Source organism: Roseibium sp. QJM3NY_11, assembly GCF_056173175.1.
The window spans coordinates 3,341,117-3,396,596 of the sequence record NZ_CM149660.1 but is presented as its reverse complement, the minus strand read 5'-3'; the positions used below and the strand labels follow the sequence as shown (position 1 = coordinate 3,396,596).

Annotated in this window: 54 protein-coding genes and 1 pseudogene (2 of these 55 cut by a window edge); 36 read left to right on the top strand and 19 right to left on the bottom strand. The window is 61.6% G+C overall.

The window, feature by feature from the left end; genetic code table 11:
• From nagZ to AC0VX3_RS15655, 11 genes are all read left to right on the top strand, one after another.
• Window positions 1-233, top strand: partial view of a beta-N-acetylhexosaminidase gene (gene nagZ, locus AC0VX3_RS15705; RefSeq protein ID WP_475521295.1) — the final stretch only. Its footprint begins 787 nt before the window's first position; the window shows 233 of its 1,020 coding nt (coding positions 788-1,020); its start codon lies off the left edge, out of view; the stop codon is at window positions 231-233.
• Between the two features lie 11 nt (window positions 234-244).
• Window positions 245-1,084, top strand: a complete 840-nt coding sequence (locus tag AC0VX3_RS15700; RefSeq protein ID WP_475521294.1) for a segregation and condensation protein A — start codon at window positions 245-247, stop codon at window positions 1,082-1,084.
• Window positions 1,077-1,787, top strand: coding sequence for an SMC-Scp complex subunit ScpB (scpB, locus tag AC0VX3_RS15695; protein WP_475521293.1), 711 nt, complete (start codon window positions 1,077-1,079; stop codon window positions 1,785-1,787). The genes AC0VX3_RS15700 and scpB overlap by 8 nt, the downstream gene beginning before the upstream one ends.
• Window positions 1,787-2,926, top strand: a complete 1,140-nt coding sequence (locus AC0VX3_RS15690; RefSeq protein ID WP_475521292.1) for an ABC transporter ATP-binding protein — start codon at window positions 1,787-1,789, stop codon at window positions 2,924-2,926. Before scpB ends, AC0VX3_RS15690 begins: the two co-directional genes overlap by 1 nt.
• Window positions 2,927-3,053: 127 nt before the next feature.
• Window positions 3,054-3,278: a twin-arginine translocase TatA/TatE family subunit gene (locus AC0VX3_RS15685; protein WP_475521291.1), complete on the top strand. Its 225-nt coding sequence runs from the start codon at window positions 3,054-3,056 to the stop codon at window positions 3,276-3,278.
• A 41-nt stretch (window positions 3,279-3,319) separates the two neighbouring features.
• Window positions 3,320-3,799 (top strand): Sec-independent protein translocase protein TatB, encoded by a 480-nt coding sequence (gene tatB / locus AC0VX3_RS15680; RefSeq protein WP_475521290.1) that lies wholly within the window; start codon window positions 3,320-3,322, stop codon window positions 3,797-3,799.
• Entirely contained in the window at window positions 3,796-4,608 is an 813-nt protein-coding gene (tatC, locus tag AC0VX3_RS15675; protein WP_342894831.1) for a twin-arginine translocase subunit TatC, read from the top strand. Before tatB ends, tatC begins: the two co-directional genes overlap by 4 nt.
• Window positions 4,609-4,678: 70 nt before the next feature.
• Window positions 4,679-5,959, top strand: coding sequence for a serine--tRNA ligase (serS, locus tag AC0VX3_RS15670; protein WP_475521289.1), 1,281 nt, complete (start codon window positions 4,679-4,681; stop codon window positions 5,957-5,959).
• A 144-nt stretch (window positions 5,960-6,103) separates the two neighbouring features.
• The gene (gene surE, locus AC0VX3_RS15665; protein ID WP_475521288.1) at window positions 6,104-6,862 is read left to right on the top strand and encodes a 5'/3'-nucleotidase SurE; all 759 of its coding nucleotides are present in this window, start codon (window positions 6,104-6,106) and stop codon (window positions 6,860-6,862) included.
• A 28-nt stretch (window positions 6,863-6,890) separates the two neighbouring features.
• Window positions 6,891-7,583 (top strand): protein-L-isoaspartate(D-aspartate) O-methyltransferase, encoded by a 693-nt coding sequence (locus AC0VX3_RS15660; protein ID WP_475521287.1) that lies wholly within the window; start codon window positions 6,891-6,893, stop codon window positions 7,581-7,583.
• Between the two features lie 239 nt (window positions 7,584-7,822).
• Window positions 7,823-9,295, top strand: coding sequence for a peptidoglycan DD-metalloendopeptidase family protein (locus tag AC0VX3_RS15655; RefSeq protein ID WP_475521286.1), 1,473 nt, complete (start codon window positions 7,823-7,825; stop codon window positions 9,293-9,295).
• An 82-nt stretch (window positions 9,296-9,377) separates the two neighbouring features.
• On the opposite strand, the pseudogene AC0VX3_RS15650 reads toward AC0VX3_RS15655, so the two are convergent.
• A pseudogene (locus tag AC0VX3_RS15650) lies at window positions 9,378-10,263 on the bottom strand (ATP-binding protein).
• Between the two features lie 242 nt (window positions 10,264-10,505).
• Here AC0VX3_RS15650 and yajC point away from each other — a divergent pair.
• The 5 genes from yajC (at window position 10,506) to AC0VX3_RS15625 (ending at window position 14,893) form a co-directional block, all read left to right on the top strand.
• Window positions 10,506-10,841 carry a preprotein translocase subunit YajC gene (gene yajC, locus AC0VX3_RS15645; RefSeq protein ID WP_348147766.1) on the top strand — a complete coding sequence of 112 codons (336 nt, stop codon included), beginning with the start codon at window positions 10,506-10,508 and terminating at the stop codon, window positions 10,839-10,841.
• A gap of 71 nt (window positions 10,842-10,912) precedes the next feature.
• The gene (gene secD, locus AC0VX3_RS15640) at window positions 10,913-12,526 is read left to right on the top strand and encodes a protein translocase subunit SecD (protein ID WP_475521285.1); all 1,614 of its coding nucleotides are present in this window, start codon (window positions 10,913-10,915) and stop codon (window positions 12,524-12,526) included.
• A gap of 15 nt (window positions 12,527-12,541) precedes the next feature.
• Window positions 12,542-13,492 (top strand): protein translocase subunit SecF, encoded by a 951-nt coding sequence (secF, locus tag AC0VX3_RS15635; RefSeq protein WP_342894823.1) that lies wholly within the window; start codon window positions 12,542-12,544, stop codon window positions 13,490-13,492.
• 114 nt (window positions 13,493-13,606) lie between these two features.
• Complete coding sequence (locus tag AC0VX3_RS15630; RefSeq protein ID WP_475525189.1) at window positions 13,607-13,984, top strand: Mth938-like domain-containing protein; 378 nt, start codon at window positions 13,607-13,609, stop codon at window positions 13,982-13,984.
• Between the two features lie 57 nt (window positions 13,985-14,041).
• The gene (locus AC0VX3_RS15625) at window positions 14,042-14,893 is read left to right on the top strand and encodes a phytoene/squalene synthase family protein (protein ID WP_475521284.1); all 852 of its coding nucleotides are present in this window, start codon (window positions 14,042-14,044) and stop codon (window positions 14,891-14,893) included.
• Window positions 14,894-14,919: 26 nt separating this feature from the next.
• On the opposite strand, the gene trmFO is transcribed toward AC0VX3_RS15625, so the two are convergent.
• From trmFO to uvrA, 4 genes are all read right to left on the bottom strand, one after another.
• Window positions 14,920-16,338, bottom strand: coding sequence for a methylenetetrahydrofolate--tRNA-(uracil(54)-C(5))-methyltransferase (FADH(2)-oxidizing) TrmFO (trmFO, locus tag AC0VX3_RS15620; protein ID WP_475521283.1), 1,419 nt, complete (start codon window positions 16,336-16,338; stop codon window positions 14,920-14,922).
• Window positions 16,339-16,649: 311 nt separating this feature from the next.
• Window positions 16,650-16,799, bottom strand: a complete 150-nt coding sequence (locus AC0VX3_RS15615; RefSeq protein ID WP_342894820.1) for a DUF1127 domain-containing protein — start codon at window positions 16,797-16,799, stop codon at window positions 16,650-16,652.
• Between the two features lie 432 nt (window positions 16,800-17,231).
• Window positions 17,232-17,381 carry a DUF1127 domain-containing protein gene (locus AC0VX3_RS15610; RefSeq protein ID WP_342894819.1) on the bottom strand — a complete coding sequence of 50 codons (150 nt, stop codon included), beginning with the start codon at window positions 17,379-17,381 and terminating at the stop codon, window positions 17,232-17,234.
• A gap of 244 nt (window positions 17,382-17,625) precedes the next feature.
• Window positions 17,626-20,499: an excinuclease ABC subunit UvrA gene (gene uvrA, locus AC0VX3_RS15605; RefSeq protein WP_475525188.1), complete on the bottom strand. Its 2,874-nt coding sequence runs from the start codon at window positions 20,497-20,499 to the stop codon at window positions 17,626-17,628.
• 627 nt (window positions 20,500-21,126) lie between these two features.
• On the opposite strand from uvrA, the gene AC0VX3_RS15600 reads away from it, so the two are divergent.
• Together AC0VX3_RS15600 and AC0VX3_RS15595 are read left to right on the top strand one after the other, a co-directional pair.
• Complete coding sequence (locus AC0VX3_RS15600) at window positions 21,127-21,693, top strand: single-stranded DNA-binding protein (RefSeq protein WP_475521282.1); 567 nt, start codon at window positions 21,127-21,129, stop codon at window positions 21,691-21,693.
• Between the two features lie 696 nt (window positions 21,694-22,389).
• Window positions 22,390-24,387, top strand: a complete 1,998-nt coding sequence (locus AC0VX3_RS15595) for a L,D-transpeptidase family protein (RefSeq protein ID WP_475521281.1) — start codon at window positions 22,390-22,392, stop codon at window positions 24,385-24,387.
• Between the two features lie 70 nt (window positions 24,388-24,457).
• Here AC0VX3_RS15595 and AC0VX3_RS15590 read toward each other — a convergent pair whose 3' ends face one another.
• On the bottom strand, window positions 24,458-25,750 hold the full coding sequence (locus AC0VX3_RS15590) for a zinc ABC transporter substrate-binding protein (protein ID WP_475521280.1): 1,293 nt from the start codon (window positions 25,748-25,750) through the stop codon (window positions 24,458-24,460).
• A 236-nt stretch (window positions 25,751-25,986) separates the two neighbouring features.
• Between AC0VX3_RS15590 and AC0VX3_RS15585 the strand changes: the two genes are divergently transcribed.
• The 8 genes from AC0VX3_RS15585 to paaZ all read left to right on the top strand — a co-directional run bounded on the left by AC0VX3_RS15585 (window position 25,987) and on the right by paaZ (window position 33,193).
• Window positions 25,987-26,781: a PaaX family transcriptional regulator C-terminal domain-containing protein gene (locus tag AC0VX3_RS15585; protein ID WP_475521279.1), complete on the top strand. Its 795-nt coding sequence runs from the start codon at window positions 25,987-25,989 to the stop codon at window positions 26,779-26,781.
• A gap of 129 nt (window positions 26,782-26,910) precedes the next feature.
• Window positions 26,911-27,915 (top strand): 1,2-phenylacetyl-CoA epoxidase subunit PaaA, encoded by a 1,005-nt coding sequence (gene paaA / locus AC0VX3_RS15580; protein WP_475521278.1) that lies wholly within the window; start codon window positions 26,911-26,913, stop codon window positions 27,913-27,915.
• A gap of 7 nt (window positions 27,916-27,922) precedes the next feature.
• Window positions 27,923-28,402, top strand: a complete 480-nt coding sequence (locus tag AC0VX3_RS15575; protein ID WP_475521277.1) for a DUF3291 domain-containing protein — start codon at window positions 27,923-27,925, stop codon at window positions 28,400-28,402.
• Between the two features lie 23 nt (window positions 28,403-28,425).
• Window positions 28,426-28,710: a 1,2-phenylacetyl-CoA epoxidase subunit PaaB gene (gene paaB / locus AC0VX3_RS15570; protein WP_342894811.1), complete on the top strand. Its 285-nt coding sequence runs from the start codon at window positions 28,426-28,428 to the stop codon at window positions 28,708-28,710.
• On the top strand, window positions 28,710-29,486 hold the full coding sequence (gene paaC / locus AC0VX3_RS15565; protein WP_475521276.1) for a 1,2-phenylacetyl-CoA epoxidase subunit PaaC: 777 nt from the start codon (window positions 28,710-28,712) through the stop codon (window positions 29,484-29,486). The genes paaB and paaC overlap by 1 nt, the downstream gene beginning before the upstream one ends.
• A 4-nt stretch (window positions 29,487-29,490) precedes the next feature.
• Window positions 29,491-30,000 carry a 1,2-phenylacetyl-CoA epoxidase subunit PaaD gene (paaD, locus tag AC0VX3_RS15560; RefSeq protein WP_475521275.1) on the top strand — a complete coding sequence of 170 codons (510 nt, stop codon included), beginning with the start codon at window positions 29,491-29,493 and terminating at the stop codon, window positions 29,998-30,000.
• 34 nt (window positions 30,001-30,034) lie between these two features.
• Window positions 30,035-31,108, top strand: coding sequence for a 2Fe-2S iron-sulfur cluster-binding protein (locus tag AC0VX3_RS15555; protein ID WP_475521274.1), 1,074 nt, complete (start codon window positions 30,035-30,037; stop codon window positions 31,106-31,108).
• 36 nt (window positions 31,109-31,144) lie between these two features.
• On the top strand, window positions 31,145-33,193 hold the full coding sequence (gene paaZ / locus AC0VX3_RS15550) for a phenylacetic acid degradation bifunctional protein PaaZ (protein ID WP_475521273.1): 2,049 nt from the start codon (window positions 31,145-31,147) through the stop codon (window positions 33,191-33,193).
• 110 nt (window positions 33,194-33,303) lie between these two features.
• On the opposite strand, the gene paaK is transcribed toward paaZ, so the two are convergent.
• The 6 genes from paaK to eutB all read right to left on the bottom strand — a co-directional run bounded on the left by paaK (window position 33,304) and on the right by eutB (window position 39,814).
• Window positions 33,304-34,614, bottom strand: a complete 1,311-nt coding sequence (gene paaK, locus AC0VX3_RS15545) for a phenylacetate--CoA ligase PaaK (RefSeq protein WP_475521272.1) — start codon at window positions 34,612-34,614, stop codon at window positions 33,304-33,306.
• A gap of 24 nt (window positions 34,615-34,638) precedes the next feature.
• Window positions 34,639-35,064: a hydroxyphenylacetyl-CoA thioesterase PaaI gene (paaI, locus tag AC0VX3_RS15540; RefSeq protein ID WP_475521271.1), complete on the bottom strand. Its 426-nt coding sequence runs from the start codon at window positions 35,062-35,064 to the stop codon at window positions 34,639-34,641.
• A gap of 13 nt (window positions 35,065-35,077) precedes the next feature.
• Window positions 35,078-35,872 carry a 2-(1,2-epoxy-1,2-dihydrophenyl)acetyl-CoA isomerase PaaG gene (paaG, locus tag AC0VX3_RS15535; protein WP_475521270.1) on the bottom strand — a complete coding sequence of 265 codons (795 nt, stop codon included), beginning with the start codon at window positions 35,870-35,872 and terminating at the stop codon, window positions 35,078-35,080.
• A gap of 427 nt (window positions 35,873-36,299) precedes the next feature.
• A complete protein-coding gene (locus AC0VX3_RS15530) occupies window positions 36,300-37,667 on the bottom strand; it encodes an aminotransferase (protein ID WP_475521269.1) in 1,368 nt (455 codons plus the stop codon).
• 154 nt (window positions 37,668-37,821) lie between these two features.
• Window positions 37,822-38,817: a cyclodeaminase gene (locus AC0VX3_RS15525; RefSeq protein WP_475521268.1), complete on the bottom strand. Its 996-nt coding sequence runs from the start codon at window positions 38,815-38,817 to the stop codon at window positions 37,822-37,824.
• The gene (gene eutB / locus AC0VX3_RS15520; protein WP_475521267.1) at window positions 38,807-39,814 is read right to left on the bottom strand and encodes a hydroxyectoine utilization dehydratase EutB; all 1,008 of its coding nucleotides are present in this window, start codon (window positions 39,812-39,814) and stop codon (window positions 38,807-38,809) included. The genes AC0VX3_RS15525 and eutB overlap by 11 nt, the downstream gene beginning before the upstream one ends.
• 208 nt (window positions 39,815-40,022) lie before the next feature.
• Here eutB and AC0VX3_RS15515 point away from each other — a divergent pair, with 208 nt between their 5' ends.
• The 8 genes from AC0VX3_RS15515 to AC0VX3_RS15480 all read left to right on the top strand — a co-directional run bounded on the left by AC0VX3_RS15515 (window position 40,023) and on the right by AC0VX3_RS15480 (window position 47,949).
• The gene (locus tag AC0VX3_RS15515) at window positions 40,023-41,207 is read left to right on the top strand and encodes a M24 family metallopeptidase (protein WP_475521266.1); all 1,185 of its coding nucleotides are present in this window, start codon (window positions 40,023-40,025) and stop codon (window positions 41,205-41,207) included.
• 7 nt (window positions 41,208-41,214) lie between these two features.
• The gene (argE, locus tag AC0VX3_RS15510; protein ID WP_475521265.1) at window positions 41,215-42,393 is read left to right on the top strand and encodes an acetylornithine deacetylase; all 1,179 of its coding nucleotides are present in this window, start codon (window positions 41,215-41,217) and stop codon (window positions 42,391-42,393) included.
• Window positions 42,390-43,109, top strand: coding sequence for a GntR family transcriptional regulator (locus AC0VX3_RS15505; protein ID WP_475521264.1), 720 nt, complete (start codon window positions 42,390-42,392; stop codon window positions 43,107-43,109). Before argE ends, AC0VX3_RS15505 begins: the two co-directional genes overlap by 4 nt.
• Window positions 43,110-43,379: 270 nt before the next feature.
• A complete protein-coding gene (locus AC0VX3_RS15500; protein ID WP_475521263.1) occupies window positions 43,380-45,365 on the top strand; it encodes a KedN5 family methylcobalamin-dependent radical SAM C-methyltransferase in 1,986 nt (661 codons plus the stop codon).
• Window positions 45,358-46,143 carry a phytanoyl-CoA dioxygenase family protein gene (locus AC0VX3_RS15495; RefSeq protein ID WP_475521262.1) on the top strand — a complete coding sequence of 262 codons (786 nt, stop codon included), beginning with the start codon at window positions 45,358-45,360 and terminating at the stop codon, window positions 46,141-46,143. The genes AC0VX3_RS15500 and AC0VX3_RS15495 overlap by 8 nt, the downstream gene beginning before the upstream one ends.
• 28 nt (window positions 46,144-46,171) lie before the next feature.
• A complete protein-coding gene (locus AC0VX3_RS15490) occupies window positions 46,172-47,203 on the top strand; it encodes a hypothetical protein (RefSeq protein WP_475521261.1) in 1,032 nt (343 codons plus the stop codon).
• Window positions 47,204-47,487: 284 nt separating this feature from the next.
• Entirely contained in the window at window positions 47,488-47,697 is a 210-nt protein-coding gene (locus tag AC0VX3_RS15485; protein ID WP_342894793.1) for a dodecin domain-containing protein, read from the top strand.
• A 42-nt stretch (window positions 47,698-47,739) separates the two neighbouring features.
• Complete coding sequence (locus tag AC0VX3_RS15480; protein ID WP_342894792.1) at window positions 47,740-47,949, top strand: hypothetical protein; 210 nt, start codon at window positions 47,740-47,742, stop codon at window positions 47,947-47,949.
• 60 nt (window positions 47,950-48,009) lie between these two features.
• On the opposite strand, the gene AC0VX3_RS15475 is transcribed toward AC0VX3_RS15480, so the two are convergent.
• From AC0VX3_RS15475 to AC0VX3_RS15465, 3 genes are all read right to left on the bottom strand, one after another.
• Complete coding sequence (locus AC0VX3_RS15475; RefSeq protein WP_475521260.1) at window positions 48,010-48,468, bottom strand: SRPBCC family protein; 459 nt, start codon at window positions 48,466-48,468, stop codon at window positions 48,010-48,012.
• A gap of 154 nt (window positions 48,469-48,622) precedes the next feature.
• A complete protein-coding gene (locus tag AC0VX3_RS15470; protein WP_475521259.1) occupies window positions 48,623-49,453 on the bottom strand; it encodes a class I SAM-dependent methyltransferase in 831 nt (276 codons plus the stop codon).
• A 142-nt stretch (window positions 49,454-49,595) separates the two neighbouring features.
• Window positions 49,596-50,483 carry a HalD/BesD family halogenase gene (locus AC0VX3_RS15465; protein WP_475521258.1) on the bottom strand — a complete coding sequence of 296 codons (888 nt, stop codon included), beginning with the start codon at window positions 50,481-50,483 and terminating at the stop codon, window positions 49,596-49,598.
• A gap of 247 nt (window positions 50,484-50,730) precedes the next feature.
• Here AC0VX3_RS15465 and AC0VX3_RS15460 point away from each other — a divergent pair, with 247 nt between their 5' ends.
• On the top strand, window positions 50,731-52,290 hold the full coding sequence (locus AC0VX3_RS15460; RefSeq protein WP_475521257.1) for a S8 family serine peptidase: 1,560 nt from the start codon (window positions 50,731-50,733) through the stop codon (window positions 52,288-52,290).
• Between the two features lie 201 nt (window positions 52,291-52,491).
• Entirely contained in the window at window positions 52,492-52,827 is a 336-nt protein-coding gene (locus tag AC0VX3_RS15455; protein WP_348147674.1) for a S8 family serine peptidase, read from the top strand.
• A gap of 74 nt (window positions 52,828-52,901) precedes the next feature.
• On the opposite strand, the gene AC0VX3_RS15450 is transcribed toward AC0VX3_RS15455, so the two are convergent.
• The 4 genes in view from AC0VX3_RS15450 to AC0VX3_RS15435 are tightly spaced (at most 2 nt apart) and all read right to left on the bottom strand, a layout consistent with a single transcriptional unit that may run on beyond the window.
• On the bottom strand, window positions 52,902-53,633 hold the full coding sequence (locus tag AC0VX3_RS15450; protein WP_475521256.1) for a class I SAM-dependent methyltransferase: 732 nt from the start codon (window positions 53,631-53,633) through the stop codon (window positions 52,902-52,904).
• 2 nt (window positions 53,634-53,635) lie between these two features.
• Complete coding sequence (locus AC0VX3_RS15445) at window positions 53,636-54,421, bottom strand: sulfotransferase-like domain-containing protein (RefSeq protein ID WP_475521255.1); 786 nt, start codon at window positions 54,419-54,421, stop codon at window positions 53,636-53,638.
• Window positions 54,418-55,185 carry an SDR family NAD(P)-dependent oxidoreductase gene (locus tag AC0VX3_RS15440; RefSeq protein WP_475521254.1) on the bottom strand — a complete coding sequence of 256 codons (768 nt, stop codon included), beginning with the start codon at window positions 55,183-55,185 and terminating at the stop codon, window positions 54,418-54,420. Before AC0VX3_RS15440 ends, AC0VX3_RS15445 begins: the two co-directional genes overlap by 4 nt.
• Window positions 55,182-55,480: the end of a class I SAM-dependent DNA methyltransferase gene (locus tag AC0VX3_RS15435; protein WP_475521253.1), read on the bottom strand. It continues 382 nt past the right edge of the window; only the last 299 of its 681 coding nucleotides appear in the window; its start codon lies off the right edge, out of view; its stop codon occupies window positions 55,182-55,184. The genes AC0VX3_RS15440 and AC0VX3_RS15435 overlap by 4 nt, the downstream gene beginning before the upstream one ends.

The following is a 55,480-nucleotide window of genomic DNA, read 5'->3' as shown; positions in this document are numbered from 1 at the left end:
CCTTCGACGAGCGCTCGCGCGCGATTATTGAAGCCGGCTGCGACATCGTCCTGCATTGCAACGGCGATCTGGAAGAAATGCGCGCAGTCGCCGCCGCGGTGCCTGAACTCTCCGGAAAAGCCGGAGAGCGGTGCGAGGCGGCGCTGAGCGGGCTGAGGGTACCGGATCCGGAATTCGACGGCCGGGAGGCCTGGAACGAGTTTCAGTCCCTGACGGGCTGGCAAGGGGTTTGACCGGAGCAGGAATGGCGGAGCTGGAAAGCAACAAGCAGATTGCGGAAGACGGCTCCTTCGATCTTCTGACAAGCGTCGCTGCAAGCGAGGACCACGCGAGTTCGGATCCGCAGCTGGTCGTGGATGTGGAGGGATTCGAGGGCCCGCTGGACCTGTTGCTCGGACTAGCGCGCACCCAGAAGGTCGATTTGGCCCGGATTTCAATCCTGGAACTGGTCGAGCAATATCTGGAATTTGTCACCGAGGCGCGCCGCATGCGGCTGGAACTGGCAGCCGACTATCTGGTCATGGCAGCCTGGCTCGCCTATCTGAAATCCAGGCTTCTGCTGCCCGAACAGAAGAACGAGGACGAGCCGACGGGCGAGGAACTGGCTGCCGCACTCGCCTTTCGCCTTCGGCGCCTGGAGGCCATGCGGGAGGTCTCCGAAAAACTCATGGCCAGAAACCGTCAGGGCAGGGAGGTGTTCCATCGCGGCGCGCCTGAAACCATGTCCGTCGAGCATAAAAGCATCTGGGACGCGTCGATCTACGATCTTCTGACCGCCTATGCGACCCAGAGGCAGCGTCAGTCGGTCACCTCGGTGCGGGTGCTCAGGCGCACGGTGTGGTCCCTGCAGGAGGCGCGGGAGCTGCTGGTCACTCTGGTGGGGCGGGTCAGCGAATGGGCGCCGCTCAATTCCTATTTGCAGGAATATCTTTACGACGACAAGGACCGGGCGACGATTGTTGCCAGCACCTTCTCGGCCAGCCTTGAAATGGTTCGGGAGGGGCAGGTGGAAATCCGGCAGGGCGAACCCTTCTCACCGGTCTACATCCGCTCGAAAGTCAGGGAACGCGATACTGATGGCTGATCCGGATCTTTATGACTTCGAACGCGAGGATCGCGCCGCCGCCGCCGCCGAGACCGGATCTGTGGATCTGGCGGGTCTGCGCATGGTCGAGGCATTGCTGTTTGCCGCCTCCGAGCCCCTGTCGCTCGAGGAGCTGACCCTGCGCCTTCCAGAGGGCACGGATGTGCTCGCCTTGCTGGAGACGCTTCAGGCCCAATATGCCACCCGTGGCGTCAACCTCGTCCGGCTTGCCGAAAAGTGGTGCTTTCGCACGGCGGAAGACCTGGCCTTCCTGATGCACCGGAATGTGGAGGAACAACGCAAACTGTCCCGCGCCGCGCTGGAGACACTGGCGATCATTGCCTATCACCAGCCTGTGACGCGCGCGGAAATCGAGGAAATCAGGGGCGTCTCGACTTCCAAGGGCACTCTCGATGTTCTGCTCGAAACCACCTGGATCCGCATGCGCGGGCGAAGGCGGACGCCCGGCAGGCCGGTCACCTATGGCACAACCGACCAGTTTCTGGTGCATTTCGGCCTGGAAAACGTGAAGGATCTGCCGGGTCTAGAGGAACTGAAGGGGGCGGGACTGCTGGACAGTGCCATCCCGGCATCCTTCCTGGTCCCGACACCAAACGACGCGCCGGCATTGACGGAAGAGGAGGATCCTCTAGAAGACGGGTGCTTGTTTGACGAAGATGCGGAAACGGTCGCCGAGGACTGATGCCAGATCATGACAAATTGAGTCCGTCCAAAGGGACCGGGCAGTCCCCGGGATGGGGCGCACCCGGCACCGCCGGCGCCACCATCGCTGCCGGGCTCGTGTTCGAGGACATCTGGCACGATTATGACGGTGTCGAATCCGTTCGGGACATGAGCCTGTCCATCGCACCGGGGGAAATCCTGTGTCTTCTGGGCCACTCGGGATGCGGCAAGACCACCTTGATGCGGATTGCCGCCGGTGTCGAACGCCAGAGCCGCGGCAGGGTGCTGATCAACGGCCGCGAAATATCGGGCGACACATATTTTCAGCCGCCGGAAAAACGCGGCGTCGGCCTGATGTTTCAGGACTACGCCCTGTTTCCCCACATGAGTATTTTGTCAAATGTCATGTTCGGCCTGACCAACATGCCCAGGACCGAGGCGCAGGCTGCGGCGCTCAGCGCGCTTGGCCGGGTCGGTTTGTCCAACTATGCGGCCGATTATCCCCATGCGCTGTCCGGCGGCGAGCAGCAGCGCGTCGCGCTCGCGCGCGCCCTGGTGCCGCGACCGGGCATTCTTTTGATGGACGAGCCGTTTTCGGGCCTGGACAAGCGCCTGCGCGACAATGTGCGCGACGAGACGCTGGCCGTGATCCGGGAGACCCGGGCGACGTGCATCATCGTCACGCACGATCCTGAAGAAGCGATGCGCATGGGCGATCGCATTGCCCTGATGCGGCGCGGACGACTGGTCCAGCATGGCACGGCGGCCGATCTTTACAAGACTCCGGTGGATCTGTTCGCCGCCCGGTTCTTCTCGGAACTGAACCAGCTGGAAGGTCTGGTCACATCCGCGGGCGTGGAGACGCCCGTCGGAGTTCTGGCCGCGAACGGGCTCGCCACCGGGCAGAAGGTCGACGTATGCGTCCGCCCGCAAGGCATCGTCCTGAACAACGCCGGCCTGTGCGGCGTGTCCGGTCGCATTCGTTCCAAACGATTTGTCGGTGAGGTGGATTTGCTGTCCATCGCCGTGGAGGGACTTGACCATCCCTTGCAGGCAAGAGTGCGCGCGGGCAGCTCCTGGGACGTGGGCGCGGACGTTGCAATAACGACTGATCCGAAAGACGTGCTTGTTTTTCCAAGGCATGAGACCCAGCTTTAGGATGAGTGCCCGGCTAATCATTCAGTCTAAGTGCGTGAAATGAACGGACGATGCCTGTTGCAGGGAGAGGGTCCTTTTTGTAAGAAGGGCGACAGGGCTTTAAAGCCAATTATCAGGAGTTCGGCGTATGGGCATTAGTATCTGGCAGATCTTGATCATCGCGGTGGTGGTGGTTCTGCTGTTCGGGCGTGGCAAAATCTCAGATCTTATGGGTGATGTTGCCAAGGGAATCAAAAGCTTCAAGAAAGGCATGTCCGAAGACGACACGGCCGACGCCCCCAAGACCATCGATCATCAGGCCGGCGAATCGGTTCCGTCCGAAAAAGCTGAAGATCAGACCAAAGCGAGCTGATCTCAATCCGCATCGCGTCTCCCTAAGGGACGGAACATCTCATGTTCGATATCGGCTGGACCGAACTCTTGGTGATTGCCTGCGTGGCGATCATCGTTGTGGGGCCAAAAGACCTGCCGCGCATGCTGCGCTCGCTCGGGCAGACGATGGGACAACTGCGGCGCATGTCGCGGGAGTTCCAGTCGACGTTCAATGACGCGCTGCGCGAGGCCGAAAAGCAGGCCGACATCTCCGACATGAAGAAGCAGGTGGAAGAGGCGGCGAACTTCAATCCGCTGGGCGACATCAAGAAATCCATCGAGGAGACGGCGGCCAAGACGGGCGCGGGTGCCGGGGATGCAGCTGAAAAGGCGGCATCGGCCGAGCCGGTCGTGACCGGGTCTGCGCCCGGAGCCAATCCCGAACCCGAACCTGAAGCGGCTGACAGCGCCTCCGGCAAGACGGTGGCTGCCGAAACAGCGCCGCCCGATCCCGAAACCAAACCGGACGTTCAGCCGGTGACGGAAGATGTGAAGGCATGAGCCAGGAAGATATAGAAGCCTCGAAGGCGCCCCTGATCGAACATCTCATCGAATTGCGCCAGCGGCTGATGTGGTCGATCGGCGCCATACTGGTGATGTTCATCTTCTGCTTCTATTTCGCGACCGACATCTACAACATCCTGACAGTTCCCTATATCCGGGCGGCGGGCGAGGGGCACCCGGTGGAGATGATCTTCACCGCGCCGCAGGAGTGGTTTTTCACCCAGTTGAAGCTTGCCCTGTTCGGGGCGCTGTTCCTGGCATTTCCTGTTGTCGCCAGCCAGATCTACATGTTCGTTGCGCCCGGATTGTACAAGAACGAACGCGGCGCCTTCCTGCCGTTCCTGTTCGCGACCCCGATCCTGTTCCTGATCGGGGCCTGCCTGGTCTATTTTCTCGTGATGCCGATGGCGATGGGCTTCTTCCTGTCCCAGGAGCAGCTGGCGACCGAGGGCAAGGTCGCCATCCAGCACCTGGCCAAGGTCAGCGAATATCTCGGCCTGATCATGGTCCTCATCTTTGCGTTCGGGCTGGTGTTTCAGCTTCCGGTCGTTCTGACCCTTCTGGGCCGGGCAGGGATGGTTTCGGCGGAAACACTCAGGCACAAGCGCAAATACGCGGTTGTCGGTGCTTTCGCGGCTGCTGCAATATTGACACCACCGGACCCGATCTCGCAGATCGGTCTTGCGCTGCCTACGCTGCTTCTCTACGAAGTCTCCATTCTGTCTGTCAGACTGGTGGAGCGCCAGCGCGCCGAACGAGAGGCCCAACGCGAGGCCGAGCGTGAAGCGGAAGACGCGGCTGCCTGATCCGGCACGGCCGGCTCCCCGGACTGCCTGACGGATTTCACTGGAAACGACCGTCGTTCGGGAAGCGAAGATGTTTGATATTAGATGGATACGGGACAACGCAGAGGCATTTGACCAGGCTTTGGCAAAGCGGGGCCATGAAGCCTCCTCCGCCAGACTGATCGCGCTCGACGATGCCCGCCGCTCTCACATCACCAGGCTTCAGGACGCCCAGGAACGGCGTAATGCCGCGTCCAGGGAAATCGGCAAGGCCAAGGGTTCCGGCGACGAGGCCCGCGCGCAGGAACTCATCGACGAGGTCGCGCAGATCAAGTCCTTCATCCAGTCGGGTGAAGAGGAAGAGCGAAAGCTCGTCGCCGACCTGGAAGCGGCCATGGCCGTCATTCCCAATCTGCCTCATGACGATGTGCCTGCCGGCGCGGACGAGGCCGACAATGTTCTCCTGAGAACCCATGGCGAAAGACCGGTCTTTTCCTTCAATACGGCACCGAAGGAACATTTTGAACTGGGCGAAGAGCTGGACGGCATGGACTTTTCCACCGCCTCGAAGCTGTCCGGGTCGCGCTTTGTTGTCCTGAAGGGGCAGATTGCGCGGCTGGAACGGGCGCTCGGCCAGTTCATGATCGACCTGCACACGACTGAAAACGGCTATACGGAAGTGTCGCCGCCGCTTCTGGTGCATGACGCACCGTTGTACGGCACCGGTCAATTGCCGAAATTCGAAGAAGATCTCTTCAGGACCAGTTCGGACCACTACCTGATTCCGACGGCCGAAGTACCGCTGACCAACCTGGTCGCAGGCGAAATTCTGGCCGAAGAGCAGTTGCCGCTGCGCGTGGCGGCGCTGACCTATTGTTTCCGCTCCGAGGCCGGCTCGGCCGGGCGCGACACGCGTGGCATGCTGCGTCAGCACCAGTTTCTGAAATGCGAGCTTGTCTCCGTGACGAAGCCAGAAGACTCGCTCGACGAGCTGGAACGCCTGCTGGGCTGCGCGGAACTGGTGCTCCAGAAACTCGGGCTGCACTACCGCGTGATGACGCTGTGCACCGGCGACATGGGCTTTGGTGCCCGCAAGACCTACGACATCGAGGTCTGGCTGCCAGGCCAGGACACCTATCGCGAAATTTCGTCCTGTTCCGTCTGCGGCGATTTCCAGGCGCGGCGCATGCATGCCCGCTACCGGCCCGCGGATGCCAAACAGACCGTCCACGTCCACACGCTCAATGGTTCGGGCATCGCGGTCGGCCGGGCCCTGATCGCCGTCCTGGAGAACTACCAGAACGGCGACGGCACGATCACGGTTCCTGAAGTCCTCAGGCCCTATATGGCTGGTCTGGACAAGATCGGTTAGTCACGTGGCCCCCGTGGGGTCACCGGATGCTCGAGTTGACGGACGGCAGGCAACCGGCTTTGCCGTCCTCGCCTCGTCCATTTGGACCTCCGTCCTGCCGCTGCCTCGGCACGGCATCTCAACAAGCTCAGGAGCAGATCACGCATGCGCATTCTGATCACCAATGACGACGGCATTGAATCGCCCGGTCTTGCGGTCCTTGAGACCATTGCCCGGACCCTGTCGGACGATGTCTGGGTCGTCGCGCCGGAGACGGATCAGAGCGGCGTGGCCCATTCCCTGACCTTGAGCGATCCATTGCGCCTCAGACGCATCGATGACCGTCACTTTGCTCTCAAGGGCACGCCGACGGACTGCGTGATCATGGGAGTGCGCAAGGTTCTGCCCGAATTGCCGGATCTCGTGCTGTCCGGCATCAACAGAGGACAGAACCTGGCCGAGGACGTCACATATTCAGGGACTGTCGCCGGGGCGATCGAAGGGGCCATTCTCGGGATCCGGTCCATCGCCGTTTCCCAGGCCTACAACTGGGATGTGCGTTCCGAGCCGGACTATTCCAACGCCGAAGCCCACGCTCCGGATCTGTTCAGGAAACTGATCGACTTCACCCTGCCGCCCTTTACCCTGCTCAATGTCAATTTCCCCGCGTGTCCGGTACAGGACGTCAAGGGGGTCAAGGTGACCGTGCAGGGGCATCATGAGCAGAGCGGGCTCTCCATCGATGAACGCGAGGACGGACGGGGCTACCCTTACTACTGGCTGCGTTTCCGGGACCGGGGCAAATCCGTTCTTGATAATTCGGACCTGCAGGCAATTGCCGATGGATATGTCTCCGTTTCGCCGCTACGCATAGATCTGACGGCCCACGATCTGGTAACACACCTGGCGGGGGCGCTTCAGTAGTCCCGGGCGGGGAGCAGGAGAGTAACGCATGGCCGGCCAGTCTCCGGACGGAGAGCATAGGGCAGGGGCCACCGGATTGCCGGACGAGGCAGAGGCGCGCGCAGCGCTGGTTCTTGCCCTGAGACGGCGCGGCGTCGGCGCGCGCGACGTGCTGGCTGCGATCGAGCGCGTTCCAAGACGCCTGTTTCTCCCGGCCAGGTACCACGGCCTTGCCTACGAGGACACGGCCCTGCCGATCGAGTGCGGCCAGACCTTGTCGGCACCGTCCATGATCGCGGTCTGTGTCCAGGCACTGGCGATGGCGCCGGAACATGCGGTCCTGGAGATCGGCACCGGCTCCGGCTATCAGGCCGCCGTAATGGCGCATCTCGCTGCCCGTGTGGAAACACTGGACCGCTTTGCCACGCTCACGGAACTTGCAACCAAACGTTTTGCGGCGCTCAGGCTGGAAAATGTCAAGGCCCGGCAGCAGGACGGGTTCGACGGTCTCAGGCAACAGGGCCCCTATGACCGAATCGTCGTCAACGCGGCGGTCGAAGCCGTGCCGGACAGTTGGGTGGAGCAGTTGAAGCCCGGCGGTATTCTGGTGGCGCCGATCGGAAAGCCCAATCAGCTTCAGTCGCTCATAAGATTTCAAAAAACCGATGATGTGATGACGGCGGAAACCTTAAGTCCCTTGCGCACGGTAATGCTGCGCCCGGGACTGGCCAGGAAGCTCTGATCCGCTGCATTGAGCCAATCGCAACCTGCCCCGCAGGCCTGCGGGGATTGGCAATCCCGCTTGTCGATTTTTACCTTGAAAGGCCCGGGACCCGGTGTCCGCAGGTGGCTGCCTGTTGGGAAATATGGGCTTTTCGGGAATTAGTCCGGCGGCCTTTAGCCTTTATAAACCTTACTGCCGTCTACTCTTAACCATAACAGTCATTGCAAACGGTTAGAGTTGAGGCGATGAAAAAGCGGATGCGTACCCTCCGCAGGGATCTTTTGGGCAAGGTGGCGACGGTGTCGCTTGTAGCAGCTGCGCTTGCGGGATGTTCCGGCGCGGTTGAACGGTTTGGTGAATCTCCCTATTACACCGGAAACACCCAGAATCAGCGCGATATTCTGAACGGTGCGGACACGCAGCCGACTTATCAGGACATCGTCTCAGGTCCCGGGGGAACTTCGGCCGGATTGCCTCCGGCGTCCTCCGCGCCGATAACAACCGGATCGGTGCCGAACAGGCCTTCCACTGTGCAGCGGGCGCCGATTCCGGCCGCCGCGGCCCAGCCGATCGTGGCCGCGCGACCGGCCAGTGTCGCAAGTCCGGCTCCTGTCGCCTCGTTGCCGGCACCCGAAGTCGCAAGGCCTGCCGCCGTGCAGGGCGCGCGGAGCTGGAAGGGCTGGACATCTGCCGGCGGAACACAGGTGCAGCTCCGCCAGGGAGACAGTCTCAATTCGGTTGCGCGCCGATATGGCGTGCCCATTCAGGCCCTGGTGGCCGTGAACGGCATCGAGGATCCTTCAAAGGTTCGCCCGGGGCAGAACGTCATCATTCCGACTTATGTCTATTCGGACCGGAACGGCCATTCGAGCGCCACGGAAGGCGAGAATGGCCGCGTCAAGTTGCCCAGTGTCAGTCGCAAGGAAACCGTTGTCACCGGTGCTATTCCGACCGCCGCCGGCAACGTGCGTCCGGATCACAAGCCTGCCGGCCAGCCGAGTTTCGACGATATTGTTCGCGGCGATGCCGGGGCCGGCGCAGTCCAGCCCGTTCGGGTCAGCACATTGCCCCGCCGCAAGCCCGGAGACGGGAGCCGGTCATCGACCGGGCCTGCGACGCAGCCATTGACCACGGCGTCGATCTCTTCCAGCGCAGCCGCTTCGAATATTCCGACGCCGCGCCGTCAGCCCGCGGTTGCCCCGTCGCGCCGGGATGCCGTCGCAGCCGCTCCTGCAGCGCCTGTCGGTGGTTCGGGGCTTCCGCAGCCGTCACTGACCCAGGAAGCCAGGCCGTCCCAGCCGATCAAGACCCCCGCAGTTGTCGCCAGTGTCCGCGAGGACAGCGCCGCAACCGAAAAGTTCCGCTGGCCGGTGCGCGGCCGGATCATTTCCGATTTCGGTGCCAAACCGGGCGGTGGCCGGAACGAAGGGGTGAATCTCGCGGTCCCGGAAGGCACGCAGGTTCATGCCGCCGGTGATGGAACCGTCATCTATTCCGGGAACGAATTGAAGGGCTACGGCAATCTTATCCTTGTCCGCCACGCCGATGGCTGGGTATCGGCCTATGCCCACAACAGTGAATTGAAAGTCAAGCGCGGCGACACCATTCGCCGCGGTGATGTGGTGGCGCTCGCGGGTGCGACCGGCTCGGTCAATCAGCCTCAGGTGCATTTCGAACTGCGCGAGGGCAACAAGCCGGTAGATCCCCTGAAACACCTGCCCAGACGCTGACGCACTGTCCGCGACCAGCCTGAAACCCGGCCGTTGAGCCGGGTTTTTTGTGTGTCGACCTGATTGGGACTCTGGGCCGGACTTACATGCTGTCCAGGGAAAGCGGCTTGCCGAGCCGGCCCGCAAGATCCTGGATGAACTGAAAAGCCACCCGGCCGGAGCGGCTGCCGCGCGTCGTCGCCCACTCCAGTGCCTGTGCCCGCAAGTCCTCTTCGGACGTTCTCGATTCCGAAATGAGCGGCGTAGCCGCGAACCATGTCCAGATAATCGTCCTGACTGCATTTGTGAAAACCGAGCCAGAGCCCGAATCTGTCCGACAGGGAAACCTTTTCCTCGACCGCTTCCGCCGGGTTTATTGCCGTCGAGCGCTCGTTCTCGATCATGTCACGCGGCAAGAGGTGCCGCCGGTTGGACGTTGCGTAGAAGATGACATTGTCGGGACGGCCCTCAATGCCGCCCTCCAGCACTGCTTTCAGCGATTTGTAGGAGGTGTCGTCATTGTCGAAACTGAGATCGTCGCAAAAGACGATGAACCGGTAGGGCGCGGCGCGCATGCGGGTCATCAGTTTCGGCAGGGACTCAATGTCTTCGCGATGAATTTCGACCAGTTTGATATCCGTGTTTGCGTTTTCCCGGTTGACCGCCGCATGGGCCGCCTTGACCAGCGAGGATTTGCCCATGCCGCGCGCGCCCCACAGCAGCGCGTTGTTCGCCGGCAGACCGCGTGCGAATCGCCTTGTGTTGTCGAGCAGGAGATCGCGCACATGCGAAACGGCGCACAACAAAGTGATGTCAACGCGATTCACCTTTGTGACGGGGTGGAGTTCTCCGGGCTCCGGCACCCAGGCGAAGGCATCTGCGGCGGACCAGTCGGTTTCGCGTGCCGGAGCCGGGACGGCCCGGCTGATCAGCTCGATCAGGGAATCGAGTTTGGCGTTCAAGGTGGCGATATCGTTTTGCGCGCTCATTGTGCTTGCAAGCCCCGTCAAAAAGGCCCATGTGAGGCCCTGAGAAAATCGACGGCAGCAGTAACATGGTGTAGCGGCCGCGAAAACGACGGTTATTCGCATACCGGTACGCCGGAAACTGCCTGCAAAGCTTGAAATGAGGCGCGCCGCCGTTATAGTCCGCGCGACCAGAACGAGAGCGTTTTTGCCGGAGGCCAAAGCCAGGCATGCCGGACGACGAAGACGCCGCTTAGGAGTAGTATATGTTCATCACACCAGCCTTCGCACAGGGAATGGGTCCGGCCGGAGCTTCCAGCTTCCTGATCCAGATTCTGCCTTTCGTGGCGATCTTCGCGATCATGTATTTTCTGATCATCCGTCCGCAGCGCCAACGGGTGAAGCGGCATCAGGAAATGGTTGCCAACCTTCGCCGCGGCGACACCATCGTCACCACCGGCGGTCTTATCGGCAAGGTGTCCAAAGTCGTCGACGATGGCGAAATACAGGTAGAGCTGGCCGAAGGCATGAAGGTGCGCGTTGTTCGCGCCATGGTGCAGGAAGTGCGCTCCAAGACCGAACCGGCGAAAGAAAACGGCTGATTTTCCGCCGCGTCGTTTAGGAACTATGCCGGGCCGGTATCAATCGGCCTGGCCGCTTTTAAGGCTTGACCATGCTCTATTTCGCTCGCTGGAAGATCGCGCTGATCCTGCTTGTGGTTGCCGTTGGCATCGTGACGACCCTGCCGAACTTCTTTTCCGCCAAACAGCTTGAAAGCTGGCCGGGTTTTCTGCCGAAGAGCCAGATGGTTCTGGGGCTGGATCTGCGAGGCGGCGCCTATCTGCTCTATGAAATCGACGAGCAGGACTATATCGAAAAACGCTACAAGGTTCTTGAGAGCGACATTCGCGAGGCGCTTCTGCGGGATGGTACGCGTATCGGTTATACCGGTCTGGGGGCTCGCAACGACGGTGTCCAGGTCCGCATCCGCGACCTGACGCGTCTGGAAGAAGCCGAAGAACGGCTGGAACCTCTGGTCAATCCGCTGGTGTCCAACCTGTTCGGCGGTCAGCCCGTCAACGAATTCGAGATGACGGTCAACGATGACGGTCTGGTCCGGTTCACCTATTCGGACCAGGGTCTCGAAGACCGTATGACGAATATCGTGCAGCAATCGATCGAGGTTATCCGCCGCCGCGTCGATGAACTCGGCACCACGGAACCCAGCATCCAGCGCCAGGGAGCCGACCGCATCCTTGTGGAAGCACCGGGAGAGGACGATCCCGAGCGGCTGAAGGATGTGATCGGGACAACCGCGCAGCTCACGTTTCACATGGTCGACACCTCGATGTCCGGTGAACAGGCGATGCAGAACCGCCCGCCTGTCGGCACGGTGGTGATGATGTCGGTGGACGATCCGCCGTTTCCCTATCTGCTTGAAGAAGCACCGCTCCTGTCGGGTGAGGATCTTGTCGACGCACAGGTCACCTTCGATCAACGGTCCAACGAACCGGTCGTGAACTTTCGCTTCAACCAGTCCGGTGCCCGCAAGTTTTCCCTGGTGACCCAGCAGAATGTCGGCCGTCCGTTCGCGATCGTGCTTGACAACGAGGTCATTTCCGCGCCGGTCATTCGTGAACCGATCACCGGCGGGTCCGGGCAGATCTCCGGCAGTTTCACCGTCGACAGCGCCAACGATCTCGCCGTGCTGCTTCGTGCCGGGGCTTTGCCGGCCAGGCTGACGGTGATGGAGGAACGGTCGATCGGTCCGGGTCTGGGAGCCGATTCCGTCGAGGCCGGGAAACTGGCTTCCATCATCGCGGGTATCGCCGTGATCGTGTTCATGGTCCTGGCATACGGTCGCTTCGGGTTCATTGCGGACCTGGCGCTCATGGCGAACATCTTCCTCATATTCGGTGCCCTGACGGTGCTGCAGGCCACGCTGACGCTGCCGGGAATTGCCGGTATCGTGCTGACCATCGGCATGGCGGTGGACGCGAATGTGCTCATCTTCGAGCGCATCCGCGAGGAATCCCGGGCAGGGCGCTCGGTGATTTCGGCCATCGACGCCGGCTACAGCCGGGCGCTTGGCACCATCCTGGATGCCAACATCACCACGCTTATTGCCGCGGTGATCCTGTTCCAGCTCGGGTCAGGCCCCGTGCGCGGCTTCGCCGTGACGCTGGCGATCGGGATCTTCACCACCGTGTTCACGGCCTTCACCTTCAGCCGGTTGCTTGTGGCTCTGTGGATCCGAAAGCGCCGTCCGTCCAAATTGCCGATTTGATCCGGGAGACATAAAATGTTGCTGAGACTCGTTCCGGACAACACGCATATCAAGTTCATGTGGCTGCGGAAGGTCAGTTTTCCGCTATCCGTTCTTTTGGTGATCGCCTCGCTTGCCGCTTTCTTCACCGTCGGTCTGAATTACGGCATCGACTTCAAGGGCGGCACGATCATCGAGATCAAGACCGATGGGCCAGCCGATGTCGGCGCAATTCGATCCGAATTGTCCGAACTCAATCTCGGTGACATCCAGGTACAGGAATTCGGCGGCTCGGATGATATCCTCATTCGTGTCGAGGAACAGCCGGGCGGCGAACTGGCGCAGCAGTCCGTGGTCCAGCGTATTCGGACGATTTTCGCGGATGACAACGTCGACTTCCGCAGGGTGGAAGTGGTCGGTCCGCGTGTGTCCGGTGAACTGGCACAGGCCGGGGCGATCGCCGTTATCGCCTCGCTGCTGGCGATCCTGTTCTACATCTGGTTCCGGTTCGAATGGCAGTTTGCGCTCGGCGCCATCCTCACGACTGCGAATGACGTGGTCATCACGGTGGGGCTCTTTGTTCTGCTGCAACTGGACTTTTCCCTGTCCAGCATCGCCGCGGTTCTGACCATCATCGGCTATTCGCTCAATGATACCGTCGTGATCTACGACCGGATTCGGGAGAACCTGCGCAAATACAAGAAGCGCTCGCTGCAGGAACTGCTCGACCAGTCGATCAACGAGACCCTTGCCAGAACGACGATGACGTCGGTCACCACATTGCTGGCCCTGTTTGCGCTGTATATCTTCGGCGGAGAAGTCATCCAGTCGTTCACGCTCGCCATGATCTTCGGGATCGTGATCGGCACCTATTCGTCGATCTTCCTGGCGGCGCCGTTCCTGATCCTGTTCAACTTGCGTCCCGATGCACTGGACGCCAAGGAGGACGACAGCACGGAAGGCCCCGAGGCCAAGCCGTCCGTCTAGAGCATCGGCCGTTGGGAAACGCCTGAAAGGATGCTCCAACACTTGGAAATCGATCAGCTTTTGGGCGATAAGCCGTTTCCGGCTTGTCACCCGCTGATCTAGAAAAGGCGCGTGATGCAGATCCGTGATGCGCATTTCCCGGGCCGGGCGCCAGTGGATGCCTACGGCAATGGCGGGTTCCGGTTCGCGAAGATGTCGCACCGGGGCTCGCTCCTTTGCCTTCCGAGCGGCATCTATGGCTGGAACCTTTCGGACCCTTCGGGCCTGACCCTCGAGACCTTTCACAAAGTGTTCGAGGAACAGGAGGATATCGAGGTGGTGCTGGTCGGCACGGGCACAGATTTGCGTCCCTTGCCCCCGGCGTTGAAGGAAGCCTTTCGCGAAGCAGGTATTCTCGCCGATCCCATGTCGACCGGGGCAGCAGTGCGCACCTACAACGTGCTTCTGTCGGAGAACCGCGCGGTCGCCGCCGCCCTGCTGGCCGTGGACTGAGCAGACCGTGGCGCAAGATGGCCGGGTGCAGGCATAGATCGGGTGTGAGCACAGATCATGACCACAGATTTCGACTATGCAGCCGATGTGGCGCGCACGTATGACCGGGACCGGTATCTGAGCGCTCTGCTGGCGCCGGAGGCCTACCGTGCCGGCCTGATGGCACTCTATGCCTTCGCAGCCGAGATCGGCCGCATCCGGGATGTCGTCTCCGAACCTCTGCCGGGCGAGGTGCGTCTGCAATGGTGGCGCGACCTTCTGGAAGGCACGGAGCACGGCGCTGTGGCGTCCAATCCGGTCGCCAATGCCTTGCTGCAGACGGTGCGGACTTATGAGCTTCCGAAACACAGCCTGGTGGCCATGACCGAGGCCCGGATTTTCGATCTCTACAATGACCCGATGCCGAGCCTGAACGACCTTGAAGGCTATGCGGGGGAAACCTGTTCCGGTCTCATCCAGCTTGCTTGTCTGGTTCTGAACGGCGGCAAGGAACCGGGAACGGCAACGGCGGCCGGTCATGCGGGCGTTGCCTATGCCCTGACGGGCATGATGCAGGCCTTGCCCTGGCACGCCGCCCGCCGCCAGATGTATCTGCCGTCGGACGTCTGTTCCAGACACGGTCTCGATAAGGAAACCCTGTTCCGGGGGCAAACGACACCGGAGTTGCGCGCCGTGCTGTCGGAACTGCGTGGCCACGCGCGCCATCATCTGGCGCGGGTCCGGCAGGCATCTACCGAGGTCCCGGCCGCTTGCGAAGCGGCTTTCCTACCCCTGGCGCTGGTTGAACCGGCTTTGAAGCGGCTCGAAAGCGCGGATCTGGACCCGTTGAAAGACGACGCACGGATGTCCCGGCTGCGGCGCCAATGGATCTTGTGGCGCGCGTCCGGCCGTGTATTCGGAAAAATCTGAAGCAGGCTGACGCCGGCGGCGCAGACCTACTCCGCCGCTGCCCTGTCAAACCCCAGATTTGACTGCCAGCCCGCGAAATCAGCCTTTGCCCTGTTTGTCATGGCCAGTTTTTTCGCCCGGGATTTGTCCTTGCCTTTCAGCCGCTTGCCGTTTTCATCCTTGTTAGGTGCCTCGATGGGCGGAAACAGGCCGAAATTGACGTTCATGGGCTGAAAAGACCCGGGCTTGCCGGCTCCGTCATCCCGGGAGATATGGCCACCGGTGATGTGGCCAAGCAACGCCCCCATCGCAGTTGTCGGCGGCGGCGGAAGAATGTCCCGGCCGCGTGCTTCAAGGACCGCGAACAGTCCCGCCAGGCAGCCGACACTGGCCGATTCCACGTAGCCTTCGCAGCCCGTGATCTGTCCGGCGAACCGGATGCGCGGATCGGCCTTCAGCCGAAGCGTTTCATCGAGCACCCTGGGAGAATTCAGAAAAGTGTTGCGGTGCAGACCGCCGAGGCGCGCGAACTGGGCGTTTTCCAGTCCGGGAATCATCCGGAAGATGTCGGCCTGGGCGCCGTATTTCAGTTTTGTCTGGAAGCCGACCATGTTGTAGAGCGTTCCAAGGGCGTTGTCCTGGCGCAGTTGCACCACCGCGTAGGCCTTGACGTCCGGATTGTGGGCGTTGGTCAGGCCCATCGGTTTCATCGGTCCGTGACGCAGGGTTTCGCGGCCGCGGGCCGCCATCACCTCGATGGGCAGACACCCGTCGAAATAGGGCGTGTTCTGCTCCCATTCCTTGAAATCCGCGGTGTCGCCTTCGATCAGGGCATCCATGAAGGCCTCATACTGGTCGCGGTCAAGCGGGCAGTTGAGATAATCCTTGCCGGTTCCGCCGGGGCCGACCTTGTCATAGCGGGATTGGAACCATGCCTTTGACAGATCGACGCTGTCGAAATGAACGATCGGCGCGATGGCATCGAAAAAGGCGAGGGCATCCTCGCCGCTTTTTTCCAGAACGGCGCGCGACAGGTCCGGGGACGTCAGCGGCCCTGTCGCGATGATGACCTTTTCCCAGTCCGCGGGCGGCAATCCGGAGACTTCCTCGCGGGATATCCGGATCCGCGGGTGGGAGTCGAGCGCCCGGGTCACCGCGGCGGAAAACCCGTCACGATCGACGGCCAGGGCACTGCCGGCCGGCACCTGGTGGGCATCAGCCGACGCCATGATCAGCGAGCCCAGCTGCCGCAGTTCATGATGGATCAGCCCGACGGCATTCTGTTCCGAATCGTCGGAGCGGAAGGAGTTGGAACAGACCAGTTCCGCCAGTCCGTCCGTCTGATGGGCTTCGGTTTCCCGAACAGGGCGCATTTCATGTAGCACCACGTCCAGTCCGGCCTGAGCCATTTGCCAGGCGGCTTCGGATCCGGCGAGGCCGCCGCCGATAACATGAATGAGGGTCATTGGTCGTCCCTGGGACAGGTCGGCTGGTTCTGGAATGCCAAAGTCGGCACCGGCCACACCGATCAAGTGATCAGCCGCCCTGATACAGGCTCGAAGGCCATTCCGCAACGGTCCGCTTCATGTCGGTCCTGTTGCACGGACCGGACAAGGCCCTGGACTACCGGACAAGGCCATGGACCACGGCGCAAACACAAAAACGCCCGCCGGTGGGAGGAGGTGCCGGCAGGCGCTTTTTGGACTGCGTCAAAAACGCAGAAATTGCAATCCGAAGGAAACTCTGGGAGGAGGAGACCCCCGGATTGCAAAACCGATTATTTTGCGGACAGGCGCGCGTAGCGGCCAATGTCGGCGCGGGCGATGCCTAGGTCGTTCAGTTCACGGTTGGACAGGTTGGACAGCTCGTCATAGGTCTGACGGAAACGCTTCCAGTTGTTGAATTTGCGAACAACAGTATCGATCATGGTGTGGCCTTTCGCTATCTCATGGCCATGGCACCGCAGATCGGCGTCTGGCCCGTTCATCTCTTATGTTCGTAAGATAGGTGAATTGTGCAGTGCGAGGTAGAGGGCAAAACGCGAAGCAGGTATGCGTTTTTTGCAGATTAAAAAAGCGTTAAACGGGCTGAAACGCCACAAACGCCATCGTTAATTGCATAGCTGGCAAAATTACAATCTCGCAAGTGCGAAATGGTCGGGCGCCCGTTGCTCGCGCGCAGGTCGTCTCGTGCCTTGGGAAGATCGGGGAAACCGGACGCCGGACAAACGAACGCCCGCCAGTGGGAGGAGGTACCGGCGGGCGTCGTTTCGACGTGACAGGGCTGGGAGGAGGATGCCCTGCGTGTCACACGTCCGTTGGCTGGGAGGAGGATGCCTCGGGACGCGATCTCTTATGTGTCAGCCATTCTGGCGGCGTGCGACGAACCTGATGTCGCTCCGGCAGATGCCGAGGTCGGAAAGCTCTCGCGAAGACAGGCGGGACAGTTCGTCAACCGCACGGCGATAGCTCACCCAATTGCTGTATTTCTGGCGCACTGAATCAAACATCTTCTTATTCCTTAACTACCGAAACGCGTCTGCGTTCCACGCCGTGTTGAGAAATTATATATTTCACCCGTCGAAATAAAAGAAGTGCCAAGTCTGCATGCCTGACATGCGTTTGATGCAATGCAGCATAAATGGCGGCGGCACATTTTGGTGATTCGAAAACACATAGCAAAATCAAAGAATGAAGCCTGTGTGCGCTGCACACAGGCTCTGATCCTGGTATCCCCGCGGCGGCGGCGTGACTTTATTCCGCTGCGTTCGACGTTCTTTGGGGCCGGCGCCGCAACAGTTCCTGCAGAAACTGTCCGGTATAGCTTTCCGGCACCTCCGCAACGTCCTCGGGACGGCCTTCGGCGACGACCGTACCGCCGCCATCGCCACCCTCGGGACCGAGATCGATGATCCAGTCCGCCGTCTTTATGACTTCCAGATTGTGTTCGATCACGAGGACGGTGTTGCCCTGGTCGACGAGTTCGTGAAGCACGTCGAGCAGTTTGGCAACGTCGTGAAAATGCAGGCCGGTGGTCGGCTCATCCAGAATATAGAGCGTTCGGCCTGTCGATCGCTTGGACAGTTCCTTGGCGAGCTTGACGCGCTGTGCCTCGCCGCCGGACAGGGTCGTGGCCTGCTGGCCCACCTTGATGTAGCCGAGGCCGACCCGTGCAAGGGTCTTCATCTTGTCGCGGACAGCGGGAACGGCGGAAAAGAAGTCCGCGGCTTCTTCCACCGTCATGTCGAGCACGTCGGCGATAGACTTGCCCTTGAATTCAACCTCGAGAGTTTCCCTGTTGTACCGCTTGCCCTGGCACACGTCGCAAGTGACATAGACATCCGGCAGAAAGTGCATTTCGATCTTGATGACGCCGTCGCCCTGGCAGGCCTCGCAGCGCCCGCCCTTGACGTTGAAGGAAAACCGGCCGGGCTGATATCCGCGCGCCTTGGCTTCCGGCATGCCCGCGAACCACTCGCGGATCGGCGTGAAGGCCCCGGTATAGGTTGCCGGATTGGATCGCGGCGTGCGCCCGATCGGCGACTGGTCGATGTCGATCACCTTGTCGAGAACTTCCAGACCCTCGATGCGGTCGTGCGGGGCCGGATTGTCACGCGCGCCGTTCAGGCGGCGGGCGGCGGCCTTGTAGAGCGTGTCGATCAGGAAGGTGGACTTGCCGCCGCCGGACACGCCGGTGACACATGTGAACGTGCTCAGCGGAACCGAGACATCGATGTCCTTGAGGTTGTTCCCGCGCGCGCCCTTGACGGCGATCTGCCGCTTCTTGCTGATCTTCCGGCGGCTGTCCGCGCGGGCGATCATCTTTGCGCCCGTCAGATATTGCCCGGTCAGCGAAGCCGGGTTCGCCATGACTTCAGCGGGCGTGCCCTTGGCGACGACCTCGCCGCCATGAACGCCTGCACCGGGGCCGACATCGACGACATAATCCGCGGTCAGGACCGCATCCTCGTCGTGCTCGACGACGATCACCGTATTGCCAAGGTCACGCAGATGCTTGAGCGTTTCCAGGAGACGGGCGTTGTCACGCTGATGCAGACCGATGGAGGGTTCGTCCAGCACGTAGAGCACGCCGGTCAGGCCGGAGCCGATCTGCGACGCCAGCCGGATGCGCTGGCTTTCGCCGCCGGACAATGTGCCCGATGCGCGCGACAGCGTCAGATATTCAAGGCCGACATCATTCAGAAACTTGAGCCGTTCCCGGATTTCCTTGAGAATTCGTCCGGCGATTTCGCTCTGTTTCTCATTGAGTTTGGCGGGCAGTTCCTCGAACCATTCGCTGGCGTTGCGGATGGAGAATTCGGTCACCTGGCCGATATGCATGTTCGCGATCTTGACCGCCAGTGCTTCCGGCTTCAGCCGGTAGCCGCTGCAGGCCGGGCAGGCGTGGTCGGACTGGAACCGGGCCAGCTCTTCACGGACCCAGCTTGAATCGGTCTCGCGCCAGCGCCGCTCGATGTTGCCGACGACACCTTCGAAGGTCTTTTCGGTCCGGTAGGACCGCACGCCGTCATTATACACGAACTCGATCTTGGTCTTGCCCGTGCCATGAAGGATGGCGTCCCGGGCCTCTGCCGGGAGGTCCTTCCACGGGGTCGCCATCGAAACGTCGAAATGGCTGCTCAGCGCTTCCAGGGTCTGGGCGTAGTAGGGCGATGTCGATCCGGTCTTGGCCCAGGGCAGGACGGCGCCTTCGCGCAGGGACAACGAATGATCCGGGACCACCAGGTCTTCCTCGAAAGCCAGCGTTGTGCCGAGCCCGTCGCATGTCGGGCAGGCGCCGAAGGGATTGTTGAAGGAGAACAGCCGGGGTTCGATTTCCGGGATTGTGAAGCCCGAAACCGGGCAGGCGAATTTTTCCGAGAAAATCAGCCGTTCCGGCGCACCCTTTTTGTCGGTCTTGTCCGCGAACTCGGCGATGGCAATGCCATCGGCCAGTTTCAGCGCGGTCTCAAGGGAATCCGCGAGCCGCCCCGCGATATCGCCGCGCACGACGAGACGGTCGACGACCACGTCGATGTCATGCTTGAATTTCTTGTCAAGTGCGGGGGCCTCCGAGATCTCGTGGAATGTCCCGTCGATCTTGACGCGCTGAAAGCCCTTTTTCATGAGCTCCGCGAGTTCCTTGCGGTACTCGCCCTTGCGGCCGCGCACCATCGGTGCCAGCAGAAAGAGCCGTGACCCTTCCTTGAGCGCGAGCACCCTGTCCACCATCTGGCTGATGGTCTGGCTTTCGATCGGCAGACCGGTCACCGGCGAATAGGGGATCCCCACCCGGGCAAACAGCAGGCGCATATAGTCATATATCTCGGTGACCGTGCCGACCGTCGAACGGGGATTGCGCGATGTCGTTTTCTGTTCGATGGAGATGGCGGGAGACAGTCCGTCGATCTGGTCGACATCCGGCTTCTGCATCATTTCCAGGAACTGGCGCGCGTAGGCCGAAAGGCTTTCCACATAGCGGCGCTGACCTTCGGCATAAATGGTGTCAAAGGCCAAAGACGACTTTCCCGATCCCGAAAGACCGGTCATGACGATCAACTGGTCGCGCGGCAGGTCAAGATCGACCCCCTTGAGATTGTGCTCCCGCGCGCCGCGGACGCTGAGCATCCGGGTGGGGTCGTTTTTCCAGCTTTCATCCGGCCGTGCGCCCTTGGATGTCTTCATTTCAATTCTTCCCGAGCTCTTGCGCATGGTGCCGCTGTTTGTGCGGCGGCGGGCGCATGATGGTCCCACGCGGTGGCATCCGTTTGCCCCGATATAGCAGTTTCACGCGGCGCTTCCAGTCGGGTAGGCCTCGAAGGCGTCCGAATTCCGGTTTCCGCAGCCAATACGATTGAAACGCTTGTACAGACCTGATAGGAACAAAACAAGTACATGCGCCGATGTCGGTGATTGTTTCCCGTGGCTGGGCGACCGGCAGGGTGCGGGCGGCGGTCCGGCGTTGACGCCGCGACGGCAAATATGTCGCACAGGAGCAGAGACAGGATAGAGTGTCATGGCCAGGCAACCGAGCGCGGTGCTGGTTTGGCCGGGTTCGGCCCGGGAGGGCTTGCGGCGCCTTGGAGGCTGCCTTGTGGAAAATGGCCGCTGAAACAGGAAAATGCGCGCGAAGCTGTTGGCGGGCCGTTAGGGTTCTGATCTTTAGCAGCATGGCTTGCAACGCGTGAACGGCGAAACACGTAGCGAAAAAGTTCAAGATGTGGCCGTTCCGCGATAAAACAACAGGAGTGCAGGATGGCGGGCAGCGTCAACAAAGTCATTTTGGTCGGCAACCTCGGTGCCGATCCGGAAATCCGCCGGACGCAGGATGGGCGTCCGATCGCCAATCTGCGGATAGCAACATCGGAATCCTGGCGCGACCGCACCTCGGGCGAGCGCCGGGAGAAGACCGAATGGCATCGTGTGGTGATCTTCAACGAAGGACTTTGCAAGGTCGCCGAAAACTACCTGCGCAAGGGCTCCAAGGTCTATCTCGAAGGCCAGTTGCAGACCCGCAAATGGCAGGACCAGGGCGGCCAGGACCGGTATTCCACTGAAGTCGTCCTTCAGGGGTTCAATTCCAACCTGACCATGCTCGACGGCCGGGGCGAGGGCGCCGGTGGCGGCTCCCTTCCGGATTACGGCAATGACAGCCAGGGCGGCGGTGGCAGCTTCGGCGGCGGCGGCGGCGGCAGCGGCAGCGGCGGTTCGGGCGGCGGCTCCGGGGGCGGTTTCGGCGGCGGCTATGGCGGCGGCGGGGGCGGCCAGGGTGGCCCATCCGGCGGCGGTGGCGGACCCATGGACGACGAAATTCCGTTCTGATTGGGCCGGACCACCCCGGTGGCAGCCCGCACAGCGGGGCAGCCACCGGGGTGGCGGCGACATCCGCCGGCACCTGGCCGGCATGAGGTGCCCGGATCGCCGATGCCATCGATTTCGGCTCGGGATCGCAAGACGGCGTCATCGGGCAGGCTGCGGGGCAGATCAGCGGCATTGGGGTATCGATTTAGGCGAGGCATGGCCCCGGCATTGGGCCGCGTCCTGCACACGCCGACATGCATGCACGTATTTCCGCGCCTTGAATGGGCCGAATAGGGCCTTCTGGCCTGTGATGATGGTCTGGCTGAGGCAGATTGCGGCGCCGAAACCGGCGTGAAGCGAGATCCACAAAAGCCGGTCCCCATGGGGATGATTGCCGATATTCAATCTCTGGTGGCAAGAGGCGTCAAAAATCAGCCACGGGTGGGTCCGCGAGCGGCATTATCGTCACACTGAATTGATTTCAAAATCTGTGTATGACAGCCGACCTTAACCACAGACTTAGTCCTGCTATAGTATCAAACGACAGCAGCAGGCGTCCGGCCCCGATTCAGACTATTCGACTGACCGGCCGCGCCTTGTTGACATAGCTCCCGTTCGGCACACAGGGAACGGGGCTATCCCAGGCAGGGATCGAGATTACCGGCGGGACTGGGCGTGATGCCGGGCCTTTAAACTTAAACATTTCGGGTTGAAACAATGCGAGCAGATACAACGAGACACGGCGAACGCAAGCCCGGCAAGGGCGTGTCCGCGTTGGCGGTAAGGACCAGGGGCTTCCTTGGCTGTTCTCTCAAGGCGGGGCTGATGGCGTCCGTGCTGGCGACCGGTCTCAGCGTCTCGGCGGTTGAGCCGGCCAGTGCCCAGAATTTCCTCCAGCGCCTGTTCAATCCGGAGCATCAGCGCCGGAAGGAGGAGCGTCTGCGTCAGCAACAGCTCCGTAAGCAGACGGCGGCAGTAAAGGTATCCGCTCCCCGCTACCTGACCTACGCGCCCGATGCGTGGAAGCAGGTTTCGCTCGCCGAGCTTTCCGAAAAGAAAACGGCCGAGGTTCAGCCCGCGCAGATCGTTCCCGAGGGGGCCGAAACAACGGCCGTCGAAACGGACACCGCTCCGCAGGCACCGATCGTTCTGACCGCGTTCGACGAGGCCCGCCCGGCGCTCAAGGACATGAATCTGACCGCACTGCCGGGTGTCGGCGAAGCTCTGATTGCCTATTACCGCGAACATCCCGATTTCGTCTGGGTGCAAGACGGCAAGCCGACAGCCAAGGCGGCCGGATTGCGCAGGGCCCTCGCGAATGCCGCGACCTTCGCGTTCGATCCGGACGATTATTTCGTCGCACTGCCCGCGGTTGCCGGCCTTGAGGGCGCGGACCGCGACGCCGCCGTCATGCGTTTCGAAATGGAATTGAGCGCGGCGGCAATGACCTATGTGCTCGATGCGACGCGGGGCCGCGTCGATCCGAACCGGATTTCGCAGTACCACGACCTGCCGCGTCACGACGTTGATCTGGTCGCGGCTCTTCAGCAGCTCGAGGCGACCGATGACGTTGCCGGGGAGCTGACCGGACACCTTCCCCAGAACGATCATTTCAGGAAACTGACCGCGGAACTGGCACGGCTCAAGGCCGAGGATCAGGAAGCCGACCAGATCACGATCGCTCCGGGCACCTTTCTGAAGGCCGGCAAGTCGAGCCCGGAAATGAAGAACATCGTCGCGGCGATCGCCAAAAACGGCTCCGACGAACTCAGGACGCTGCATGCGGAAACGCTTGAGGCTTACGATGGCGGCGATCTGTACACGCCCGAACTTGTGGACCTCGTCAAGACCTTCCAGAAGGAAGTCAGGCTGACGCCGGACGGTATTGTCGGCAAAAACTCGATCAAGGCCATGGTCGGGGAAACCAATGCCGCCAGGATCGCCAAGGTCGAACTCGCGATGGAACGGAGCCGCTGGCTTCCGGAAGAACTCGGCGAACGCAAGGTTTTCATCAACCAGGCGGCCTTCACCGCGACCTATACGGCGCCCGGCGAGGACCCTCTGTCCATGCGTGTGGTGGTTGGCAAGAAATCCAACCAGACAAACTTCTTTTACGACACGATCGAAGTGGTCGAGTACAATCCGTATTGGGGCGTCCCCTATTCGATCATTGTCAACGAGATGCTGCCGAAACTCGCCAATGATCCGAGCTATCTGGATCGGGCCGGCTATGAAGTCTCCACGCCTGGCGGACGCAAGGTGTCGTCTTCCTCGGTCGACTGGTACGCCGTCGCGTCCAGGCAGCAATCGATCAACGTGAGGCAGTATCCCGGCCGGTCCAATGCGCTTGGTGAAGTCAAGATCCTGTTTCCGAACGCACACCACATCTACATGCACGACACGCCGTCGAAGAGCCTCTTCAAGAAGGACGTCCGTGCCTTCTCTCACGGCTGCATCCGTCTGCATGACCCGAAGGCCATGGCCGCCGCCGTGCTTGGCAAGTCCAAGGATTACGTGACCTCACGCATCGCCGCAGGCCAGAACGAACAGGAACAGGTCGCCGGAGACATCCCGGTCTATGTGTCCTATTTCACGGCCTGGCCTGAAGACGACGGATCGATCGCCTTCTACTCGGACGTCTACGACCGCGACCGGTATCTGTTGAAGGCACTTGAAAAGACCCGGGCTGTCCGCAGCAAGGCCAGGACATCCTGATTGCCGATCACCGGGCACCGCTTGGCAGGAACCACTCCGCCGGTCACTGACCGGCGGAGTTCTGCATTGATCAGCTGTCTCCGTTGAGGCAGCTTGCCAGCGAAACCGCCAGGCCCTTCAGCAATTCCGGATAAAGATCCGGCCCGTTTTCCAACTGTGTTCCCAGCGGATCCAGCGTGCCGACGCGCGCCTCGCTTCCTTCAATCACGACTTCGACCAGTTTCGACTCGAATTGAGGCTCCCGGAACACGCAGGTGACGCCAAGATCCTTGATCCTCGCACGAACCTGCGCAACACGCTCCGCGCTTGACAGCGTTTCAGGCGACAGGGTGATGGCACCGCTCGCTTCCATGTCGAAATGATGCTCGAAATGGTGGTAGGCGTCGTGAAAGACGACAAACTTCTTGCCTGACACCGGTTTGAGCACCGAGACGATCTCGCCTTCGAGAGCCTCGATACGGTCGGCGAAGGCTTCCGCATTTTTCTTGTAGATATCTGCATGGTCCGGGTCGATGCGCGCCAGTGTATCCGCCATCTGCGCGGCCATCACGATGCCGTTGTCCGGATTCAGCCAGACATGGGCATCCTGCACACCGGCATGATCATGGCCTTCGTGGCCTTCGTGGCCGTCATGGTCCGCATGCTCTTCGTGGTCGTCGTGGTCCGCATGCTCCTCGTGATCGTCGTGGCCCGCATGCTCTTCGTGGTCGTCATGATCCGCATGCTCCTCGTGATCGTCGTGGCCCGCATGCTCTTCGTGGTCGTCGTGGTCCGCATGCTCTTCGTGGTCGTCATGATCCGCATGCTCCTCGTGATCGTCGTGGCCCGCATGCTCCTCATGGTCGTCATGGTCCCCATGCTCCTCATGGTCGTCATGGTCCCCATGAGCATGATCATCTTCTTCATGGTCATGTTCGTCGTGGGCGTGCTCGTCATGGTGGTCGCCGTGATCATGCGCGTCGAAGTCGGAACCTTCCCGGATATCCAGGTGCTGAATGCCGGTGACGTCCATCATCTCGACGACTGCTGCATCGTCTGCCATCGATGAGATCGGTTTGGCGAGGGAAGGGGCCAGTGCTTCGCCGACCCAGAAGACGGCGTCGGCGCCCTGGAGCAGAAACGCCTGCGACGGTTTCAGGGCAAATCCGTGCGGAGATGCGGCGCCATCGATGAGGAGAAGCGGTTCGCCGACACCGTCCATCACCGCCGAGGCAATGGAGTGAAGCGGCTTGATCGTCGTGACAACGGAAGGGGAGTCCGCTGCCGCCGCAGTGGTCATGGCAAGAAGCGCGCCGCCGAGACAGGTCGACAGCAGGCTGAGGCGTTTCCTTGAGGACAGGGTTTGGCGCTGGGGGAAGGGCATTCTGGTCTCGATCCAATCTGACGTTACAATATTACATGTAACTTTATAACGTTGAGGTGTGTCCTGTGCAAGCCGGATATGCATGTTCAACAAGCACTCCGTTCGTGGCCCCTTGGTTTGCCGCGGGGGGAGGGGTAAGCTCCTGACAAATCAGTCGGATCAAAATACGAATGCTTACCAGCGCCGAACCAATGGCAAACCGTTTCCTGCATCCTTGCCCGCCGAAGGCTGCACAGTTGATCGTCACCATTTATGGAGACATCGTCGAACCGCGTGGCGGTGTGTTGTGGATGGGGGATCTCATCAGCCTGTGCGGCGGGTTTGGTGTCAATGAGTCCCTTGTTCGGACCGCCGTCTCGCGCCTTGTCACCAAGGGCCAGCTCAAAGGGGAGCGCGAAGGCCGGCGCAGTTTCTACGGTCTGACACCGGGCGCAAGGGACGAATACCATCTGGCGGCGGAGCTGTTTTTCGGTCCGGCGGACGGCGACTGCGGCTGGATCCTGACCCATTGTCCGGACTCTGCCGACCAGGCGGTTCTGATCCGGCACGGATTTGGACTGCTTGGCGGGCATGTCTATGCAGGCGCGGACCGTCCGGGCCAGCCTTTGCTGGGGACCGTGTTTCAATCCCGGGCTTTGACGCCGAGTGGCGAGGATCTGCAACGGCTGGTCAGAACGACCTTTCAACTCGACGGCATCGCGGACGCCTATGGGGCCTTTGTCACGCGGTTCGAGCCGATGCTGGCCGCAGCCGAGGAGCTTGCCACACAGGAAACGGCGCTGCTCTTCCGGCTCGCACTTGTTCACGCCTATCGCGACATCCGGCTGCGTGATCCCCGCCTGCCGCTTTCCGTTCTGCCCGATGCCTGGCCCGGTTTCGCCGCGCGTTCCCTGTTCGCGGAGCTTTACCGGCGCCTGTCCGCACCGGCGGACGCCTATATCGGTCAGCATCTGCTGGCCCGGCAGGGCCCCCTTCCGGAAGTACCCGAGGCTGTCCGCCATCGTATGGAAATGCTCGCCTCCGGCGGTTGAGCACGGCGGTTTGCTGCGCGGCAGAGGCATGCAGATTCAATACATCACACATTTTTCGGAAATATCGCTTTTTCTGTGATGCTTTGTGGGGTATCCTTCCTGAAAGTCCACATGACGGGAGGGGGCGTCATGTATGCCCAGATGGTAAAGACCGACGAGAAGAAGCTGCGCGACATCTCCGAGATGTCCGCCGAGGAACGCGCCTTTCAGGAGCGGATCGATCGCGGCGAAAAGATAGAGCCGACCGACTGGATGCCGGAAGGCTACCGCAAGACGCTCATCCGCCAGATCGGCCAGCACGCCCATTCCGAGATTGTCGGTCAGTTGCCCGAAGGCAACTGGATCACGCGCGCGCCGTCGTTGGAGCGCAAGGCCATTCTTCTGGCGAAGGTCCAGGACGAGGCGGGGCACGGGCTTTATCTTTATTGCGCGGCGGAGACGCTTGGTGTCAGCCGGGACGAGTTGATCGAACTCCTGCATGCCGGCAAGATGAAATATTCCTCCATTTTCAACTACCCGACCCTGACCTGGGCCGACATCGGTGCCGTCGGATGGCTTGTCGACGGGGCGGCGATCATGAATCAGGTCCCCCTGCAGCGCACTTCCTTCGGCCCCTATTCACGCGCGATGGTCCGCATCTGCAAGGAAGAGAGCTTCCACCAGCGGCAGGGCTTCGACATCATGATGAAAATGGCACGCGGGACACCCGATCAGCGCCGCATGGCCCAGGATGCCCTGAACCGGTTCTGGTATCCCTCGCTGATGATGTTCGGTCCGTCGGACAAGGACTCGGTCCACTCCGCGCAATCCATGGCCTGGAAGATCAAGATCAACACCAATGACGAGCTTCGGCAGAAATTCGTCGACCAGACGGTGCCGCAGGCCGAATATCTCGGCCTGAACGTACCTGACGAGCACCTTGTGTGGAACGAGCACAAGGGCGGCTACGATTTTTCCGAACCCGACTGGAACGAGTTCTTTGAAGTCCTGAAGGGCAACGGTCCCTGCAATCGCGAGCGCCTGGAAGCCAGGGTCAGTGCCTGGGAAGACGGTGCCTGGGTGCGTGACGGACTGATGGCGTATGCCGACAAGCGGTCCGCCGCCGGCAGCGCCGTCCAGACAGCAGCGGAGTAGGAGAGACATGACCGGACGTCATATCGCGGAACTCAATGTCGCCCGCCTTCTTTACGATATCAATGATCCCAGGGTCTCCGATTTCGTCGGCAATCTTGACCGGGTCAATGCCGCTGCGGAGCGCAGCCCGGGCTTTGTCTGGCGCCTGAAGGAAGAGGCCGGCGACTACACGGCTGTTGTCGACGGCGATCCTTCGGTCATCCCCAACCTGTCCGTCTGGGAAAGCGTCGGGACCCTCGAAAACTTCGTCTTCAAGACCGTTCACAAGCGGATCTACGAGCGGCGCGCCGACTGGTTCGAAGTCATGGAGAAGATGCATTTCGTCATGTGGCCGGTGGACATCGGCCATCGGCCCACCCTGACGGAAGCCTGGGGAAGGCTGGAGCATCTGAACAGGCACGGTTCGTCCGATCATGCTTTCGGTTGGGATCATGTTGCGGACGCAAACCTGTGGCGGTCCGCCCGCTGTGAAAACCCGGCGGCGTAGCAGGCCTGCTTGGAGGAAAAACAATGAAAAAGGAATGGCCTCTCTGGGAGGTTTTTATCCGGGGTCAGCATGGTTTGAACCACCGCCATGTCGGCTCCCTGCATGCGCCGGATGCCGAAATGGCAATCAAGAACGCGCGCGATGTCTACACCCGCCGCAAGGAAGGCGTGTCCATCTGGGTGGTTCCGTCCGCGCAGATCGCCGCCTCGGATCCGGATGCCAAGGGGTCCTTGTTCGAACCGTCGATGGACAAGGTCTACCGGCACCCGAGCTTCTATGACATCCCCGAAGACGTCGGAAAGATGTGATGGTCGAGACGAACGACAAGGTCGCGAACGATATGTTGTTGGAGTGGCTCCTGCGCCGCGGCGACACGGCCCTCGTGCTCGGGCATCGTGTCTCGGAATGGTGCGGGCATGCTCCGGCACTTGAGGAAGATATCGCGCTGGCGAATATCGCGCTCGATCTGATCGGGCAGGCGCGCATGTGGCTGAGCCTGGCCGGTGAGGTGGAGGGCGCGGGACGCGGCGAGAACGAACTGGCCTATCTGCGCGATGCCTGGGACTTCCGGAACCTTCTGCTGGCCGAACAGCCGAACGGCGATTTCGGCAGAACGCTGATGCGCCAGTTTTTGATCGACGCGTTTCAGGTAAAACTGTTGCAGGCTCTGGAAACCTCGCAGGATCACAGGGTCGCCGCGATTGCCGCCAAGGCCGGCAAGGAAACCGCCTATCATCTGGACCGGTCTGCCGACCTGGTCATTCGCCTGGGGGACGGCACTCCGGAAAGCCACCGGCGGATGCAGGACGCGCTCGAAAGGCTCTGGCCTTATGCCGGCGAAATGTTTGTCTCCGATGCGGTTGACGCCGCCATGGAAAAGGCAGGTCTTGCGCCCGATCCGGCAACGCTCCGGCCGTTATGGCAGGAAACCATCGACGCGGTGTTTTCCGAAGCCGGTCTGACACCGCCGGCATCCGATTTCGCCCATACCGGCGGTCTCACCGGACGCCACACGGAACATCTCGGGCACATGCTGACCGAAATGCAGTTTCTGCAGCGTGCCTATCCGGGCGCGGTGTGGTGAGACCATGCAGGCTTCGACAAGCACCGTCTGGCAATGGCTGTCCGAGATCCCGGATCCGGAAATTCCGGTCCTGTCCCTGACCGACCTCGGTGTTATCCGGGATGTTTGCTGGCAGGAGGGCACGCTGGTGGTCACCGTAACCCCGACCTATTCCGGCTGTCCGGCCACCGCCGTGATCAGTCTGGACATTGAAACCAAGCTGCGCTCTTGCGGGATCGACAATCTGCGCCTTGACCAGAAACTCAATCCGCCCTGGACCACCGACTGGCTGAGTGAGGCGGGCCGGCAAAAACTGAAGGACTACGGCATCGCGCCTCCTGTGACGGGGACGCGCAGCACTGCCGCGGGGGGCCGGATTGCACGTCTGGCCGGCAAGGAGACCTTTACGGTTGCCTGTCCGCGTTGCGGCTCGCACGACACCGAAAAAATCAGCCAGTTCGGCTCCACACCCTGCAAGGCCGCCTACCGCTGCCGCGCCTGCCTGGAACCGTTCGACTATTTCAAATGCCACTGACCGGCGGCCTGGAAACAAACTTGGGAGGTTCTGCATGTCACGGTTTCATGCCCTGACAGTCACCGGCGTGACGCCGGACACACGGGATTCGGTCGTCGTGACCCTGAAACCGCCCCCGGGCGAAGAGGATCTGTTCCGTTTCAGGCAGGGCCAGTACCTGACTTTTCGAAAGGATTTTGACGGCCACGAGGTGCGGCGCTGTTATTCGATCTGCTCCGGCACGGAAGATGGCGACCTGAAGGTCGGTATCAAGCGGGTCGACGGCGGTGCCTTTTCCTGCTGGGCCAATGAAAATCTTGCCGTCGGTGAGGTCGTCGAGGCGATGCCGCCGCTCGGCAGTTTCAACGCCGCGATCGAACCCGCAACGGACCGCTTCTATGTCGGCTTTGCCGGCGGCTCCGGCATCACCCCGGTCCTGTCGATCCTGAAGACAGTTCTGGCCCGGGAGCCCGGCGCGCAGTTCAAGCTTGTCTACGCCAACCGCCAGGTGTCGTCGATCATGTTCCGTGAAGACCTCGAGGATCTGAAAAACAGGTATCTCGGCCGCCTGCAGGTCATTCACATCCTGAACAACGATGCCCAGGACACCGAGCTGTTTTCCGGCCGGGTGGACGAACAGAAGCTTGCCGACCTGTTTGAAACGCTGATCGATCCGCAGGACATCGATCTGGCGTTCCTGTGCGGCCCGCACGGCATGATGGACACCGTGCGCGCGAGCCTTGAGGAGCGCGGCGTCGCGGCGGACAGGATCAGGCAGGAACTGTTCAAGTCGGACCAGCCCGGACGTCTGCCGGCGGCACAGCGGCCCGCGGTCACCGACGGCAGGGCAAAGGACGCCGACCTGAGGCTGACCATCGACGGCACCACCCGTGAAATCCACATGGAACCGGGCGAAACCATTCTGGAAGCCGCCCACCGTCACGACATCGACGCGCCTTATTCCTGCTGTGCCGGCGTCTGCTCGACCTGCCGCGGCAAGGTCCTGGAGGGCGAGGTCGAGATGGCGGCCAACCATGCGCTCGAGGACGACGAGATCCGCGACGGCTATGTGCTCACCTGCCAGTCCCGGCCACTGACCAAACATCTGGTTGTCACCTACGATGCCTGACCGGCAGTGCCGTGTCCAAAATCTGGAAGTTTTCTCATGACAGTTCATCCGCACAAGGTCCGCGTACTGGAAAGCTATCTGTCCGGCACCTGGCGGGCCGGCAAGGGCGACGGCAAACTCTTGCTGGACGCCTCGACAGGGCAGCCGGTCGCAACGATAGAGTCTTCCGGCCTCGATCTTGCCGATGCGCTCGCCTTCGGCCGTGACCGGGGCGGCCGCGCGCTGCGCGCAATGACCTTCCACGAGCGCGCCCTGATGCTGAAGTCCCTCGCGCAGGCGCTGATGGAGAAGAAAGAGGCTTTCTATCTGGAGAGCTTTGCCACCGGTGCGACCCGCAAGGACAGCTGGATCGACATCGAAGGTGGCATCGGTACGCTGTTTGCGTATTCCTCCAAGGCGCGGCGGGAGATGCCGAACACCCGGGTCTTCACCGAGGGAGCCGTCGAGCCGCTCTCGCCCGACAACACCTTCTCCGCGCAGCACATCCTGTCACCCCTTCAGGGAATAGCGATCCATATCAATGCCTTCAACTTCCCTTGCTGGGGCATGCTGGAAAAGATCGCTCCCGCCCTTATCGCGGGCGTTCCATGTCTGGTGAAGCCGGCCAGCCAGACAGCCTATCTCACGGAATTGATGGTGCGCCATATCGTGGAGATAGGCATCCTGCCCGAAGGCGCGCTTCAGCTTCTTTGCGGATCGGCGGGCGATCTCGTCGATCACGTCTCAGAACAGGATGTCGTGACCTTTACCGGGTCCGCTGCAACCGGCCAGATGTTGCGCCGGAGCCCGGCGATCATCCGCAACTCGGTGCGTTTTTCCATGGAAGCGGACAGTCTGAACGCGGCCGTGCTCGGTCCGGACGTTGCGCCGGAAGATCCGGAATTCGACCTGTTCGTCAGGGAAGTCGCCCGGGAAATGACCGCGAAGGCAGGCCAGAAGTGCACCGCGATCCGCCGCGTGATCGTGCCGAAAGCACTTGCGCCTGCGGTTGCCGATGCCCTGACACAGCGGTTCGCAAAGGCAAGGATCGGAGATCCGCGGGACGAGGCGGTCACCATGGGGCCGCTCGCCTCCCTCCAGCAGCGCGAAGAAGTCCATGCCCGCATCGAGGATTTGAAATCGGAAGCGGAGATCGTGCCGGGCTCCGCATCGACTGCAGCGGGGGACGGGGCATTCACCGCCCCCGTGCTGCTTCATTGCGACAGACCCATGGCGGGCGAGGCGGTGCATTCCGTCGAAGCCTTCGGCCCGGTTGCAACGCTCATGCCTTACGATACGCTGGAAGACGCTGTCGAACTGACCCGCAAGGGCAAGGGATCCCTGGTTGCCTCGTTGTTCACGAACGATACGGCTGTGGCGGAAGAGGCGGTCCTTGCCATGGCGCCGTTCCATGGCCGTATCATGATCGGAAACCGGCAGAGCGCGAAGTCTTCCACCGGGCACGGCTCGCCGCTACCGATGCTGGTACACGGCGGGCCGGGCCGGGCCGGCGGCGGCGAGGAACTCGGCGGTCTGCGGTCCATCAAGCACTACATGCAGCGCACGGCGGTTCAGGGCGCGCCGGAGCTTCTGGGGGCCGTGACCGGACGGTGGGTCACCGGCGCTCCTGGCCGCGAGGACGCCCTGCATCCGTTCCGAAAATCGCTTGCCGAACTCAGGATCGGCGATCGCCTGGTCACAAGATCGCGGCCGGTGACCCTTGAGGACATCGAACATTTCGCGACCTTTACCGGTGACACGTTCTATGCCCACATGAATGAGGCAGCAGCGAAACGAAACCCGTTCTTCGAAGGCCGGGTGGCCCATGGCTATCTCATCGTCTCATTCGCCGCCGGCCTGTTCGTCGATCCGGACGAGGGACCGGTCCTGGCCAACTACGGCGTCGACAACCTGCGTTTCCTGACCCCCGTCAACGCGGGCGATTCGTTGAAGGTCCAGCTCACGGCCAAGGAAATCTCGCCGCGCATATCGGCCGACTACGGCGAGGTCCGATGGGATTGCCAGGTGACCAATCAGGACGACGAGCCGGTCGCCCAGTATGACGTCCTGACCCTGGTCGCCAAGGAATGGACCGAGCGGGCCTGATTGTGACCGCATACAAATTCAGCCGTTCCGAAGTTCCCAGAACGGCTGAATGATGCTTGTCGCTTTCGTGCCGGAGCGGCTGAACTCACGGTCGAGCGGTGGTGCCGGACCTAACCCTTGGGCCGGTTGTCCACCACCCGTTTGGCCTTGCCGGCTGACCGTTCGACGGCACCGGGTTCGGTGACGTCAATCCGGGCGGTCACACCGACAATGCTCTTGATGTGATGGGCCAGCTCCCTGGCGGAGCCTGCGCGATGATCCGCCGAGGCAGCGCCGGGCACGGCCTCGACATGGACCGTCATGACGTCCAGCCGGTCCGATTTGCCGAGTTCGATCTGGAAATGCGGTGAAAGCCCTTCGCACTTCAGGATCTGTTCCTCGATCTGTGTCGGAAACACGTTGACCCCGCGCAGGATGATCATGTCGTCGGACCGTCCGGTGATCTTCTCCATCCGCCGCATGCTGCGCGCCGTGCCCGGCAGAAGACGGGTCAGGTCGCGCGTCCGGTAGCGGACCATCGGCAGGCCTTCCTTGGTCAGCGTCGTGAATACCAGCTCGCCGATTTCGCCGTCTGGCAGAACGTCGCCGGTCTGCGGGTCGATGATTTCCGGGTAGAAATGGTCTTCCCAGATATGCAGACCGTCCTTGGACTCCACACATTCGTTGGCGACCCCCGGGCCGAGCACCTCCGACAGACCGTAAATATCCACCGCATGCATGTCGAATGCCTGCTCGATTTCCTGGCGCATGGCGTTCGTCCAGGGTTCCGCTCCGAAGATGCCGGTCGCCAGCGAGGTTTCGCGCGGATCGATGCCCTGGCGGCGGAATTCGTCCAGGATGGACAGCAGGTAGGACGGCGTCACCATGATGATGCGCGGCTTGAAGTCCTGGATCAGCGTGACCTGGCGTTCGGTCATGCCTCCTGATACGGGCACGACCGTGCAGCCCATTTTCTCGGCGCCGTAATGCGCTCCGAGCCCCCCGGTGAACAGGCCGTAGCCATAGGCCACGTGAATGATGTCGCCGGCACGGCCACCGGACGCGCGGATCGACCGGGCCACCAGGTTGGCCCACATCTCGATGTCATTGGCGGTATAGCCGACGACCGTCGGCTTGCCCGTCGTGCCCGACGAGGCGTGAATGCGCACGATCTTGTCCCGGGGTACCGCGAACAGGCCGAAGGGGTAATGGTCCCTGAGATCCGCCTTGGTGGTGAAGGGAAATTTCGACAGGTCGGAAAGCGTTTTCAGGTCTGACGGGTGGACGCCCTTGTCGTCGAACCGCTTCCTGAAAAACGGGACGTTTTCATAAGCATGGGCGACAGACCATTTCAGCCTGTCCAGTTGCAGCGCTGACAGCTCGTCCCGGCTTGCGGTTTCAACAGGTTCGAGATCTCCGGGACGCGGAGCCAGATTTTCCATGGGTTTCTCCCTTGAGCGGCCGCATCATTCCGGCAGAATGGTGCCTTTTGTGGTTCGTGAATTGCCGCGAAATTCGGCGATGATCCCGCCGGTCTGATTGCTGACCGTAACGTCGTACAGGCCGGACCGGCCTACGCGGGACCGTTCACTGGCCGTCGCCGTCAGACGGTCCCCGAGATAGGCCGGCGCCAGATAGCTCATGGTGCAATGCTGTCCGACCGTGACCTGATTGTAGGTGTTGCAAGCGAATGCGAAGGCGCTGTCGGCAAGCGTGAAAAGATAACCTCCGTGGCAGGTGCCGTGTCCGTTGGTCATGCTTTTCGTGACGGTCATGGACATGACAGCCCGGCCGGCTTCAACATGATCGAGGCTCATGCCGAGGTCCTGCGAAGCCGTGTCCCGGCTCCACATGCTCTGCGCACAGGCCTCGGCAAGTTCGTTCGGGGTCATTGAAATATCCTGTTCAGGAGCCGGAAAAGCGGGCAGGGCGTTTTTCCAGGAAGGAGGTCACACCTTCCTTGTAATCGGCGGTCCGTCCGGCCTGACGCTGCGCGTCGCGTTCTGAATCCAGATGCTGGTCGAGAGGCTGACCGGCGGCTTGCTGGATCAGTTGTTTGGTCAGGGCAAGGCCCCTGGTCGCCCCGGCCGCAAGCTGCCCGGCAAGATTGCCTGCTTCCGTCATGAGTTCGGAATCGGGAACACATTTCCAGATGAGTCCCCAGGACGCGGCGGTCTCTGCGTCGAGTGGCGCGCCCGTCATGGCAAGCGCCTTGGCGCGTGCTTCCCCGATCAGCCTCGGCAGCAGCCAGGTGCCGCCGGAATCGGGAACCAGCCCGATTTTCGAAAAGGCCTGAATGAAGCGCGCCGATTGCGCGGCAAGGACGATGTCGCAACAAAGTGCGATATTCGCACCAGCCCCTGCGGCCACGCCGTTGACGGCACAGACGACCGGTTTGTTCATCGACCTGATCTGCCGCACCAGCGGATTGTACAGAGTGTCCAGAGTGACACCGAGGTCCGGAGCCGCGCCGCCTGCGCGCATGTCCCGGTCGGAAAGATCCTGGCCGGCGCAAAACGCCCGGCCTGCACCTGTCAGCAGCACCGCCCGGATATCCGCTGTCTCTTCTGCGTCGGTCAGATGACCACGCAGCGCATGGTGCATGTCCTCATTGAAGGCATTGAGCCGGTCCGGCCGGTTCAGAGTTACAAGAAGATAACCGTCCCGCTGATGTGCGAGAACTGTCTCCGTGTCTGCCATGCGCTCCTCCCAAAGCATCACACAATTAGCTGAAATAGCCAAAAATTTGTGACATTAATGCATGTGAAAAACGCCCCGTCAAAGACAGATTTCGCCAAACCCGGTCCGGACCGGTGGGAACGCCCGGTTTGGCGGCGTTTTCCGGCGATCCTTCACGTGGCTCGCTGAATTGCGGCTGTCAAAAAGACCAGTACCGGCGATTGGCATCCTGACGCGATTCTGCGGATATTTACTTTGAACGCTGCTGGTTGGACCGGTATCTGCCAGCGTCAGGGCGCCATGTTCACTCGTAAATCCACTGCGGATAATTATTCTTTCGACCTGCCTCTCGAATTGGAACATCGAGATATCGGATTTTTCGCCGGAGTGGCCCGAACGGTCGCCAACAAGGCGACCGCTTGAGACTGAAATCAACTCTGAAAAGACGTCAGAGAACCGAGCGGACAGCCGTGACGGTGGCTGCAACGACCCGGTCGATTTCGCTTTCCGTGATGCACAGGGGCGGAGCGAACCCGAGAATGTCGCCTTGCGGCATCGCGCGTCCGACAACACCTTCCTTCAGCAGCGCGGCCGCGATTTGCGGGCCGGTTTTTGCGGACGGATCGAAGAAGGTGCGGCTGTCCCTGTCGGCCACGAATTCCACCGCACACAGCAGGCCGTCGCCGCGAATATCGCCGACATTCGGATGATCTGCGAGTGCGTTCTCCAGAGCCTTCTTGAAATAGCTTCCGGCATTTCCCGCATTCGTGACCAGGTCCAGCCGGTCGATCAGCTCCAGATTGGCGACACCGGCGGCCGCGCCGATAGGATGCGCCGAATAGGTCCAGCCATGGCCGATCGGGCCGAATTCATCGGTTCCGTCTTCCAGAACCTTCCAGACTCGGTCGGAAATGATTGACCCGGAAAGGGGCGCGTAGGCCGATGTCAAGCCTTTGGCAATGGTGATGAAATCTGCTTCGATACCGTAGTGGCCGGATCCGAACATGCTGCCGAGCCGACCAAAGCCGGACACGACCTCATCCGCGATCAGGAGAATGTCGTGTTTCTTCAGGATTGCCTGAATCGCGTCCCAGTAACCTGCGGGCGGCGGCACGATCCCGCCGGTTCCGAGAGCCGGCTCGCCGATGAAGGCCGCGATCGTATCCGCGCCTTCGCGCGCGATCAGGTCTTCAAGCTCCGAGGCGCAATAGGCAACGAACTCTGCTTCCGACAGGGACAGGTCGTCGCGCCGGAAGTAGTCCGGAGCGACCGTGTGCAGCACCTTGTCGAGCGGCAGGTCGAACTTCTTGTGAAACAGCTCCAGCCCGGTCAGCGAACCGGTCATCAGGCCGGAGCCGTGATAGCCACGCCAGCGCGAGATGATTTTCTTCTTCTCCGGCCGCCCGAGAATGTTGTTGTAATACCAGACCAGCTTGATGTTGGTCTCGTTCGCATCCGATCCGCCGAGGCCGAAATAGACTTTCGACATGTTGTCCGGCGCGCGGTCGAGAACCATCTTCGCGAGCGTGATCGAGGCTTCGGTGCCGTGACCGACATAGGAATGGTAATAGGCCAGCTCCCGGGCCTGGGCGGCAATGGCCTCGGCAATTTCGGTGCGGCCATACCCGACATTGACGCAATAAAGCCCTGCGAAGGCATCAAGCAGCCTGGTTCCGTCGCGGTCCTCGATATAGACGCCCTGACCGCCTGTCATGATCCGGTTCGGGCTTTCGCCGCGCGCGTGCTGTGCCAGATGCGTTGACGGGTGAAAGAAATTGTCGCGGTCCCAGGCGTCGAGGTGATCGTTCTTCAGCATGGTCTTTCCTTTATTCAGAAGGCAGGGGCCGTCATGAGCCTGTTCCTGCGGTCGGTCCTGATTTCATGAGTGTTTCGAGAATTTCCAGCCGGTTCATGCTTTCCGTTTCGGAGCTAGGGAGCGCATGTGTCCGGAAAGTGAATCGAGTGTGTCGTCAGGTCAAAACGGTCGTTCCGGCCTGGGCGCGCCTGACCCTTTCGAGCGCCAGTGTCGCCATTGCCGTATCCTGAACCCCTGTTCCGGTGAGGTCGCAGACCGTAATGTCGTCATCGGACCGGCGGCCTGCGGCGGCTCCGGTGATGACGTTGCCGAGTTCACTGACATTGCTCAGGCTGCCCGGTGGTCCCGCCGCGCGCGCGCTGCGCAGTTCCCCCATTGTTTCGCACTGGCTGATCCGGTCGCACACCACTGCGTCAGCGCGTTCGAGGATCCGGGGGTCCAGCTCGTTCTTGTCCTCCTGATCGGATCCCATGGCCGTGACATGAAGACCGGCATGCAGCCAGTCGGCGCTCAGTATGGGATCCCGGGCGGGTGTCGTGGTGATGACGAGCTGGCATTGGGCGACAAGATCGGCGGGGTCCGTGCAGGCCGCAACGTCGATGCCAAGCGCAGCGCTCAGGTCCGCTGCAAGACGCGAGGCCTTGCCGGCATCGCGCCCCCAGATCAGCGCCTTTCCGAACGGACGGACCTTTGCCGCGGCAACCAGTTGCAGGCGCGCCTGCACGCCGGTGCCGAGGACCCCGGCGGTGGTGACATTTGATGGAGCCAGAAGCCGGGCCGCGACCGCGCCCGCCGCCGCCGTCCGGATATCCGTCAGATAGCCATTGTCCAGAAACACGGCCTCGACCAGACCCGTTTTCGCCGAAAGCAGCACCATGAGACCGTTGAGACTTGGCAATCCGAGGCCCGGATTGTCGAAAAAGCCTGGAGAGATTTTCAGAGCGAACCCGTCGAGACCCGGTACATAGGCGGTCTTGACGTCCACTTCCGCATTGATCTCCGGCAGCGACATCGACAGGACCGGCGGCATCACCACCTGGCCCGCCGCCAGACTGGCAAAGGCATTCTCGATGCGGTCGATGACGTCCAGATCGAGATGAACGGTTCGGCGCAGGTCAGGCTCTGTCACGAGTATGATCTCATGCGGCATAGGAAGTGCCCCTCAGATGATAGTCGCCGAGGTCAACGTCCTGACCGGTCACGATACTGGTGAACCGGGTCATGTCCACGTTCCGTCCGGAAAGGATCGTGGCCACGGGACCATCGAAATCCGGCAGTTTGCCCGCGAGACACGCTGCGATGCCGACGACGCCGGCCCCTTCCGCCACATGGCCTTCCTCGTGGTAGAGAACCTGCATGGCCCGGCGGATTTCCTCTTCGGTGACAAGAACGACCGCGTCGAGAAGCTTTCGGCACATGTGGAAGGACAGCTTGTTGTTCAGGCCGATGCCGCCCCCGAGCGAATCCGCGAGACTTTCGACCTCCGTAACCTCGAGGGGTTTACCGGCGTCGAGGGAGGCCTTCATTGCCGCGCCGCGGTCCATGGTCAGCCCGAATATCCGGATCGCCGGGTTGATGGACTTTGCCGCCAGGGCAGCTCCTGCGGCCAGACCACCGCCCGAGAGCGGTATCAGCAACGTCTGCAAGCCCGGCAGATCTTCAAGGATCTCGAGGCCAACGGTGCCTTGCCCGGCGATGACGAGGGGATCGTCAAAGGGCGAAATCTCGGCAAAGCCCTGTTCGCCTGCGAAGCGTTGACAGTCGGCAAGCGCCGCGTCCTGGCTGGTCCCGACGATCCTGATCTCGGCGCCAAGCGCCTTGATCGCGTCAATCTTGGTCTGCGGCACGAGAGACGACATGCAGATCACGGCCCGGAGCCCCAGGGCTCGCGCGGCAAAAGCGACCGCACGCCCGTGATTGCCGGTTGAGCAGCAAACGAGCGTATGGGTTTCGGGGGCGACCTTGCGGGCCGCGTTCATTGCGCCGCGCAACTTGAAGGCCCCGGTCGGCTGCATTGTCTCCATTTTGAGGTGAAACGGCACTCCCGTCAGACCGCTCATGAAGGGGGAGGGCAGCAAGGGCGTCCTGACGATCTCTCCGGCAAGGATTTGCCGCGCCGCCAGTATGTCAGCAAGGGTCAGGTTCATGTCAGCTCTACCAGGTTCGCGTCATTGCGGGCGCGTCGTACGTTGCGGTCGCGGCATGCGTTGGCTGACGTGTCGAGTCAGTCGCGGCGCATATTTGTGTACAACGAAGCTAGATATCTTGTTTACAGCCGTCAATACCGAAGAAAAAGCTTGCCAGACGGCGTGAAGTGATTTCATTTGTATACAACTAAACATGACAGGAATGGCCATGCCCGGTTTGGATCTTCCGTTTTCCAGTACAGAATACGCGCGCCGTCTCGCGCTGATCCGAACCGACATGGAAAGGCGCGGCATCAACGTCCTGTTCCTGGAGGATCCGTCGAACATGGCGTGGACGACCGGCTATGACGGCTGGTCCTTCTACGTGCATCAGGGGGTGATCGTTTTTCTCGACGACGACCCCGTCTGGTGGGGCCGGCTGCAGGATGCCAATGGTGCCAGGCGCACGGTCTGGATGGATGATGACCACGTCGCGGCCTATGCCGACAATTTCATTCAGTCGACAGAACGCCATCCGATGCAGGATCTCGCTCGCCACCTTGATGCCGGGGGCTACTCCGGCAAACGGATCGGGGTCGAACTCGAAAACTATTATTTCTCGGCCAAGGCCTACCTGACCTTGCGCGACGAATTGCCGAATGCGGAGTTCATCGACGCGACCGGCATGGTCAACTGGCTGCGCGCCGAAAAATCCGCCGAAGAACTGGTTTTCATGCGCAAGGCCGCCCGGATCTCCGAGAAGATCATGGACGGGGTCTTTGAACGGGTTGAGCCGGGTATGCGCAAGGCGGATCTTGTTGCGGAGATCTACGCAGATGCCATCCGGGGCCTCGACGACGCCTGGGGGGATTACCCGGCCATCGTGCCGCTGCTTCCCAGCGGCGCGGACGCGTCCGCGCCGCACCTGACATGGGACGGCCGGTTCATGCAGGAGGGCGAGGCGACGTTTTTTGAACTGTCCGGCTGCTTCCGCCGCTATCACGCGCCCCTGTGCCGCACCGTCTTTCTCGGCCAGCCGCCCCGGTATCTTCTCGACGCCGAAAAAGCGCTCATAGACGGCCTCGAAGCCGGGTTGGACGCAGCGCGGGCCGGAAACACCGCCGGCGACATAGCGCGGGCACTTGCCGGGCCGCTCGCGGCGGCCGGCATTGAGCGCGGTGCGCGGGCGGGCTATCCGATCGGCATCTCCTATCCGCCCGATTGGGGCGAACGCACCATTTCCATCAGGGACGAGGACACCACCGTTCTGAAACCCGGCATGACCTTCCATTTCATGCCGGGCCTGTGGATGGACGGTTGGGGCCTGGAAATCACGGAGAGCATTCTGATCCGCGAGGCGGGCCCGGCCGAATGCCTTTGCGACAGGCCCAGGCGCCTGTTCGTCAAGACCTGAGGGCGCCATGGCGGCATCGCATCTGCTTTCTTCGACACGTGAGATTCTGGACAAGCTGATCGGGTTTCCGACCGTATCTGCCGACAGCAACCTGGATCTGATCGCCTACGCGGCCAATCTGCTGGAGGACTGCGGGGCCAGGGTCTCCGTGTCCGGCGACGGCACGGGCAGCAAGGCCAACCTGTATGCGACCCTGGGCCCCGAAACGGCCGGCGGTCTGGTTCTGTCCGGTCACACGGATGTGGTGCCGGCGGACCCCGCCGAGTGGCGCGGAGACCCGTTTTCAATGCGCGAAGCGGACGGGCGGCTTCATGGCAGGGGGGCGTGTGACATGAAAGGCTTCATCGCCGCCGCCCTTGCCAAGGCGCCGGAATATGCGGCGCTCGACCTGAGGCGGCCGCTGCACTTCGCCCTGACCTATGACGAGGAGGTCGGCTGTTTCGGCGCGAGGCAACTGGCCGAGGACCTTCGCCGGTCGGAGCTGCTGCCCTCGGTCGTCATTATCGGCGAGCCGACCGAAATGCGGGTCATCGAGGGCCACAAGGGTTGCTATGAATACACCACGTCCTTTCACGGTACCGACGGTCACGGCTCGGAGCCGGAGAAGGGCGTTAACGCGATCCATGTCGCTGCCCGGTTCATCGGCCGGATACTTGAACTCGCCGAAGACATGCGCCTGAAGACCGGCGCCGACAGTGCCCGCTTCTCGCCGCCCTGGACGACCCTGCAGACCGGCCGGATCGAGGGGGGCTCCGCGCGCAATGTCATAGCCCGTCACTGTACCGTCGAGTGGGAGATGCGCCCTGTCCGCGAGGCGGACGCGCAGCAGGTCAAGGCCGCGCTGGAAGCCTATTGCCGGGATGATCTGCTGCCGCGCATGCGGGCTGTCTGCCCGGATGCGGACATCGTCACCGAGGTCATCGGTGAAGTGGCGGGGCTCGCCGTCATGAACGAGAACGAGGCGCGGGACATCGTCAGGGCACTGACCGGCGCGAACCTGTGCGACGTGGTCGCCTTCGGCACCGAGGCGGGCCTGTTCCAGGCCCTTGGCATGTCCGTCGTCGTATGCGGACCCGGGTCGATCGCCCAGGCCCATCAGCCGGATGAATTTGTCAGTCTCGACCAGTTGGACAAGTGCCTGGACATGCTGACCGGACTTGAGAAAACGCTGGTGCATCCGGCATGACCGATTTGCCCGACAGCAGTGCCGCCGACGTCGCGCTCAGGCTCGAAAACGCCGCCGGCGCGCAGGAACGCTTCCAGATCATGTATTCGGTTCTGCGCGACCGCATCTGCACGCTTGTCTATCCGCCGGGAACGCAGCTCGGCGAAGAAGCGCTGGCCGAGGAGTTCGGCGTGAGCCGGTCGCCCTTGCGCAAGGCCTTGCAGATCCTGGAAGCGGACGGCTTGCTGCAATCGCAACAGGGGATCGGGACGCTTGTGACCGATGTCGATCTGGACGCGCTTGCCCAGGTTTACCAGTTGCGCCTGGAACTCAACGAACTCACCGGCAGACTGTCGCCGGCGACTGTGAATGACGCATTGCTGCAGGAATTCGGCGCGATGAACCGTCGGGCGGCGGTGCTGCGCGCACAACTGGACCGGCATGAGTTCGCGCGACTGAACATCGATTTTTTTCATGTGTTTCAGCTTTTGAGCGAAAATCAGCCACTGCGCGATCATTCGGAAAAACTGTTCTACCAGACCTGCCGCATCTGGCTGACCTTGATCCCGGAAGCGGCGCTCGAGCGCGAGGTAAAGGTATTTTGCAGCGAGATCGAAGAGATCACGACTGCCGTCAACTCCGACGATCTGGAAGCTGCCGCCCTGATCAGGCGGGCGCATCTGTCCATGGGCTTCAAGCGGTTGCGCAAACACAAGAAGTTGGATGCGATCGCCTGAAACCTCGGCGGCTGTTCCATCGGCGCAATCCCGAAGGTGATCGCCGGATCGCCTCGGGCAGTCCGTTTCGAACTCGGTTGAAACAAGCAACCTGGGACATGACACCAGCCAGACGCGGACTTAGCCTGACCCTCTGATTTCTTGACATCGCATGGAATCGCCGACGTCCCATTCCGCATCACCAGTGCTCGAATTGGAGAAAGGGTGCCTGAGCAAACGGCAATCGGTCGAAAACGACTCGCCTGCCTCGTCCAGCAGGGTGTTTGGGACATGCCTGTCGAAACAATGCCGCTTGCCATGGGCTACCTCAAGGCCATGGTCGACGCCGATGAACTTCTCGGTCGCGAAGTCGATGTCAGGATTGCCAATTTCGGCGGCGGCGCGACCCTTCAGCAGATGGTTCGGCGCCTGTTCAGCGGTCCCATGCCGGACATACTGGCATTCTCAGTATTCGGCTGGAACATCCAGGCTTTCGGACGGCTCGCGGAGACCTTCAAGCAAATCAATCCGTCCGGCTGGGTGGTCTTCGGCGGGCCGCATGTCGCCCATCAGGCCGAACGGGTGCTCGCCAGATGGCGCGGTGTCGACGTCGTGGTCAATGGAGAAGGCGAATTCGTCTTTTGCGACCTGCTGCGCGCCTGTGTCGCCGGCGGGCGTGTCACCGAACTGGACAGCATCGACGGTATCTCCTTTGCCGCCGGCGACGGCACGGTGCGCACGACAAGACCCCGCGACCGCATCGGCACCCTGGACCGGATACCGTCTCCGTTTCTCTCCGGCGCCATTGAAATGAAAGACGCCGCTGGCCGGTTTCGCTATGACGCGGCCCTGATGGAAACCAGTCGCGGTTGCCCCTATGCCTGTTCCTTCTGCTATTGGGGCGGGGCCATCGGACAGAAGGTCCGCGCCTTCTCGCGCGAACGCCTGAAGGCCGAACTCGATTTTTTCGGTTGGCACGGGATTGAGAGCCTGGTCCTTTGTGACGCGAACTTCGGGATGCGCGAAGCCGATCTCGTGTTCATCGAGGACATCATTCAGGCGCGAGAAACACACGGGTTCCCGCGTCATCTCATCACCTCGTGGTCCAAGAACAAGTCGGAGACCTTCTTCGAGGCGGTCCATCTGGTGAAAAGTTCCGGCCTGTGCAGCACGTTCACCCTGGCCCTGCAGACACTCGACGAAGACACGCTGCAACACATGGGCCGCAAGAACATGCGGATCAATCAATGGAAAGGCGCGGTGGACCGTCTCGATGCACTCGGGGTGGACAGTTACGCCGAACTGATCTGGGGCGCTCCAGGCGAAACCTATGATGGTTTTATCGAGGGGTATGACCGTCTTGCGGAACAGGTTTCCTGTATCGCGGTGTATCCGCTCCTGCTTCTGCCGAATTCCCACTACGCCGACAACCGTGCAGCCCACGGACTGGTCACGTTGCGCACGCTCGAGGATGACTTCGAACGTGTCTTGAGCCACGACGCCATGACGATTGACGACAACAGGAAAATGATGCGGTTTCTGTTCTGGGCGCGCATCCTGTCCGAGAACTCGGTTTTTCGGAACATCTGGTCACCGCTGCTGAAGCTGGCCGGAATGTCTCAATCACAGGTTCTTCTCGCCCTCGACACCTGGATCGACGCCCAGACCGACAGGATCTCCGGGTTGCTCCGTGCCGTCCGGGACCAGATGGCGGACAGCCTTGATGCCTCGCGCTACACTGCGGGGCTGCGGATTTTCTACACCGAAGCCGGCGTTACGGACATGCTCCTTGCCTGGTGGACGCAATCGATAAGGCCCCTGGTGCCGGCACCGCACGCGGAACTGCTGGACGACATTTTCGCCTACGATTTGGCAACCCGCCCGATATACGACGATCTGGAACGGCCCGACTGGCGGTTGCAACAGGAGCCGGCGGTCGAGACCGTCCAAGGAGAGTGTTTCTACGTTATCGACTGCCAGGAGATCTCCAGCGACGTTCCCGAACTTGTTCGCCGCATCAAGGCAGGCGAAAGGAATCTGTCGCGGGGTGTCCGTGCTGCGGGCGGCCTGTATTTTCGCACCGGGTTCCAGCGCTGTTTCGCCAACCAGGAATTTGCCCCCCGATACGTCGGCAAGACCCGGGCCATGGTCGAGGCTGCGAACCGAAGTCGCAGTCAGACCCTGTCGCCCGGCCACCCCGGCGCCGGAACAAGCTCCGGGAAACACGGAACAATCGAGGAAACCAGCACCAGAACAAGTCGGGTCAGCCATGCTTAAACTTTCGTCCAGTGACGTTGAAACATACAACCGGCAGGGATTTCTGATCACAGGTCACAAGATCGGAGCAGACCGTCTGTCGACCCTTCATCGCGCGGTGGAGAGCGTCATAGAGGCCAATCCCGATGTCAGGCCCGAGCGGCTGGTGAACATCCATCAACCGGGCCGCAATCCGCAGGGCCTCGTCGGAGACCAGCGCTTTCTGGATATCGCGCGGGATCCGGATATCGTCGATCTCGTGAACGATGTCATCGGCCCCGACATCATTCTCTGGGGCGCCCAGCTTTTCTGCAAGCCGGCCGGCGACGGCATGGCCGTGCCCTGGCACCAGGACGGCTACTACTGGCCGATCCGCCCCTTGGCGAATTGCACCGCATGGCTGGCCCTGGACGCGTGCACGGTGGGCAACGGTTGCCTTCGGGTGATATCGGGGTCCCACCGCGAGCGCAGGCTGTTCTCCCATTTGCGGGAGGCGCGGGAGGGCCAGGTCCTCGATCTTGAGGTCAAACCGGAAGAAATCGACGAAACCAGTATTGTCGACGTTGAACTCGAAGCAGGGCAGGTTGCGCTTCTCGATGTTTTCCTGGTCCACGGATCCAATCCGAACCGGTCCGCCCATCGCCGCGCTGCGCTTGCGATGAGATACATTCCCGGCACCTCCTACATCGACATGGAGCTGTTTTCACCAAGAGCGCTCTGGTTGCTGCGTGGCAAGGATCACACGGGACGCAACGACTTCGATGTCTTTCACCGGGAATTGACCCGGGAAGAAACCTGACAAGAGGGGCAGGTGAGAGGGCCTATTCATGATCTGGGCGGACTTCGGCGAACCGGGCTTGCTGGAAGCCTTTGAACAGGGGAAACGCGCGCCTGCGAACGAGGATCAGGCGGCTCCCCTGCGCCAGTTCAGCGAGGCACTGTGGACAACGGTCTCCGCCAGGTTGCCGCGACACGAATGTCAGTTCGTCAAGCATTGCGCGCAATGGCACAAGGACACGCTGCAGGCGGCCAGGTCCGATGACCTCGCAAAGGCCCAGCGGCTTTCAAAGGAGATCTGGAAAGTCGCGCGGTCGCGCGCCCTGTCGCCGCTCGCCTGCATGCTGATGGATGTCTTTCTGCCGCCGGCCGACGCTTATCTGGCCTACCGCCTGGGCAATTATGAGGGCGCCCGCGCGTTGCTTCTGAAAATTTCGGCGCTCGATGAAACGCTTGTGGGGGCGCACGACCTGCCTTTGTTGAGCGTGCACAGACTTCAGCTTTGCCACAACCTGATGCGGGTTCACACGCGGCTTTCGGAAAACGGGGCGGCGGCAAGGCTGGGCGCCATGCTCCTCGACTATATCGAGTTTCGCACCGACCCGGTGGCGCCTGAACTAGTGTCCAGGCGGGAGGTGCTCGATTGTGCCTCCACCCCGGTCCTGTCGTTCTATTTCGACAAGATCTGCGGTGAAATCGCGGTCGCACTTGCCCAGGCACCCGCTGACAGCGCAGCCGGTCTGTTCCGATTAATCCGCGCGCACGGGTCTTGCGGAGGCAGCGAATTCGCTCCCTTCGCGCACAAATGGATTGGCTTGAAGGAAAAGGCGTTGCGCGGTGATCTTGCCGGGTTCAGGGCTGCGGTCATCCCCCTGTTGCGCGGCGGGAGATCGACCGAGCCTCTTTTATGGTACGCAGCGATCATCGAGGTTATCACGGTCGCACGGACCTTCGATGACGTCCCGGCGCAAGCGTTCGCCGAGCGCCTCGCCCGGGCCGCAACGGATCTGCCGGACGCGCCGTGGATCATGGCGGCCGTCCTGGATCAACCGGTCGCGCGTCAGGCCCTGTCAGCCAATTGACCGGGTCTTATCGGTTCTGTGCCCTTGCAGGACATGACATCCCCCTTTCTTTGCACAAGCCGCGCAACCGGTTGGCGTTTTCCCGCCACGAAACGGCAAGCCGTATCCCTGGCACATAAGCAATTTGAGAGAAGACGGAGGGGCTTGGCCTGCGTCACCTTTGCGGTATTGCGGCGATCCGGGATGCAAGGCCGGGCGGGAACGACCTCCGGGCGGCGCCAGCAATGTGTCGCAAACCGCAACAACCACGTCGACGGCCGGGCCGTCCACCAGGGGAGACCGGTATGCAGGAATTCGAGGTCATGGATGTCGTGGCGGTGTCACGGGAATCGTTTTCAGCGGGGATCAGGCGTGCCGTCGAAGAAGCGCTTTCGACGCTCGGTGACCGTCTTGAAAGTGTCGAGATCGACCCACCGTGGAATGTCGCGTTGACCAGCGACGGGCAGGTTGAATTCCGCAACACCGTGCGCCTGATCTACAGGTCGAACAAATAACCGGCCTTTTCGCGCTTTCAGTCATCACGAGGAATTCGGAAAATGGGCACGTTCAAGGTGAAGGACTTTGTCGGGGTCTCCAGAAAGACGTTCTCCGACACCTACCGGGATGCGATCAGGCAGGCGAAGACCGTCGTGCCAGGTGACATCGGCGGCGTGGAAGTCTCACCGCCTTTCTACGTCGTGATAACCGAAAACCGCGAGATCGAATTCCGATCCACGGTGCGCATTGTCTACGAAACGGATGACTAGGCACGGTTCCGGAAACGGCCCCGTCACGCTTGCCGTCATCTGCGACCCGGACGGGGCGCATTATTTCTGTTCCTTGAGAATCCTGTCCTCTGCCTGCAGGATGGTTTGCCAGCCGGACTTTGTTTCCTTGATGTAGTCTTGCCACTTTTCATCGATCTCGTTGTCGATCGTCACGATGCTGCCGGCGCCATCCGGCGCGATCGTCAGGTAGACGTTGCAGGGGTCTGACTCGTCAGAGTCGGGTGTGTTCCACGTAAACACGAGCCGATTGGGAGGCTGGAACTCCAGGTAGGTGCCCCAGTGGCAGAATTCCTCGCCGTCACGCATGTCGCAGAACAGGAACCTGCCGCCAATCCTCGGGTCGATTTCGACGCGGGCGATCTCGCCTGTCAAACCCATCGATTGCAACGCGTCGCTCATCCAGTCTCGCACCTTGTCGGGCTCGATCCAGCCGTTGAAGACGTCTTCCACCGGCGCGTCGAATTTCTGCGTGACCTTGACGGAAATAGGCTTTCCCATGTCCTGACCTCTGCGGTTGCCTATGGATCATCTTAACAAACGCCCGAAACGCTGTTTGGTTCCCACAGCGCGCGCCCCAAGGAAAAAGTCGCGAGGCGGAAACCTCAAGATACTGGGCCCTTTGGCCTCCATACCCGGCGCCGGATGAGAGCCGTCAGGCCTTTGCACTGCACCTCATGGTCACCCGGTAGCCGTTCCGATAATCGAACAGGGGCACCGGATTGGCCAGATCCGCGCCGAACCAGTCGTAATACCTGAATGCGCCATACCCCGCCTTTCCAAGCAGAAACTCCAGGGCGCCCTTTGTCGGATACCCCACCGGAACCCAGGGGTCGCTGGTACTGGTATCGACCGACATGCCCTCGCGCTGGGTTTCATCTTCGTGCAGCAGTATGAGTGGTTGCTCGGAAAGAAATCTGGTGAGCTGTTCCATGAAGAACCTCCCGTAGATGCCTTTCGACAGTTCCAGCCAGTCGGGCGGTTCGTGAAACCCGACGGGCACGCCGACCTGTGTATCCACGATGACGTGTGCCGGCTTCAGTCGGCAGATCTCCTGGATCAGCAAGGGGATATGAGCGGTATGATAGAGATAGCCGAGGCACATGATGACGTCATACTGTCCGGCCTCGAGTGTCGATATCGTGCTCAGGGCATCGCCGCACAGGAACGTGTACCGTTCGTCCGCGATCTGCTGGGTTTGCATGTTCACGACACTGTTTCGGACCAGGTAGGGCCTGATTTCAATGCCGGTGCAATGGCGCGCGCCCGCCGTGAGGGCTGCGAAACTCCAGCGTCCGTCGTGACTTGCGATATCAAGCAGGCGGCTGCCCTGGATGATGTCGCGATTGTCATCGATTATGGCACGATGGCGTTCGTTCAGACGGTCCCTGTCGGCGCCGGTTTGGCTGGTCTCCAGAAATTGAGGGTAAAGGTCAAAGAACCCGCCGCCGTCCGCGGCCCGGTGGTCCTTTTGCACAATGGGCATTTCGTTCATTTCGGAAACCCTTGACGCTGAATTGGTTGCGGAACTGGTCTGGCGAACGCAGGACAGCGGCGGCCGCTTTGTCGAACATTCGGCGGTCGCTCGTCAGGAGTTTTTGACACGGTGTGCGTTCCTTAAAAGCGGATCAAGGGTCTGTTTCCAGGCTCTCCAGACCCATGAAGGGATCGGCCGTGGGATGCTTCACTCTCAGGCAGACGCTTTCGGGCGATACCATGTCTGCGGACTGGTCGTAGCTGTACAGCAGCGTCACCCGTGCCCGTGCCGTCGGACCCACCCGCGCGACGCGGTGAAGGGAGCGCCGTCCCATGAACAGGGTGAAGGCACCGGTTGGAATTTTCAGGGACCGGGGCGTATCGACGCCGTCGAACACACGCCGCAACCGTTCGTCATTCTCGTCGTCTTCAGTCCGGATCAGGGGAACGTAGTCGAAGGTTCCACCGACATCCGCCTCCTGGATCATGAGCGACACTGCCCATTCGTTCGCGTCGAAGTGCCAGCCGAACCGCTGGTTCTCACGCATGACGTTGATCATCACTCCGAGAGTTGGGCAAGCCCAGCGATACAGCGTATCGAGATCGAGCAGACGGCGTACGAACTCGGTCAGTTCGTCGAATTGAAACAGATCGAGGCAAGGTCCGTCCGCAGCGAGCTGCTCGGTTGTCAGGATACCGACATCGCGCAGGTGCAGCCGCCGGCGCGGATGGTCCTCCGCAAAGCCGCGATTGTCTTTCCAGCCATAGGCGGTGGCCGGGTACTTGTTGGGGCGAGCCTCGCCTTCGACGGCCTCGATTTCCCGGGCCATTTCCCGTGTCGCGGCCTCTGTCAGGAAACCGGGCAGCACGCACAGCGTTTCCGCGCGCATCATTTCGTGGCACCGCTCGATAAGCGCAGCCGCGCGCGGGCTCGACAGGTCGTGTATCGGGTATTGATCGAGGTCGATGTAATGCGCCAGTCGCTCAAAACGCCGTTCGTTTTCAGCACGGCTGGCTGACTGGCTGCTGGCTATTGCCACGGTCGTCTCCTTGTCTTCATCCGGGTCTTCACCTTGGTCTTCATCGGGGCCTGCGCCCGGCGGTTGGTGGGTGTTGCGAATATCGGCGCTTCTGGAACGGTGCTTCTTTTGCCGGGCCGGGTCTTCTCCTGAATTGCCTGCTGGGGCGGCGACTGCCGGCCGGAGACCCGACATGCGCTGCGCAACCTGGGAGAAGATGCCAGGGGCGGCGGACCCCTAGATTTTGCTGATCTGAAAGGCAGCTGTCATGGTTTCGCAAAGCAACAAGGAGCGCACATTCGCGCGCCTGTCCCGCCTCGAGGCGCTTCCCGATATACTGCCGTCGCAGCCGGGAGTTCCGCGCGTCGATGTGTCCGTTGCAGTGCGCAGCGGTGCTTTCGCGAGTTCAGATGCGCAAACACGGGCAAGACTTGACGTGCCCGCGGAAGACGTCTTTGCGTCGGCCACGTCCTTCCTTTCCAGGACCTGCGGCTACGAGGACCAGGTCGCCCGGTTCGCGGAGGCCGGCATGCTCTTTTTCTATCCGAGGCGCGATCTCCTGGACGCGTCCCTGGACGAACGCCGGGCGCGGGGCGGAAACGGAGCCGTCAGCCGGGTCTTTGTCGACGACGGGCGCCTCCTTCTGGAGACGGGACGTGTGCTGATCGGTTTCGACCTGGAAACGCGGGAGGCGGACCGGAAGCTGATCATGGACCGCGCCGGTCTTCTGGAACTTGCCGGATCCGGCCTGCCGCAGGGTGTCTGGCGCGCATTGGTTCTGGATGGCACGCCGGCAGTCGAGAAGTGCCTGAACCTGCTGGACGAAAACAAGGTGACCTTCGCCGAACCGGACTTCATCGAACAGGTCGGCGGACGGCTGACACCCGACGATCCCCTGTTCGCTCAGCAGTGGCACCACAAGGCGATTGACTGCGAGGCCGCCTGGGACATGTCCCTCGGCACCGACGTCAGGGTTGCGATGATCGACAACGGTTTCAAGACCGATCACGGCGATCTTGCGTTTGCCGCAGGATCCGGGTTCTTCCGGACAACTTCCGACTTTCAGGACGCGGATTTTGTCCCGGGCACTCTGGGAATGCCGGAGGGCGACCATGGCACGGCGACGGCGGGCATGATCGCCGCGATCAAGGGAAACGGTTTCGGCGGTTGCGGCGTGGCGTTCGAATCGAAGCTGATGGGGATTTCCTGCCTCAACGACCAGGTCGGGACCCAGTCGACCCTTGGACGCGCGATTGCCTATGCCGCGCGGCCTGATCTCGAGGGCCGCACGGAGACCGGAGCCGACGTGATATGCTGTTCGCTCGGGCCCGATGGCGCCGTCTGGCGGATGAGCGAGACGCTGCGGCTTGCTATCGAATTCGCGGCCACGCAGGGACGCGGCGGGCTGGGATGCCCCGTATTCTGGGCGTCGACCAATGGCAACTACCCGATCGGGGCCGACGAAGTCTGTTCCCATCCCGATACCATTGCCATCGGCCGGTCCACGGAGGCCGACACCGACGATTCTTCGGGTTACGGGCGCGAACTCGAGTTCCTCGCCACTGGCGCGCGCGTCCGGTTGCCGTCGGGCAACGGTGGCTACGGTTTCAAGCACGGCACCTCGTTCGCGGCGCCCTGTGCGGCAGGGGTGGCCGCCCTGATGCTGTCGGTGAACAGTCAGTTGACGGCCCGGGAACTGCGTCAGATGATGCGCGACTCGTGCGACAAGATCGGCACGTTGCCCTACATCCTGGGGCGCAATGCAAGGTTCGGATGGGGCCGCATCAGCGCCCGACGGGCTGTCGAGGCCGCACGGGCCGGTGTTTAGGCGGGCAGGGAGGACGGGACCATTCCCGATCGCAAGCAAGAAATCCTGAGGCGCCTTTCCGGGATGGAAATCGTGAACGATGTCCACGTTTCTCCTCCCGGCCCCGCGCATTCAGCAGACACATCTGGTGGGGCGCCGGGACCTCTGGCACCCGGTTCTCCGCTTCCGGGAAACCTGCCTGCCGGATCGTTGCAGAGCCTTGTGGACTCGGGTTGGGCCGTGGTGCCGCATGTCGCAGGAGCTCCCCAGGGCAGGGACGAAGACGCCTTTCTGCCCCTTGCGACCGGTGAACACGGCGGCCTGTTTGTTGTGACAGGCGCATTGACCGTGCAGTTCGACGCGCATTTGTCTGAAGACGATATTGCCCGCCTGCTGGCCGATCATGGATTGCATGTCCGGCGCAAGCTCGGCTTCGGCGGCCTGTATCTGGTCAGCGGGGCGGGAGACCAGGCCCTCGCAAAAGCCATGGATCTCAACGGGCTCGACCAGGTGTCCTTCGCCGAACCGGTTCTGGTCGAACCGCTGGGTGCGCGCTGAGCGACGTTTGTCCCACAATTCGAAATACATGAACAATTCGGCGCGGCGGCAGGCCATTGGTTGATGCCGGTCAATCAGCGCGGCGCCTCGACGCGATAGATGGTCTGCATGTTTCCGCCGGAAGAATGATGCGGCTGTTTTTCGCGGGGCGCATGGAATGTTTCGGCGCGGGTCGGCACAAGCCCCAGGTCCCGGACATAGCCGGAAATGTCGGCGTCGGTATATGTGACGGTCTGGTAGAACGCAGGGCCCATGTCGAGCAGGAAACCCGGGCCGGTTGCCGCGTAGGAATCGCCGATCATCACCGAGAAGACGACCGCGCCTCCAGCATCCGTCACAGGCAGGAACTTGCGGAAGATGGCATCCATCATAACCCGGTCGATATGCGAAAAGACGCTGCCCAGAAGGACGACGTCGGCCTCCCGGATGGCCTGGGCTTCGAGCGCGCTTTCGATCGCGCCGAATCGGGCTCTCGGATCCGCGCCGAACGTGCGGCCGGCATAGTCCAGACAGGCGTCTCCGTGCTTGCTCGGGGTCCCTTCGACTTCAAGTCCGTAGTACCGGAAATCAATCAGACGTCCGGTCAGGAAATTGAAAAACCGGCCGAACCCGCAACCGTAATCCAGAACGGTCATGCCCTCCCGGTAATGCGGGCCCATGGCCTGAGCGAGACAGGCGCACCACAGAGAGGAAACCGGCTCGTCGTCGCAGCCGACACTTCCCACATCCGGTACACGCCCCTCGATCAGTTTCGGATAGGGCGTGTGTTGCCATTTCCCGGTCCACAAAGCGTCTTCGAACAGCATGGTCAGGTCTCCGCTACAGGCATTTGCGCAATTGAGTCCCGGGCGTCGCCGGCGATCCGGAGACGCAGGCGTTTCAGCTTGTGATAGTGGGGCAGGCAGTTCTCACAGGCGCGCCGGAGGCGTGGATGGTCGTCCGGCGACGGATAATCGCGCTGCCGGTTCTCCGAGAACCCGGTGCTGGCCGACAGATGCCGGTGCCAGCTCGGATCGCCCCACCAGTTGGCGCCGAAAGCATCGGGAATTCCCCGTTGCCAGCACAAGGCATCCGGCCGATAGCGCAAGCCCACCGCCGCGCACCACGCGGCGACCGTATCCTGCGGCCTGGCAACAATGTCGGCCGCGTCGATCACGACCGGCGTTTCTCCGGTGCGTTCCACCGCCTCAACCATCGTGACCAGGGCGGCGTAGCCGGTTTCCTCGTCGCTCATGTCCGGCATGCGCGCAAAAAGCGAGGGAAGCGCCTCGTTCGGATCACGGATCAGGAAACTGTTGCGGAACAGGGCGAGAAACGCAGGGGTCACATGCCGGACCACATGATAGGCGTGATCCTTCACGAACACCGGCTTGTCCGCGGCCGCGTCCAGCACCTGCCGCAGGATATGGTCGAACCGCAGACCCGGATCGGGGCTGACATCCGTGCGGCGCGGACTGATCCGCTGGTCGCTGAAATAATAGGGGCGGGCGAAGGGTTCGTCGAACACCTGGTGATCGCCCCGCTCGAACATCATTCTGCCCATCGCGGTCGACCTTGCCCGGGCGTGGCACCACAGGGCGAGAGGCTTTGTCATTGTGCGACCTCCAGACGATCCATGTACCAGCGCGCTCCGCCATCCACTGCAATGTCCTGCATCGTGATCGCGCCGGACGTGTCCAGGCACAGGTGAACGACAATGCTTGCGATCTCGTCGGGATCCACCAGCCTGCAGCGCGGCATGAGTCGCGTCAGCGCGTCCAGCAACGCCTGCGGTTCAACTTGTTCCGTCCTGGCCAGAGCGCCGATGGCCGCGCGCGCCATGGCCGTGTCGACCCAGCCCGGACTGATCGTATTACCGGTCACATTATGCCGTGCCCCGGTCAGTGCCGCGGAACGTGTCAGCGAAACAACCCCTGCCTTCGCAGCGGCATAGGCGGGATATTCCGCCGATCCGAGCAGGGCGATATCGGACGCGATCGAGATGATCCGGCCCCAGTTGCGATCGATCATGACCGGCAGGCAGGCCCGCAAACATCGAAACGTGCCGGACAGCATGGTCCCGATCTCGTCGTCCCAGTCGGCATCCGAAAGCATGCCCAGGCCGGCACTGTGGCAACTGCCGGCCGCGCAGACGAGAATATCGATCCTCCCGTGTCGTTTGAGGACCTTGTCCATGAAGGCGTCGACGGATCGGGTCGAACGCACATCGATGTCGTGTCCCGAGATCCCGTCGCCGGCCTTTCGGGAGCCGATCACGACCTCGGCTCCTGCCTCCGCGAGCCGGTCTGCGACCGCCGCGCCGATACCGCCGGTGCCACCGGTCAGAACAGCCACCCGTCCCGCGAGTGCCTTGCTCATGGTCCGATGTCTCCGGCGCCGGAGCCGGGGCGCCGGCACAGCACGATCTGCAGGCTGGTGGACCCCGTGTCTTCGGAAAAGCAGCGAAATGACGGGAAGAACTCCGGTCTGGTCGCTCTTTTCAGCGCCGCCAGCCGGGACAGTTCTTCATGAAAACGCACTGCCGTGCTGTCCGCCCGCAAGGTCAGGCAGAGAAGGCCATCGGGCCTGAGCACGTCAAGGAGGTTGCCGATGGCACGGGCCGGGGCGTGTCCGATCGTGAAAACGCCGCATGCGATGACCGCATCGAACTCCG

What these genes read in the sequence shown, in the direction of transcription:
- AC0VX3_RS15700 (WP_475521294.1), top strand. Translation starts at nt 245, where the DNA reads ATGGCGGAGCTGGAAAGCAACAAGCAGATTGCGGAAGACGGCTCCTTC.
- scpB (WP_475521293.1), top strand. Translation starts at nt 1,077, where the DNA reads ATGGCTGATCCGGATCTTTATGACTTCGAACGCGAGGATCGCGCCGCC.
- AC0VX3_RS15690 (WP_475521292.1), top strand. Translation starts at nt 1,787, where the DNA reads ATGCCAGATCATGACAAATTGAGTCCGTCCAAAGGGACCGGGCAGTCC.
- AC0VX3_RS15685 (WP_475521291.1), top strand. Translation starts at nt 3,054, where the DNA reads ATGGGCATTAGTATCTGGCAGATCTTGATCATCGCGGTGGTGGTGGTT.
- tatB (WP_475521290.1), top strand. Translation starts at nt 3,320, where the DNA reads ATGTTCGATATCGGCTGGACCGAACTCTTGGTGATTGCCTGCGTGGCG.
- tatC (WP_342894831.1), top strand. Translation starts at nt 3,796, where the DNA reads ATGAGCCAGGAAGATATAGAAGCCTCGAAGGCGCCCCTGATCGAACAT.
- serS (WP_475521289.1), top strand. Translation starts at nt 4,679, where the DNA reads ATGTTTGATATTAGATGGATACGGGACAACGCAGAGGCATTTGACCAG.
- surE (WP_475521288.1), top strand. Translation starts at nt 6,104, where the DNA reads ATGCGCATTCTGATCACCAATGACGACGGCATTGAATCGCCCGGTCTT.
- AC0VX3_RS15660 (WP_475521287.1), top strand. Translation starts at nt 6,891, where the DNA reads ATGGCCGGCCAGTCTCCGGACGGAGAGCATAGGGCAGGGGCCACCGGA.
- AC0VX3_RS15655 (WP_475521286.1), top strand. Translation starts at nt 7,823, where the DNA reads ATGCGTACCCTCCGCAGGGATCTTTTGGGCAAGGTGGCGACGGTGTCG.
- yajC (WP_348147766.1), top strand. Translation starts at nt 10,506, where the DNA reads ATGTTCATCACACCAGCCTTCGCACAGGGAATGGGTCCGGCCGGAGCT.
- secD (WP_475521285.1), top strand. Translation starts at nt 10,913, where the DNA reads ATGCTCTATTTCGCTCGCTGGAAGATCGCGCTGATCCTGCTTGTGGTT.
- secF (WP_342894823.1), top strand. Translation starts at nt 12,542, where the DNA reads ATGTTGCTGAGACTCGTTCCGGACAACACGCATATCAAGTTCATGTGG.
- AC0VX3_RS15630 (WP_475525189.1), top strand. Translation starts at nt 13,607, where the DNA reads ATGCAGATCCGTGATGCGCATTTCCCGGGCCGGGCGCCAGTGGATGCC.
- AC0VX3_RS15625 (WP_475521284.1), top strand. Translation starts at nt 14,042, where the DNA reads ATGACCACAGATTTCGACTATGCAGCCGATGTGGCGCGCACGTATGAC.
- trmFO (WP_475521283.1), bottom strand. Translation starts at nt 16,338, where the DNA reads ATGACCCTCATTCATGTTATCGGCGGCGGCCTCGCCGGATCCGAAGCC.
- AC0VX3_RS15615 (WP_342894820.1), bottom strand. Translation starts at nt 16,799, where the DNA reads ATGATCGATACTGTTGTTCGCAAATTCAACAACTGGAAGCGTTTCCGT.
- AC0VX3_RS15610 (WP_342894819.1), bottom strand. Translation starts at nt 17,381, where the DNA reads ATGTTTGATTCAGTGCGCCAGAAATACAGCAATTGGGTGAGCTATCGC.
- uvrA (WP_475525188.1), bottom strand. Translation starts at nt 20,499, where the DNA reads ATGCTCAGCGTCCGCGGCGCGCGGGAGCACAATCTCAAGGGGGTCGAT.
- AC0VX3_RS15600 (WP_475521282.1), top strand. Translation starts at nt 21,127, where the DNA reads ATGGCGGGCAGCGTCAACAAAGTCATTTTGGTCGGCAACCTCGGTGCC.
- AC0VX3_RS15595 (WP_475521281.1), top strand. Translation starts at nt 22,390, where the DNA reads ATGCGAGCAGATACAACGAGACACGGCGAACGCAAGCCCGGCAAGGGC.
- AC0VX3_RS15590 (WP_475521280.1), bottom strand. Translation starts at nt 25,750, where the DNA reads ATGCCCTTCCCCCAGCGCCAAACCCTGTCCTCAAGGAAACGCCTCAGC.
- paaA (WP_475521278.1), top strand. Translation starts at nt 26,911, where the DNA reads ATGTATGCCCAGATGGTAAAGACCGACGAGAAGAAGCTGCGCGACATC.
- AC0VX3_RS15575 (WP_475521277.1), top strand. Translation starts at nt 27,923, where the DNA reads ATGACCGGACGTCATATCGCGGAACTCAATGTCGCCCGCCTTCTTTAC.
- paaB (WP_342894811.1), top strand. Translation starts at nt 28,426, where the DNA reads ATGAAAAAGGAATGGCCTCTCTGGGAGGTTTTTATCCGGGGTCAGCAT.
- paaC (WP_475521276.1), top strand. Translation starts at nt 28,710, where the DNA reads ATGGTCGAGACGAACGACAAGGTCGCGAACGATATGTTGTTGGAGTGG.
- paaD (WP_475521275.1), top strand. Translation starts at nt 29,491, where the DNA reads ATGCAGGCTTCGACAAGCACCGTCTGGCAATGGCTGTCCGAGATCCCG.
- AC0VX3_RS15555 (WP_475521274.1), top strand. Translation starts at nt 30,035, where the DNA reads ATGTCACGGTTTCATGCCCTGACAGTCACCGGCGTGACGCCGGACACA.
- paaZ (WP_475521273.1), top strand. Translation starts at nt 31,145, where the DNA reads ATGACAGTTCATCCGCACAAGGTCCGCGTACTGGAAAGCTATCTGTCC.
- paaK (WP_475521272.1), bottom strand. Translation starts at nt 34,614, where the DNA reads ATGGAAAATCTGGCTCCGCGTCCCGGAGATCTCGAACCTGTTGAAACC.
- paaI (WP_475521271.1), bottom strand. Translation starts at nt 35,064, where the DNA reads ATGACCCCGAACGAACTTGCCGAGGCCTGTGCGCAGAGCATGTGGAGC.
- paaG (WP_475521270.1), bottom strand. Translation starts at nt 35,872, where the DNA reads ATGGCAGACACGGAGACAGTTCTCGCACATCAGCGGGACGGTTATCTT.
- AC0VX3_RS15530 (WP_475521269.1), bottom strand. Translation starts at nt 37,667, where the DNA reads ATGCTGAAGAACGATCACCTCGACGCCTGGGACCGCGACAATTTCTTT.
- AC0VX3_RS15525 (WP_475521268.1), bottom strand. Translation starts at nt 38,817, where the DNA reads ATGCCGCATGAGATCATACTCGTGACAGAGCCTGACCTGCGCCGAACC.
- eutB (WP_475521267.1), bottom strand. Translation starts at nt 39,814, where the DNA reads ATGAACCTGACCCTTGCTGACATACTGGCGGCGCGGCAAATCCTTGCC.
- AC0VX3_RS15515 (WP_475521266.1), top strand. Translation starts at nt 40,023, where the DNA reads ATGCCCGGTTTGGATCTTCCGTTTTCCAGTACAGAATACGCGCGCCGT.
- argE (WP_475521265.1), top strand. Translation starts at nt 41,215, where the DNA reads ATGGCGGCATCGCATCTGCTTTCTTCGACACGTGAGATTCTGGACAAG.
- AC0VX3_RS15505 (WP_475521264.1), top strand. Translation starts at nt 42,390, where the DNA reads ATGACCGATTTGCCCGACAGCAGTGCCGCCGACGTCGCGCTCAGGCTC.
- AC0VX3_RS15500 (WP_475521263.1), top strand. Translation starts at nt 43,380, where the DNA reads ATGCCTGTCGAAACAATGCCGCTTGCCATGGGCTACCTCAAGGCCATG.
- AC0VX3_RS15495 (WP_475521262.1), top strand. Translation starts at nt 45,358, where the DNA reads ATGCTTAAACTTTCGTCCAGTGACGTTGAAACATACAACCGGCAGGGA.
- AC0VX3_RS15490 (WP_475521261.1), top strand. Translation starts at nt 46,172, where the DNA reads ATGATCTGGGCGGACTTCGGCGAACCGGGCTTGCTGGAAGCCTTTGAA.
- AC0VX3_RS15485 (WP_342894793.1), top strand. Translation starts at nt 47,488, where the DNA reads ATGCAGGAATTCGAGGTCATGGATGTCGTGGCGGTGTCACGGGAATCG.
- AC0VX3_RS15480 (WP_342894792.1), top strand. Translation starts at nt 47,740, where the DNA reads ATGGGCACGTTCAAGGTGAAGGACTTTGTCGGGGTCTCCAGAAAGACG.
- AC0VX3_RS15475 (WP_475521260.1), bottom strand. Translation starts at nt 48,468, where the DNA reads ATGGGAAAGCCTATTTCCGTCAAGGTCACGCAGAAATTCGACGCGCCG.
- AC0VX3_RS15470 (WP_475521259.1), bottom strand. Translation starts at nt 49,453, where the DNA reads ATGCCCATTGTGCAAAAGGACCACCGGGCCGCGGACGGCGGCGGGTTC.
- AC0VX3_RS15460 (WP_475521257.1), top strand. Translation starts at nt 50,731, where the DNA reads ATGGTTTCGCAAAGCAACAAGGAGCGCACATTCGCGCGCCTGTCCCGC.
- AC0VX3_RS15450 (WP_475521256.1), bottom strand. Translation starts at nt 53,633, where the DNA reads ATGCTGTTCGAAGACGCTTTGTGGACCGGGAAATGGCAACACACGCCC.
- AC0VX3_RS15445 (WP_475521255.1), bottom strand. Translation starts at nt 54,421, where the DNA reads ATGACAAAGCCTCTCGCCCTGTGGTGCCACGCCCGGGCAAGGTCGACC.
- AC0VX3_RS15440 (WP_475521254.1), bottom strand. Translation starts at nt 55,185, where the DNA reads ATGAGCAAGGCACTCGCGGGACGGGTGGCTGTTCTGACCGGTGGCACC.